General features: G+C 61.8%; 58 protein-coding genes (2 of these 58 running past the window's edge). 17 read left to right on the forward strand and 41 right to left on the reverse strand.

Annotation, left to right across the window (positions count from 1 at the left end):
• Positions 1–278: the final stretch of an MFS transporter gene (locus tag AC0L26_RS08135; protein ID WP_473632075.1), read on the forward strand. It extends 889 nt beyond the left edge of the window; only the last 278 of its 1167 coding nucleotides appear in the window; its start codon lies off the left edge, out of view; it ends in the stop codon at positions 276–278.
• A gap of 88 nt (positions 279–366) precedes the next feature.
• Complete coding sequence (locus tag AC0L26_RS08140) at positions 367–924, forward strand: cysteine hydrolase family protein (protein WP_473632076.1); 558 nt, start codon at positions 367–369, stop codon at positions 922–924.
• A gap of 122 nt (positions 925–1046) precedes the next feature.
• Here AC0L26_RS08140 and AC0L26_RS08145 read toward each other — a convergent pair whose 3' ends face one another.
• The 4 genes from AC0L26_RS08145 to AC0L26_RS08160 all read right to left on the reverse strand — a co-directional run bounded on the left by AC0L26_RS08145 (position 1047) and on the right by AC0L26_RS08160 (position 3747).
• A complete protein-coding gene (locus tag AC0L26_RS08145) occupies positions 1047–1586 on the reverse strand; it encodes a DUF2076 domain-containing protein (protein ID WP_473632077.1) in 540 nt (179 codons plus the stop codon).
• A gap of 122 nt (positions 1587–1708) precedes the next feature.
• Entirely contained in the window at positions 1709–2425 is a 717-nt protein-coding gene (locus AC0L26_RS08150) for a Bax inhibitor-1/YccA family protein (protein WP_473632078.1), read from the reverse strand.
• A gap of 21 nt (positions 2426–2446) precedes the next feature.
• The gene (locus AC0L26_RS08155; RefSeq protein WP_473632155.1) at positions 2447–3220 is read right to left on the reverse strand and encodes an anti-sigma factor family protein; all 774 of its coding nucleotides are present in this window, start codon (positions 3218–3220) and stop codon (positions 2447–2449) included.
• Between the two features lie 8 nt (positions 3221–3228).
• Positions 3229–3747: a sigma-70 family RNA polymerase sigma factor gene (locus AC0L26_RS08160; RefSeq protein WP_354492348.1), complete on the reverse strand. Its 519-nt coding sequence runs from the start codon at positions 3745–3747 to the stop codon at positions 3229–3231.
• Positions 3748–4071: 324 nt separating this feature from the next.
• Between AC0L26_RS08160 and AC0L26_RS08165 the strand changes: the two genes are divergently transcribed.
• The 3 genes from AC0L26_RS08165 (at position 4072) to mazG (ending at position 7480) form a co-directional block, all read left to right on the forward strand.
• Positions 4072–5256: an OpgC family protein gene (locus tag AC0L26_RS08165; RefSeq protein WP_473632079.1), complete on the forward strand. Its 1185-nt coding sequence runs from the start codon at positions 4072–4074 to the stop codon at positions 5254–5256.
• Between the two features lie 130 nt (positions 5257–5386).
• Positions 5387–6571: an amino acid aminotransferase gene (locus tag AC0L26_RS08170; protein WP_473632080.1), complete on the forward strand. Its 1185-nt coding sequence runs from the start codon at positions 5387–5389 to the stop codon at positions 6569–6571.
• Between the two features lie 84 nt (positions 6572–6655).
• Positions 6656–7480, forward strand: coding sequence for a nucleoside triphosphate pyrophosphohydrolase (gene mazG / locus AC0L26_RS08175; RefSeq protein ID WP_473632081.1), 825 nt, complete (start codon positions 6656–6658; stop codon positions 7478–7480).
• 6 nt (positions 7481–7486) lie between these two features.
• Here the strand turns inward: mazG and hflX are convergent, their stop codons facing one another.
• The 8 genes from hflX to dusB all read right to left on the reverse strand — a co-directional run bounded on the left by hflX (position 7487) and on the right by dusB (position 17814).
• Complete coding sequence (gene hflX, locus AC0L26_RS08180) at positions 7487–8878, reverse strand: GTPase HflX (protein WP_473632082.1); 1392 nt, start codon at positions 8876–8878, stop codon at positions 7487–7489.
• A complete protein-coding gene (hfq, locus tag AC0L26_RS08185) occupies positions 8879–9124 on the reverse strand; it encodes an RNA chaperone Hfq (protein WP_006202172.1) in 246 nt (81 codons plus the stop codon).
• A gap of 145 nt (positions 9125–9269) precedes the next feature.
• Complete coding sequence (locus AC0L26_RS08190; protein ID WP_473632083.1) at positions 9270–10133, reverse strand: D-amino-acid transaminase; 864 nt, start codon at positions 10131–10133, stop codon at positions 9270–9272.
• 189 nt (positions 10134–10322) lie between these two features.
• A complete protein-coding gene (ntrX, locus tag AC0L26_RS08195; RefSeq protein ID WP_352930307.1) occupies positions 10323–11684 on the reverse strand; it encodes a nitrogen assimilation response regulator NtrX in 1362 nt (453 codons plus the stop codon).
• Positions 11674–14007: a sensor histidine kinase NtrY-like gene (locus tag AC0L26_RS08200; protein WP_473632084.1), complete on the reverse strand. Its 2334-nt coding sequence runs from the start codon at positions 14005–14007 to the stop codon at positions 11674–11676. Before AC0L26_RS08200 ends, ntrX begins: the two co-directional genes overlap by 11 nt.
• A 170-nt stretch (positions 14008–14177) precedes the next feature.
• On the reverse strand, positions 14178–15638 hold the full coding sequence (ntrC, locus tag AC0L26_RS08205; protein WP_473632085.1) for a nitrogen regulation protein NR(I): 1461 nt from the start codon (positions 15636–15638) through the stop codon (positions 14178–14180).
• Positions 15635–16777 carry a two-component system sensor histidine kinase NtrB gene (locus tag AC0L26_RS08210; RefSeq protein ID WP_473632086.1) on the reverse strand — a complete coding sequence of 381 codons (1143 nt, stop codon included), beginning with the start codon at positions 16775–16777 and terminating at the stop codon, positions 15635–15637. Before AC0L26_RS08210 ends, ntrC begins: the two co-directional genes overlap by 4 nt.
• Positions 16774–17814, reverse strand: a complete 1041-nt coding sequence (gene dusB / locus AC0L26_RS08215; RefSeq protein ID WP_473632087.1) for a tRNA dihydrouridine synthase DusB — start codon at positions 17812–17814, stop codon at positions 16774–16776. The genes AC0L26_RS08210 and dusB overlap by 4 nt, the downstream gene beginning before the upstream one ends.
• A 139-nt stretch (positions 17815–17953) precedes the next feature.
• Between dusB and AC0L26_RS08220 the strand changes: the two genes are divergently transcribed.
• Positions 17954–19183 carry a bifunctional 2-C-methyl-D-erythritol 4-phosphate cytidylyltransferase/2-C-methyl-D-erythritol 2,4-cyclodiphosphate synthase gene (locus AC0L26_RS08220; RefSeq protein ID WP_473632088.1) on the forward strand — a complete coding sequence of 410 codons (1230 nt, stop codon included), beginning with the start codon at positions 17954–17956 and terminating at the stop codon, positions 19181–19183.
• Positions 19180–19689 carry a CinA family protein gene (locus AC0L26_RS08225; protein WP_473632089.1) on the forward strand — a complete coding sequence of 170 codons (510 nt, stop codon included), beginning with the start codon at positions 19180–19182 and terminating at the stop codon, positions 19687–19689. The genes AC0L26_RS08220 and AC0L26_RS08225 overlap by 4 nt, the downstream gene beginning before the upstream one ends.
• Here the strand turns inward: AC0L26_RS08225 and AC0L26_RS08230 are convergent.
• The 14 genes from AC0L26_RS08230 to AC0L26_RS08295 all read right to left on the reverse strand — a co-directional run bounded on the left by AC0L26_RS08230 (position 19665) and on the right by AC0L26_RS08295 (position 32583).
• Positions 19665–20123, reverse strand: a complete 459-nt coding sequence (locus AC0L26_RS08230) for a type II toxin-antitoxin system RatA family toxin (RefSeq protein WP_473632090.1) — start codon at positions 20121–20123, stop codon at positions 19665–19667. The genes AC0L26_RS08225 and AC0L26_RS08230 overlap by 25 nt on opposite strands.
• Positions 20124–20135: 12 nt before the next feature.
• Positions 20136–21101 carry a lipoyl synthase gene (gene lipA, locus AC0L26_RS08235; protein ID WP_473632091.1) on the reverse strand — a complete coding sequence of 322 codons (966 nt, stop codon included), beginning with the start codon at positions 21099–21101 and terminating at the stop codon, positions 20136–20138.
• Positions 21102–21236: 135 nt separating this feature from the next.
• Positions 21237–21494 carry a GlsB/YeaQ/YmgE family stress response membrane protein gene (locus AC0L26_RS08240; protein WP_095488615.1) on the reverse strand — a complete coding sequence of 86 codons (258 nt, stop codon included), beginning with the start codon at positions 21492–21494 and terminating at the stop codon, positions 21237–21239.
• Between the two features lie 96 nt (positions 21495–21590).
• The gene (gene lpdA / locus AC0L26_RS08245; protein WP_473632092.1) at positions 21591–23036 is read right to left on the reverse strand and encodes a dihydrolipoyl dehydrogenase; all 1446 of its coding nucleotides are present in this window, start codon (positions 23034–23036) and stop codon (positions 21591–21593) included.
• A gap of 222 nt (positions 23037–23258) precedes the next feature.
• Positions 23259–23897, reverse strand: a complete 639-nt coding sequence (locus AC0L26_RS08250) for an SGNH/GDSL hydrolase family protein (protein ID WP_473632093.1) — start codon at positions 23895–23897, stop codon at positions 23259–23261.
• Complete coding sequence (locus AC0L26_RS08255; protein ID WP_473632094.1) at positions 23894–24028, reverse strand: hypothetical protein; 135 nt, start codon at positions 24026–24028, stop codon at positions 23894–23896. The genes AC0L26_RS08250 and AC0L26_RS08255 overlap by 4 nt, the downstream gene beginning before the upstream one ends.
• Before the next feature lie 14 nt (positions 24029–24042).
• Positions 24043–25416, reverse strand: coding sequence for a pyruvate dehydrogenase complex dihydrolipoamide acetyltransferase (locus AC0L26_RS08260; RefSeq protein ID WP_473632095.1), 1374 nt, complete (start codon positions 25414–25416; stop codon positions 24043–24045).
• A gap of 18 nt (positions 25417–25434) precedes the next feature.
• On the reverse strand, positions 25435–26853 hold the full coding sequence (locus tag AC0L26_RS08265; RefSeq protein WP_473632096.1) for a pyruvate dehydrogenase complex E1 component subunit beta: 1419 nt from the start codon (positions 26851–26853) through the stop codon (positions 25435–25437).
• Positions 26854–26868: 15 nt separating this feature from the next.
• A complete protein-coding gene (pdhA, locus tag AC0L26_RS08270; RefSeq protein ID WP_473632097.1) occupies positions 26869–27915 on the reverse strand; it encodes a pyruvate dehydrogenase (acetyl-transferring) E1 component subunit alpha in 1047 nt (348 codons plus the stop codon).
• Between the two features lie 171 nt (positions 27916–28086).
• Complete coding sequence (locus AC0L26_RS08275) at positions 28087–28410, reverse strand: FtsB family cell division protein (protein ID WP_473632098.1); 324 nt, start codon at positions 28408–28410, stop codon at positions 28087–28089.
• A gap of 186 nt (positions 28411–28596) precedes the next feature.
• On the reverse strand, positions 28597–29871 hold the full coding sequence (eno, locus tag AC0L26_RS08280) for a phosphopyruvate hydratase (protein ID WP_095488607.1): 1275 nt from the start codon (positions 29869–29871) through the stop codon (positions 28597–28599).
• Positions 29872–30268: 397 nt separating this feature from the next.
• Positions 30269–30634, reverse strand: coding sequence for a PRC-barrel domain-containing protein (locus AC0L26_RS08285; RefSeq protein ID WP_352930342.1), 366 nt, complete (start codon positions 30632–30634; stop codon positions 30269–30271).
• 213 nt (positions 30635–30847) lie between these two features.
• Entirely contained in the window at positions 30848–31678 is an 831-nt protein-coding gene (gene kdsA, locus AC0L26_RS08290) for a 3-deoxy-8-phosphooctulonate synthase (protein ID WP_473632099.1), read from the reverse strand.
• On the reverse strand, positions 31675–32583 hold the full coding sequence (locus AC0L26_RS08295) for a VOC family protein (RefSeq protein WP_473632100.1): 909 nt from the start codon (positions 32581–32583) through the stop codon (positions 31675–31677). Before AC0L26_RS08295 ends, kdsA begins: the two co-directional genes overlap by 4 nt.
• Positions 32584–32736: 153 nt before the next feature.
• Here AC0L26_RS08295 and AC0L26_RS08300 point away from each other — a divergent pair, with 153 nt between their 5' ends.
• Positions 32737–32862, forward strand: a complete 126-nt coding sequence (locus AC0L26_RS08300) for a hypothetical protein (protein WP_473632101.1) — start codon at positions 32737–32739, stop codon at positions 32860–32862.
• A 27-nt stretch (positions 32863–32889) separates the two neighbouring features.
• On the opposite strand, the gene AC0L26_RS08305 is transcribed toward AC0L26_RS08300, so the two are convergent.
• Positions 32890–33180, reverse strand: coding sequence for a Dabb family protein (locus tag AC0L26_RS08305; RefSeq protein ID WP_352930349.1), 291 nt, complete (start codon positions 33178–33180; stop codon positions 32890–32892).
• Positions 33181–33284: 104 nt separating this feature from the next.
• Positions 33285–33419, reverse strand: a complete 135-nt coding sequence (locus AC0L26_RS08310) for a hypothetical protein (RefSeq protein ID WP_352930351.1) — start codon at positions 33417–33419, stop codon at positions 33285–33287.
• 308 nt (positions 33420–33727) lie between these two features.
• Here AC0L26_RS08310 and AC0L26_RS08315 point away from each other — a divergent pair, with 308 nt between their 5' ends.
• Together AC0L26_RS08315 and AC0L26_RS08320 are read left to right on the forward strand one after the other, a co-directional pair.
• Complete coding sequence (locus AC0L26_RS08315; protein ID WP_473632102.1) at positions 33728–34984, forward strand: class I SAM-dependent methyltransferase; 1257 nt, start codon at positions 33728–33730, stop codon at positions 34982–34984.
• Between the two features lie 108 nt (positions 34985–35092).
• Positions 35093–36082, forward strand: a complete 990-nt coding sequence (locus AC0L26_RS08320; protein WP_473632103.1) for a glycerophosphodiester phosphodiesterase family protein — start codon at positions 35093–35095, stop codon at positions 36080–36082.
• Positions 36083–36234: 152 nt separating this feature from the next.
• Here the strand turns inward: AC0L26_RS08320 and AC0L26_RS08325 are convergent, their stop codons facing one another.
• On the reverse strand, positions 36235–37500 hold the full coding sequence (locus AC0L26_RS08325; protein WP_473632104.1) for an NAD(P)/FAD-dependent oxidoreductase: 1266 nt from the start codon (positions 37498–37500) through the stop codon (positions 36235–36237).
• Between the two features lie 254 nt (positions 37501–37754).
• Between AC0L26_RS08325 and AC0L26_RS08330 the strand changes: the two genes are divergently transcribed.
• Positions 37755–38357: a 5-formyltetrahydrofolate cyclo-ligase gene (locus AC0L26_RS08330; RefSeq protein ID WP_473632156.1), complete on the forward strand. Its 603-nt coding sequence runs from the start codon at positions 37755–37757 to the stop codon at positions 38355–38357.
• Here AC0L26_RS08330 and AC0L26_RS08335 read toward each other — a convergent pair.
• Positions 38354–38827, reverse strand: coding sequence for an Lrp/AsnC family transcriptional regulator (locus tag AC0L26_RS08335; protein WP_352930359.1), 474 nt, complete (start codon positions 38825–38827; stop codon positions 38354–38356). The genes AC0L26_RS08330 and AC0L26_RS08335 overlap by 4 nt on opposite strands.
• Positions 38828–38984: 157 nt before the next feature.
• On the opposite strand from AC0L26_RS08335, the gene ald reads away from it, so the two are divergent.
• Both ald and AC0L26_RS08345 read left to right on the forward strand, forming a co-directional pair.
• The gene (gene ald / locus AC0L26_RS08340) at positions 38985–40100 is read left to right on the forward strand and encodes an alanine dehydrogenase (RefSeq protein WP_473632105.1); all 1116 of its coding nucleotides are present in this window, start codon (positions 38985–38987) and stop codon (positions 40098–40100) included.
• A 201-nt stretch (positions 40101–40301) separates the two neighbouring features.
• Entirely contained in the window at positions 40302–41600 is a 1299-nt protein-coding gene (locus AC0L26_RS08345; protein WP_473632106.1) for an outer membrane protein, read from the forward strand.
• A gap of 210 nt (positions 41601–41810) precedes the next feature.
• On the opposite strand, the gene AC0L26_RS08350 is transcribed toward AC0L26_RS08345, so the two are convergent.
• The 6 genes from AC0L26_RS08350 to AC0L26_RS08375 form a co-directional block, all read right to left on the reverse strand.
• Entirely contained in the window at positions 41811–42278 is a 468-nt protein-coding gene (locus AC0L26_RS08350; RefSeq protein ID WP_473632107.1) for a DUF1203 domain-containing protein, read from the reverse strand.
• A 193-nt stretch (positions 42279–42471) separates the two neighbouring features.
• Positions 42472–43029 (reverse strand): OmpA family protein, encoded by a 558-nt coding sequence (locus AC0L26_RS08355; RefSeq protein ID WP_473632108.1) that lies wholly within the window; start codon positions 43027–43029, stop codon positions 42472–42474.
• Between the two features lie 98 nt (positions 43030–43127).
• On the reverse strand, positions 43128–43691 hold the full coding sequence (locus tag AC0L26_RS08360; protein ID WP_473632109.1) for a GNAT family N-acetyltransferase: 564 nt from the start codon (positions 43689–43691) through the stop codon (positions 43128–43130).
• A 5-nt stretch (positions 43692–43696) separates the two neighbouring features.
• A complete protein-coding gene (gene sseA / locus AC0L26_RS08365; RefSeq protein ID WP_473632110.1) occupies positions 43697–44548 on the reverse strand; it encodes a 3-mercaptopyruvate sulfurtransferase in 852 nt (283 codons plus the stop codon).
• 36 nt (positions 44549–44584) lie between these two features.
• Positions 44585–45328: an alanyl-tRNA editing protein gene (locus tag AC0L26_RS08370; RefSeq protein WP_473632111.1), complete on the reverse strand. Its 744-nt coding sequence runs from the start codon at positions 45326–45328 to the stop codon at positions 44585–44587.
• Positions 45328–46362: a cysteine synthase A gene (locus tag AC0L26_RS08375; protein ID WP_473632112.1), complete on the reverse strand. Its 1035-nt coding sequence runs from the start codon at positions 46360–46362 to the stop codon at positions 45328–45330. The genes AC0L26_RS08370 and AC0L26_RS08375 overlap by 1 nt, the downstream gene beginning before the upstream one ends.
• A gap of 215 nt (positions 46363–46577) precedes the next feature.
• Between AC0L26_RS08375 and AC0L26_RS08380 the strand changes: the two genes are divergently transcribed.
• The 3 genes from AC0L26_RS08380 (at position 46578) to AC0L26_RS08390 (ending at position 49085) form a co-directional block, all read left to right on the forward strand.
• Entirely contained in the window at positions 46578–47399 is an 822-nt protein-coding gene (locus AC0L26_RS08380) for an SDR family oxidoreductase (RefSeq protein ID WP_473632113.1), read from the forward strand.
• Positions 47400–47496: 97 nt separating this feature from the next.
• On the forward strand, positions 47497–48471 hold the full coding sequence (locus AC0L26_RS08385) for an alpha/beta hydrolase (protein ID WP_473632114.1): 975 nt from the start codon (positions 47497–47499) through the stop codon (positions 48469–48471).
• Positions 48472–48611: 140 nt separating this feature from the next.
• Positions 48612–49085 carry a nucleoside deaminase gene (locus AC0L26_RS08390; RefSeq protein ID WP_473632115.1) on the forward strand — a complete coding sequence of 158 codons (474 nt, stop codon included), beginning with the start codon at positions 48612–48614 and terminating at the stop codon, positions 49083–49085.
• Between the two features lie 95 nt (positions 49086–49180).
• On the opposite strand, the gene AC0L26_RS08395 is transcribed toward AC0L26_RS08390, so the two are convergent.
• The 3 genes from AC0L26_RS08395 to AC0L26_RS08405 form a co-directional block, all read right to left on the reverse strand.
• Positions 49181–50608 carry a DEAD/DEAH box helicase gene (locus AC0L26_RS08395; protein ID WP_473632116.1) on the reverse strand — a complete coding sequence of 476 codons (1428 nt, stop codon included), beginning with the start codon at positions 50606–50608 and terminating at the stop codon, positions 49181–49183.
• A 341-nt stretch (positions 50609–50949) separates the two neighbouring features.
• Positions 50950–51237 carry a type II toxin-antitoxin system RelE/ParE family toxin gene (locus AC0L26_RS08400; protein ID WP_473632117.1) on the reverse strand — a complete coding sequence of 96 codons (288 nt, stop codon included), beginning with the start codon at positions 51235–51237 and terminating at the stop codon, positions 50950–50952.
• A 6-nt stretch (positions 51238–51243) separates the two neighbouring features.
• The gene (locus AC0L26_RS08405; RefSeq protein WP_473632157.1) at positions 51244–51480 is read right to left on the reverse strand and encodes a transcriptional regulator; all 237 of its coding nucleotides are present in this window, start codon (positions 51478–51480) and stop codon (positions 51244–51246) included.
• 201 nt (positions 51481–51681) lie between these two features.
• On the opposite strand from AC0L26_RS08405, the gene AC0L26_RS08410 reads away from it, so the two are divergent.
• Positions 51682–53214: an acyl-CoA carboxylase subunit beta gene (locus AC0L26_RS08410; protein WP_473632118.1), complete on the forward strand. Its 1533-nt coding sequence runs from the start codon at positions 51682–51684 to the stop codon at positions 53212–53214.
• A gap of 36 nt (positions 53215–53250) precedes the next feature.
• Here AC0L26_RS08410 and AC0L26_RS08415 read toward each other — a convergent pair whose 3' ends face one another.
• A complete protein-coding gene (locus tag AC0L26_RS08415; RefSeq protein WP_473632119.1) occupies positions 53251–55254 on the reverse strand; it encodes a hypothetical protein in 2004 nt (667 codons plus the stop codon).
• Positions 55251–55594, reverse strand: the 3' end of a protein-coding gene (locus tag AC0L26_RS08420) for an NAD(P)H-hydrate dehydratase (protein ID WP_473632120.1). The gene runs 1186 nt beyond the window's last position; 344 of the gene's 1530 nt are visible here — the last part of the coding sequence; its start codon lies off the right edge, out of view; it ends in the stop codon at positions 55251–55253. Before AC0L26_RS08420 ends, AC0L26_RS08415 begins: the two co-directional genes overlap by 4 nt.

The raw sequence follows: 55594 nt of genomic DNA on the forward strand, positions 1-55594 counted from the left end.
ATTCGTGGCTCATCTGGCCGCTCGTTTTCGTCTGGGGCGGGGTCTCGTTCGGGATCTACACCATGTCGCTGATCCAACTCGGCGAGCGTTTCACCGGTCAAGCCTTGATCGCCGGCAACGCGGCCTTCGCGTTCGTATGGGGCATCGGCGGCATTGTGGGCTCGCCCGCGACAGGACTGGCGATGCAACTGATCGGACATCAGGGGCTGCCCTTGTCCCTTGGCCTGTTGTGCTGTCTACTGGCGGTGTTTCTGATGGCGGAGAGACGGCGGGGCTGACCGAGTACTTGCGTCTTTAGCTTTGACAACCTGCTGGCAGATATGACCTCGTCACAAATCTGCATTCAGCGCTTCATATAGCTCGACGATGACCAAACGCTGCCTCATTATCATCGACCTGCTGAATGAGTATCTCGACCTGTGGGAAGCAGATAAGGCCGATCGACTGGTTCAGAATACCAACCGGCTGGTGAGCGCTTTCAGAAGTTTACAGCTCCCGGTGATCTGGGTGCGGCAGGAGTTCCGTTCGGATCTCAGCGACGCATTTCTTGAGATGCGCGATAAACGCATAGCCGTCACAATTCAGGGCACGAGAGGTGCCCTACTTCACCCTGGGCTCGATTGGCAGCCAAGCGATGCGACGATAGTCAAGAAGCGCTACAGCGCGTTCTTCAAGACGGGACTTGACGAACTACTGGCTGAATTTGGTGTCGGTGAACTGGTTCTATGCGGCGTCAATACACACGCCTGCATCCGTGTGGCTGCGGTGGACGCCTATCAACGAGATTTCCGAGTGGTCTTGGCCGAGGAATGCATCGGCTCCTACGACGCAGAGCACGCGCGCGTCTCCCTGGATTATATGAACGGCAAAATCGCCAAAATAGCGACTGTTTCAGTGATCGTTGAAGCTCTCAGTGCGACCTAGTGAACGTCTGAAAGGCGCCGCACCACCCTACCCTTCGCTACGGTCGATGTCGGGCTCTCAGAACCAAATGCTCGCGAAGGCCGATTTTCTGGCCAGACCGCGCTCCGCGCTTTCCATTCGTGTCAAAATTCAACGTCGCCGAAATCACCGGCGTCGTCGGAACCGGCATCGTCTGCTTGTGGCGCCGGTGGTTCGGCCGCCTGCGCTTCACCGCTTTCGCCAAACATGCCTGCGATCGCGTTGCCGAGAAGCACGCCGCCCGCCACGCCCATCGCAGTCTGCGCGGCTCCGGCGAGGAAACCGCCCCCTGCCCGCTGCCGATCATTGCCGGAAAACGGCGGCGGCGCAGCAGCAGTGCGCCCGACCCGCGGCACCGAACCCGAGCGCCTGGCGCCGCTGCCGCCAAAAAGGCCGCCAAGCAATCCGCCGCCGGCAGACTGCTGCGCCTGTTGTTCCAGTTCCTCGATGCGGGATTGTGCCGCGTTCAGGGCCTGCTCTTGCACGACGATTGTCTGCGCCATGTAGTATGGCGCTCCGGGCTGCCGGGCAATCTGATCGTTGATGAAGCGTTCCGCTTCGGCATCGCGCGGCGGCGTCTGTCGCTCGACATTCGCAAGTTTCTCGAAAAGATTGCCGATCGCCTGCTGGTCGTTCCTGTCCATGGGAGCAACTCCGGTCATTTGGGCGCGCCGCGTCCAGGAGATTTTCGCGACGCGCCTAAGTCTCTGGTCAATGCATGTCGCTGCTCGAAACCGCTGCCGCGACATGCATTGATTCAACGCGGCTATTCGCGCTCGCCGGTGAAGTTCAGCAGCAGCTGGAAGATGTTGATGAAGTTCAGATAGAGCGAGAATGCACCGAAGACGGCGAGCTTCTGTTGCGATTCCGCACCGAAGTTTTCGGCAAACTGCTCCTTGATCGTCTGCGTATCCCAAGCGGTGAGACCGATAAAGACGGCGATGCCGATCACCGAGATGGCGAACTGAAGTGCGGTCGAGCCGAGAAAGATGTTGACGATGCTGGCAATCACCACGCCGATCAGGCCCATGATCAGGAAGGACGAGAACTGGGTCAGGTCGCGTTTGGTCGTATAGCCGTAAAGGCTGGTCGCGCCAAACATGGTCGCGGCGATGAAGAAGGTGCGCGCAATACTGGTGCCGGTGAAGACAAGGAACACGGAGGCCAGCGACAGGCCCATCACCGCACAGAATGCCCAAAACATCGCCTGAGCGCCGGCCGCCGACATCGTCTGCATCTTGAACGAGAACAGCAGCACGAAGGCGAGCGGCGCCAGCATCACCACCCACTTCAGCGGGCTGGAAAAGATCGGCACGTAGAGGGCTGGCGTTGACGCCACCATGAAGGCGATCACGCCCGTAACGACGAGGCCGACACCCATATAGTTGTAGACGCGCAGCATATGCTTGCGCAGGCCTTCGTCGAAGACGGCCCCGGTTTGGGCTCCGACGCCCGTGCGGTATCCTAGATTGGGGGTGTTCATGCGAGTTCTCCTTGATGAGGGTCAGTAAAGCGTTTTGGCTAGCGTTTCAGCGGTGCGATCAAGATCGCGGATACCGCTTCGGGCGACGACCGCGTAGGCAACTTCGCCGATCTGGAAATAGGCCGAGGAAATTTCGCCCGAAGGGGCGGCGGTCGGCTTGACCACATCGAACGTTCCGGGCCTGATCGCGAACAGCGAGACCAGCCCGAGGTCATGTGTTTCGACAGCCATCTCGACGCTCGGGCCGAACCGCGACGGATAGATCTGCACGTCACGGACCTTCCAGTCCTTCGGCAGCGACGGCATGACGATCGCCGTGGCGGCGCGGATTTCGTCCGCATCGTAGTTCGGCGCCTCGGGCTGCGATGACATGGCCTCGCGCACGATCGTCGTCCTGTGTGCCCGGATCGCCTCCTCCAGATAGGCAGGCGGCTGGGTCGAGGCGACGACTTTCGTCACCGATATCGGCCCGACGATGCCGTTCGCCAACCAGCCCGCGGCGAGCAAGACCGCGACCGCCGCAGCCCGGCGCAACGTGCCTAAGACGCGACCCCGGGCCAACCCGCGCTCCAGCCGTCGCGCTGCATCGGCCGTTGCCGGCCGCGCCATGCCCTTGGATCCGGCAAGCGCCACCCGCAGTTCGTCGCGCGTCCTGAGGTCGGACATCACGCGAGCGGCCGCCTCCGGACGGGCCGAAAGAAAGGCCTCGACCTCAATGCGGCGGGCAACGTCCAACTGATCGTCGACATAGGCGTCGAGGTCGGCATCGGTCACCGGGTCGCGCAGTTCGTTCATCACGGACATTACGGGCCTCCCACGATCCTGAGGTGGCTGTTCGATCGCGCCGGCAATTTGTCCTCCATCTCGCGGAGCGCTGCACGCGCCCGGCCGATGCGCGACATCAGCGTTCCCAGCGGTACGCCGCTGGCTTCGGCTGCCTGGCTGTAGGTAAGGCCCTCGATGGCGACGAGATGCAGCGCCGAACGCTGCTCTTCCGGCAATTTGAAAAAAGCTTCGCGAACCTGTGCCAGGCGGACGGAATGTTCCTGGGGAGCCTGCATGCTGGCGTCGGCAAGATATCCGGCCTGCTCGACGCGCGCCGCTTCAGACTTGCGGGACCGCAAGCCGTCAACGAAAGCGTTGTGGACGATCGACAGCAGCCACGCGCGCAGGTTTCCGCCGGAGCGGAAAGTGCCGCGCCGCTCATAGGCACGCACCAGCGCGTCATGCACCAGATCCTCCGCTTCGGCGCTATCGCGCGTCAGCGAGCGCGCATAGCGTCTCAGGGAACCGAGCTGTCCTACGATATCGAAGCGTGGCATCGACCCTCTCATGTCCGGTTTACGGAGCATGGCAGGTTTTTAATCCCGCACCTTGAGTTTTTTTCTCGATCCGGAAGGTCTTACCCCCTCACCGTCGCCGGTTACGGCTTCCCGTCCGCGCCTCTCAGCGCCACAACGCGCCGCGCAGTTTAGCGCCAGTGGATTTCAATGTTTATACCTGAATTAATTTGTGACGCGGGAAATCGCGAAGGTGTCATCTTTTTCGGGGCACTAGCGAGTTATAGGCAGGAAAGATTCACCGCCGAATCTTCCCTCGCCGACGGTCCTCTGGGTCCGCTTTGTTCAACGAATTATCGACCCCACATGACAAGCCCAGACACGACAAGCCCCGACATGACAGGCAATGTGCCAACCCAGCGGGATACCCGCATCGATGTCTTCCGCGCGCTAGCGCTACTGACGATCTTCATCAACCATGTCCCGGGCACGATCTACGAGCATTTCACGCTTAAGAACTTCGGCTTTTCCGACTCGGCCGAAGCCTTCGTGCTGATTTCAGGGATTGCCGTTGGGCTCGCCTACGGATTGAAGTTCCAGCCGGGGAACCGGTTGCTCACGACCCTGAAAGCCTGGCGGCGTGCCGGTGTCCTCTATGTCACCCACATCATGACCACGGTGGCGACGCTGGCGATCTTCTCGGCGGCTGCATTGCATTTCTCGCGGCCCGATCTTTTGAAGCTGATTAATATCCAGATGATCATCGAGGACACGCCGGAAGCGCTGCTCGGCATCGCGGCGCTCGGGCATCAGATCGGCTACAACAACATTCTTTCCATGTATGCCGTCGTACTTCTGACGGTGCCGCTTTTCCTGTGGATCGGCACTTTCAGCCTGCGCCTGATGCTTGCTGCGTCCGCTGTCCTCTGGCTCATCGCTGGCATTTTCCAGATCGCGCCTTCGGATTATCCCGGCGATGGCTTCTGGTTCCTGAACCCGCTCTCCTGGCAGTTTCTGTTCGTCATCGGGATCGCCGGCATGCTGCATGTCAAGCGCGGCGGCGAAATCCGCTTCAATTGGATGATGGCGAGCGCAGCCATCGGGTATCTGGTCGGCGCGCTGATTTGGGTGCGGCTGCCGCTGTGGGGCGTCGAGACGGCCTCCGGCCTGCCTACCGTGCTGACCGGTTTCGACAAGACATTCCTGTCGCTGTCGCGGCTCATGCACATTCTGGCGATCGCCTATCTGATGGTCGCGATCCCGGCGCTTTCCAACCTGGCGAAGACAGGGCCAAGCCACCCGCTCGCGGTCCTCGGCAAGCATTCGCTGCCAGTCTTCATCGCCGGAACGATCCTCGCCATGATCGCGCAGGTCATGAAGGTCGTCAGCCCGGGCGGGCTCCTCTACGACACGATCCTGATCTCGACAGGCATCGCGCTGCAGTTCGGCTTCGCCTATTACCTCGAATGGCTGCCGCGGATCGGTTGGGGCGGCAAGAAGCAGCAATCCGTCGCCGCCTTGCCGTCTGCCGCTACCCTCAAGCCGGCGTAAAAGAATGGCATGACCGGCTGACGTGCGGGAAGCCGCGCGGTTTGGCGGTTTTCACCCTAGTGCAAATGAAAACCGCTGGCGCGGCACGGCCGATTTGCGTATCACACCGCGGCCAACGGAACCGCGCCAAATGTTCGAAGACCTCCAGCCTGCCCCAGCCGACAAGATCCTTGCCTTGATCGGCCTCTATCGCGCCGATCCCCGCCCCGACAAGGTCGACCTCGGCGTCGGCGTCTACAAGGATCGCGATGGCAAAACGCCGGTGATGCGCGCCGTGCGCGAAGCCGAAAAGCGATTGCTGCAGAGCCAGGACACCAAGACCTACCTCGGCCTTGCCGGCGATACCGGCTTCAACACGGCGATGGCAAGGCTTGTCTTTGGCCCTGCGGCCGAGTTGACGCGCATCCGTGCGGCGCAGGCGCCTGGCGGCTCAGGCGCTCTGCGGCTGGTGGCCGAGCTGCTCAAGAGAACGCGATCGGACGCGACGATCTGGCTGTCCGACCCGACATGGCCGAACCATGTGCCGGTGATGCGTGCCGCCGGCTTCCAGATACGCGAATATCCTTACTTCGACGCGGCCTCAGGTGCTGTTCGCTTCGCCGACATGATGAGCGCGCTGGCGACCGCCAGGAGCGGCGACGTGGTGCTGCTGCATGGTTGCTGTCACAATCCGACAGGCGCCAATCTGGACACGGCACAGTGGGCTGAAATAGCCGACCTTCTCGTCGAGCGGGGCCTGCTGCCTTTTGTCGACATTGCCTATCAGGGTTTTGGTGAAGGCCTTGACACAGACGCCGCCGGCTTGCGCCTCTTGGCTGAAAAAGTTCCGGAAATGGTTGTTGCTTCGAGCTGCTCGAAAAATTTTGCCGTGTATCGCGACCGCGTCGGCGCGGCGATGATCCTGGCAAAAGACGGCGCGCAGGCGGATGTCGCCATGAGCCAAATGCTGTCGGCGGCGCGCGCCATGTACTCGATGCCGCCGGACCATGGTGCGGCCGCCGTGCGCATTGTGCTTGAAGACGCCGCACTGCGCGCCGACTGGGAAGCGGAGCTCGAGGAGACGCGCCGGCGCATGCTTCGGCTTCGGGTGCAGTTCGCCGAAGCGCTGCGGCGGCAGTCCAATTCCGATCGCTTCGATTTCGTCGCCAGCCATCGCGGCATGTTTTCCCGCCTTGGCCTGTCGGAGGCACAGGTCGAGCGGCTGCGCGCCGAGCACGGCGTTTACATGGTCGGTGACAGCCGCATCAACGTCGCCGGCCTGCCGGAGGACGGCATGGACGCGCTCGCCAAGGCGATCGTCTCCGTGCTCGACTGAGGCGCTGAGCAACGCTGTGGACAATCGCCCCTCGCCGTCCGACGGCGTTGGCTACACGGTCGGACGCAGGCTAGCATCCGGCCGATGAAACCCTCGAAGGACATTTCCCGGCTGATCGAGATCATGGCGGCGCTGCGGGCGCCCGAAACCGGCTGCCCGTGGGACATCGAGCAGGACTTCTCGACCATCGCACCCTACACGATCGAGGAAGCCTACGAGGTGGCGGACGCCATCGCGCGCGGCGACCTGGACGATCTGCGCGACGAGCTCGGCGACCTTCTGCTGCAGGTCGTCTATCATGCGCAGATGGCCGAGGAGGCCGGTGAATTTGCCTTTGGCGACGTGGTTCAGGCCATCACCACAAAAATGATCCGCCGCCACCCGCATGTCTTCGGCGACGAGAAGGCGCGCAGCGCCGGCATGGCCAAGGGCATGTGGGAGAAGATCAAGGCCGAGGAAAAGGCGGAAAAGCGAAGCGCCCGCCTCGCCCGCGGGCACGATCCGGAGGATCATGGCAAGGGCTTTCTGGACAGCGTACCGGTCGCCCTGCCCGCTTTGACCCGGGCGCTCAAGCTGCAGGAAAAAGCTGCACGCGTCGGCTTCGACTGGAGCGAGGCCACGCCGATCCTCGACAAGATCGAAGAAGAGATCGGCGAGTTGCGCGAGGCTCTTGCCAAAGGCGATACGGCTTCGATCAAGGACGAGTTCGGCGACATGCTGTTTGCCGTCGTCAATCTCGGTCGTCATCTCAAGGTTGATTCCGAAGCGGCGCTCAGCGGCACTAACGAGAAATTCCGGTCGCGGTTCCACTATGTCGAGCTAGCGCTGGAAGCGTCTGGAAATACGCTGGAAAAGGCCACGCTCGACGAGATGGAGGCGCTTTGGCAGCAGGCAAAGAGCGTGAAGTAACAGAGATTACCCGTTGTTTTTGCGGTGCAATCGGCTTTCTATCTCTTCATGAGCGCTTTGCGTCGCCTTGAGCGCTACGGTCACGCCGCCATCCTCATTGTCGGTGCGCGAGACGACATCGCCATTGCGGTAGAGCCAGTCGACAAGCCCGAGCTGCTCAGGCTTGAGCGTGATAGTCAGCGTTTCCAGTTCGCCTGACACCCTTGTCTCGATGACCGCCTTCAGCACATCGATGCCCTCGCCGGTGGCGGCCGAGATCGCGATCGGCGGTGTCTTGGTACCATCGGCGCCATCGGCAAGAAGCCGAGCCCTGTTGCCTTCGTCGAGCAGGTCGATCTTGTTCCATACTTCGATGACGCGGCTGGTGTCGCCTGCATCGACGCCGAGATCGGCCAGGATGCGCTCGACATCTTCGGCCTGGGCGGCCGTGTCGGGATCCGAAATATCGCGCAGATGGATGACGAGATCGGCCTCGACCACCTCTTCCAGCGTGGCCCGGAAAGCCGCGATCAGATGTGTCGGCAGGTCCGAGATGAAACCGACCGTGTCCGAAAGGATGACTGGCGTGCCATGCGGCAGTCGCACCCGGCGCAGCGTCGGGTCGAGCGTGGCAAACAGCATGTCCTCGGCCAGCACCCCTGCTCCGGTCAGCCTGTTGAACAGCGTCGACTTGCCGGCGTTGGTATAGCCGACGATCGCCACCACCGGAAAGGGCACCTTCTTGCGCTTGGCGCGGTGCAGGTCGCGGGTGCGCCGCACTGTTTCCAGCTCGTGCTTCAGCTTCTTGATCTTATCCTGCAGGGCACGGCGGTCCGATTCTATCTGGGTTTCGCCAGGGCCGCCGAGAAAGCCGGCGCCGCCGCGCTGGCGCTCGAGGTGGGTCCAGCTTCGCACGAGCCGGCCCTTTTGATAGTTGAGGTGCGCAAGATCGACCTGAAGCGTGCCTTCTTTGGTCCGCGCCCGCTCGCCGAAAATCTCCAGGATCAGCCCGGTGCGATCCAGCACCTTTGCGTTCAATTCCTTTTCCAGGTTGCGCTGCTGCACTGGCGTCAGCGGATGGTCGACAATGACCAGTTTGGCGTGGCCCTCTTTGACGATCTCGGCGAACTCCGCGACCTTGCCGCTGCCGAGCAGGGTCGCAGGGCGCGGATCGTTGACGGTCACCACCGCAGTATGGATCGGGTCGAGGTCAATGGCTTGGGCAAGGCCAACCGCCTCGTCGTGGCGAGCTTCGGCGGACCGAGTCAGGCGCGGACGATTCGTGTCTTCGTCGCCGCGCGGCTGACGGGTAAGCACCGGAACGATAACCACGGCCCGGGTCCGGCCTTCGGCTTCCGTCCCTGGCTGATATGCTGGTTTTTCGCGAACGCTGCGGTCCGCGTCTTTTTTACGTGCCAATCAGGCGCCCTGGCTTTCCTCGCCATCGAACATCTGAACCGGCTGGCTCGGCATGATCGTGGAAATGGCGTGCTTGTAGACGAGCTGGGAATGGCCGTCCCGACGCAGCAGAACACAGAAATTGTCGAACGAAGTGACCACACCGGTCAGCTTCACGCCGTTGATGAGAAAGATGGTGAGTGGATTTTTGCTTTTACGAACTGAATTCAGGAACAGGTCCTGAAGATTTTGCGATCGTTCCGCCATTGTTCTTGTCTTTCGCCGATCCCCTTCGGTTTGCACGTCAATGCGCCAAATTGTCAGGCACATGTCAAGCACGCAAACACCATCTTGCCGTCAATAACGACAAGCAGAACGAGATATATTGATGTTCATTCCACCTGTGCGGTTATCAGGCTGGACTTTTTTCCGCAACGTCAAAAAAGGCTTGCCGCAAGGAAAGTGTTATTGAGCCCGGATGACCGTTGGCGACGGGAGCGCCGTCGATCGCCACGATCGGCATGGCAATCGTGGTCGCGGAGCTGATGAAAGCCTCGCGCGCTGCCTTGGCCTCGGCGACCGAAAAGCCGCGCTCCTCGATCTTCAGGCCGAGCTTGGCAGCCACCTCGAACAGCGTGGTGCGGGTGATGCCGCGCAGGATGCCGTGCTCGGCCGGACGCGTCACCAGCACACCATCCCTGGTGACGATCCAGGCGTTCGACGATCCACCTTCCTTGACGGTGCCATCGGCATCGACGAACCAGGCTTCCTGGGCGCCGGCTTCCTTGGCCTTCTGCTTGGCGAGCACATTTGGCAGCAGCCCGACGGACTTGATATCGACGCGGTCCCAGCGATTCTCCGGCACGGTGATGACCTTGATCCCGCTTTCGGCTCGTTTCGCGGCAGCAGCCGGGTCGGCTTTCCTGGCGGTCACCACCAGCGACGGCTTCGTGCCCGCCGCCGGGAAAACAAAGTCTCGGCTGGCGACGCCACGCGTCACCTGAAGATAGACCAAGCCGTCGCTGACATGGTTGCGGCGGACCACCTCGCGCAAAATAATCGGCAACACGCCCCGCGTGACCGGCCAGACGATCGACAATTCGGTCAGCGAGCGGTTCAGCCGTCCGAGATGGCGAGGCATGTCGACGATGAAGCCGCGTGCTACCTCGCAGACCTCGTAGACGCCGTCGGCAAACTGATAGCCGCGGTCTTCGATATGCACGGAAGCGTCGGCGTGGGCGACATAGCGCCCGTTCACATAGGCAATGCGCGGCATGGGTCACCCCTGGAAAAGTCGGCGCATGACCCCGAAAATCGAAATGGTTTTCGGAAAGGGATCGTGCGCCAAATCAAACTGCTACAGCGTCCTTTGCGCGTCCCAAAAGACGGGCGCTGCAGCGCTTTCTTATGCGATTCCGCCGCGGCCGTAACCGATAATTGCGTAGGCCACTATTGGATTTGGCTGTCAGACGCCCAGCGATTTCAGCTTGCGATGAAGCGCCGAGCGCTCCATGCCGATGAACTCGGCCGTTTTCGAGATGTTGCCGCCAAAACGGTTGATCTGGGCGATCAGATAGTCCTTCTCGAACTGTTCGCGCGCCTCGCGCAACGGCAGCGCCATGATGTGCTGATCGGACTGATTTGGCGTGCGCGGCATCACGTCGCCGATCTCAGCGGGCAAGAGGTCGGCGGTGATCGGCGCATCGGCATCGTCGCCGCGCGCCAGGATCATCAGCCGCTCGACATTGTTGCGCAGCTGACGGACATTGCCTGGCCAGTTATGGGCCTGCAGCACCGCCAGCGCGTCATCGCCGATGCGCCGCGGCCGGATGCCGGCCTGACGGGCGATCTGCTTCATGAAGTTGTCGACAAGGTAGGGAATGTCCTCCCGCCGCTCGGCCAATCCCGGCACCATGACCGGAACCACTGCCAGGCGGTGATAGAGATCCTCCCGGAAACGACCGTCGGCGATCATGGCCTCGAGGTTCTGCGATGTCGACGAAATGATCCGGACATCGACCTTGACCCGCTTGGTGCCCCCTACCCGCTCAAACTGCTGTTCGACCAGCACGCGCAGGATCTTGTTTTGCGTTTCGCGCGGCATGTCGGCCACTTCGTCGATATAGAGAATGCCGCGGTGGGCTTCCTCAAGGGCGCCGACCTTGCGTTCGACACCGTTTGATTCGGTACCGAATAGCTCGACCTCCATGCGTTCGGGCGTGATGTTGGCAGCGGTCAACGCCACGAACGGCGCGCTCTTGCGCGCTGACAGCGCGTGGATGGCGCGTGCTGCGAGTTCCTTGCCCGATCCGGACGGGCCGATGATCATGACACGGCTGTTGGTCGGCGCGACCCGCTCGATTGTCTGGCGCAATTGGCTCATCGCCGAGGACATGCCGATCAGGTCGAAGGTTTCGCCGCTGCGCAGCTTGAGATCGGAAACCTCGCGTTTCAGCTTCGAGGTTTCAATCGCACGCTCGGCGATGAGGATCAGCCTGTCGGCCTTGAACGGCTTCTCGATGAAGTCATAGGCACCGCGCCGGATCGCCGAGACCGCTGTTTCGATGTTGCCGTGGCCCGAGATCATCACGACCGGCAGGTTCGGGTGCATCGTCTTGATCTCGTCCAGCAGCGCCAGTCCATCCAGACGTGAGCCTTGCAGCCAGATGTCGAGGAAAATCAGCCTCGGCGCCCGGTCGGCGATCGCCGCCAGGGCGCTGTCGGCATCGAATGCCGTGCGGGTTTCGTGACCTTCGTCGCTCAGAATACCGGCGACGAGTTCGCGGATGTCTTCCTCGTCATCGACGATGAGAATGTCAGACGCCATTACCGACCTTTTCAGTTTCTCTTTCGTGTTCCGTCCTGCCTTCGCCGCGCGACGGCACGGTGGCGGCGGCAAGCGGCAGGATGATGCTGATCATCGCGCCACGCCCGCCGTGGAAATCCGCCGGCGCGTCATGCAGCTCGAGCTGACCACCATGGTCCTCCACTATCTTCTTGACGATAGCGAGGCCAAGTCCCGTGCCCTTCTCGCGCGTCGTCATGTAAGGCTCGAGCAATCGCTGACGGTTCTCGCGCGGCAGGCCCTTGCCATTGTCGATGACGTCGATGCGAATCGCGTGATTCTGGCGCCCGGCTTGAATCCGGATTATGCCGTGCGAGCGGTCCTTTTGATCAAGTCCGTCAATCGCCTCGGCAGCGTTCTTGATAATATTGCCGAAAGCCTGCGCCATCAGGCGGCTGTCGAAAGTGCCTTTGAGCGGTTCGTTGCCGAACACGCGCTCGAAAGTGATGTCGGCGCGGCTCACTTCGACGAGGAATGAGGCTTCGCGCAGCGACTCGCGCAAATCGAGGGCCTTCATTTCAGGCTTCGGCATGCGTGCGAAAGCGGAGAACTCGTCGACCATACGGCCGATGTCCTCAACCTGCCTGATAATCGTATCGGTGCACTGATCGAAAACCTCGCGGTCTTCGGTGATGACCTTGCCGTAGCGGCGCTTGATGCGCTCGGCGGAAAGCTGGATCGGCGTCAGCGGGTTCTTGATCTCGTGAGCGATGCGCCGCGCCACATCCGCCCAGGCCGAGGAACGCTGCGCCTGGACCAGATCGGTGATGTCGTCGACAGTCACGACATAGGACTTCTCCTCCGAACCGTCGTCGCCGGCCTCGACCGTGATCTGCACGTTGAAGGTCCGCTCTGCGCCGGCGCGATAGAAGGTCACCTGCTCGCGGTGGACAGGCTTGCCCGATTTGCGGCCGATCTCGAAGACGCGGCCGACATGCGGCAGCACGGCGGAAAGATTCTGCCCGAGTGCGGCGGTGGCGGATATGGCCAGCATCGTCTCGGCCGACCGGTTGACGATGGTGACGATGCCGTACGGATCGACGCCGATGACGCCGGCGGTGACGCCGGCAAGCACGGCTTCCGAAAAACGTCGCCGCTCGTCGATCAAATCCTTGGCGGACAGAATCTCGTTACGCTGCGATTTCAGTTCCAGCAGCATCTTGTTGAAGGTGTCGCCGAGCGAGGCGACGTCGCCGTCGGAGGGCCGAACGGGCACCGCAACGTCGAGATTGCCGGTCGCGACCTCGTCAGCCGCGCCGATGAGCTGGCGAATGGGCCGCACGAGGCGGTCGGCGACCGCAATGCCGGTCCAGATGGCGGACAGGATGATGATCAGCGTCAGCGACAAATAGGGAAGCGCGAAGGCCACCTGCGAGGTTCGGCGATTGGCTTCCAGACCGCGGTATTCGTCGGTGTTGGACCTGACGATCTGCCGCGCCTTGATCACCTCGGGGTCGACGAGGCGAATGGTGTAGAGATAGAGCCCCTCGATCTCGCGCAGCTTGACGATGGCGCCCATGATGTTGCGCGTCTTCGGCTCGATCAGCACCGGCCTGCCGTCGGCGGCACTGCTCATCGCGCCTTCCGGCGGCTCCGGCATGGCAAAGTCCGCATCGGTCTTGGCGCTCATGACGAACGAACCGTCAGGCTTGACCAGTGCGGCATGGGCCAGCGAGCGCCCGACGGCTTCTTTGTTCATGAGATCGAGGAAGCCGGTTCGATCGAGGCCGTAGAGCGTGCGGGAGGCATCGAGATCGTAGGCCATCGACAGCGTCGTTCCCTGGAGATTGCGCGCGTTCTCCTGCACATAGGCGTCCGCAATCGACAGCGATGAATTGACGATCGTCTTGGTGCGGATCTCGAACCAGCGATCAAGGCCGATGTCGAGCGTGATCGAGGCGATGATTGCCACCATGATGGCGGGAATCGCAGCGACCAGCGCGAACATCGCGACGATCCGTACATGCAGCCGCGACGCCGCCTTGCCGCGCCGACGCGCCATCAGGATACGATGCACTTCGCGGCCGACCATCGCGATCAGGAACAGGATGAACGCCGCATTGAGGGCGATAAGCGCCAGCGTCGTCCTCTCGTCCGGCGTGATCGGCGTGGCACCAACGAGAATGGCGAAAGAGATCGCTGCCGTAACCAGCGCACCGACAACGGCCACCACGCCTGGCAGCGCAAGCAGCCGGCGTCCGTCCCTTGTTCCGGGTTCGCTGAAAAGCGGTTCGCTCAGTGTCGGTGCGTGTGAAGCCATGTCGCCGTCTAGAGCCAGTGATTGCGTCGGATCTATGCAACGCATTGTGGCGATTATGCAACAAGTGTGGCCTGGACGGAAATCTTTCGGCGATCGATCCCCTGGAAAGGCGCCGCTCTACCGGATCGGGCCGAAAAAATCGGGATCGACGGAGAGCATGATGCGAACTCAAAGCGTTAGAGCGAGCTTTGTACGTCAAACCGACGTAGGTCGCTCTATGCCTGCCTCGTCGATTTGTAGACGTTGACACCGAGTTCGCGGATTTTCTTGCGCAGCGTGTTGCGATTGAGGCCCAGGAGTTCCGCAGCCTTGATCTGGTTGCCCCGCGTTGCCGTCATCGAGGCGAGGACCAACGGGTATTCGACCTCGGAAAGAATGCGCTGATAGAGGCCGGCGGGGGGCAATTCGCCGGCGAACGAAGCAAAGTAGCGCTGCAGGAAATGTTCCACCGCCTGGCCGATCGACAGATCGTCGGGAATGAGGTTGCCGCCACCGGGAACGACCGGCCTTTCGCCGGTCTTCAGCTCCGCCTCGATAATCTCGGCGGAAATCTCATCCTGAGAATACAGCGCGGCCAGCCTGCGGACAAGATTTTCGAGCTCGCGCACGTTGCCGGGCCACGGATAACGCTTCATCAGCTCGATGCCGCCGGTGGAAATACGCTTGGTCTGCAGACCTTCGCTTGCACCGATCTTGAAGAAGTGGCGGACAAGATCAGGAACGTCCTCGGACCGCTCGCGTAGCGCCGGCAGCCTCAGCGGCACGACGTTCAGGCGATAGAAGAGATCCTCACGGAACAAACCCTGATTGATCAGCGTGCGCAGATCCTTGTTGGTGGCGGCGACGATGCGCACGTCGGTCTTGATCGGCGTGCGGCCGCCGACGGTGGTGTATTCGCCCTGCTGCAGGACGCGCAGCAGACGCGTCTGCGCTTCCATCGGCATGTCGCCGATCTCGTCGAGGAAGAGCGTGCCGCCTTCGGCCTGCTCAAAACGGCCGGTGGAGCGGTTCTGCGCGCCGGTGAAGGCGCCCTTTTCGTGACCGAACAGTTCCGATTCGATCAGGTCTCGCGGGATCGCCGCCATGTTGATCGCGACGAAAGGGCCGCCGCGGCGGCGGCCGTATTCGTGCAGCGCGCGCGCCACCAGTTCCTTGCCGGTGCCCGATTCGCCTGAAATCATCACCGTCAGGTCGGTCTGCATCATCCGCGCCAGCATGCGGTAGATGTCCTGCATGGCGGCCGAGCGACCGACCAGCGGCATCGTTTCCGGCGGCTCGTCCGCCCTCGCATCGATCTTCGGCCGCCGGGGCTCGGAAAGCGCCCGGTTGACGATGTTGAGAAGCTCGGTCAGATCGAACGGTTTCGGCAGATATTCGTAGGCGCCGGTTTCGGAGGCGCGAATCGCGGTCATGAACGTGTTCTGGGCGCTCATGACGATGACCGGCAGTTCCGGTCGCGCCTTTTTGATGCGCGGCAGCATGTCGAAGGCGTTCTCGTCCGGCATGACCACGTCGGTGATGACGAGATCGCCCTCGCCCGCCGCCACCCAGCGCCACAGTGTCGAGGCGTTGGACGTCACGCGCACCTCATGGCCGACGCGCGAAAGCGCCTGGTTGAGGACGGTGCGGATGGCCGCGTCGTCGTCGGCGACGAGAATATTGCCGCGAACCGTCATTTGCGGTCTCCTTCGCCATCGTCGTCCGTTCCGAACGGCGTTTCTTTCCAGGCTGGCATCAGAATGCGGAAGGTGGTTCCGCGCGGCGTCGAATCGCATTCGATGATGCCGCCATGCTCGCCGACAATTTTCGCGACCAGCGCCAGGCCAAGCCCCGACCCGTTCGGCTTGGTGGTGATAAAGGGATCGAACAGGATCGGCAGGATGTCTTCGGAGACACCGGAGCCGTTGTCGCGCACGCAGAATTCCAGCGGCAGCGACACGCGGCCCTGTGATCCCGGAACGGAGACACGGATGCCCGGCCGGAACGCGGTCGACAGGGTGATCTCGCCTTGCGGGTCGCCGCCAATCGCCTCGGCAGCATTTTTGACCAGGTTGAGGAACACCTGGATGAGCTGGTCACGGTTGGCGAAAACCGGAGGCAATGATGGATCATAATCCTCCAATATCTTAATTCGCTTGGCAAAACCGTTCTTGGCAATAGCCTTCACGTGGTCGAGCACGACATGGATATTAACCGGATAGCGATCGATCGGCCGCTCGTCGGAAAACACCTCCATGCGATCGACCAGCGAGACGATGCGGTCGGTCTCATCGGTGATCAGCCGGGTCAGCGCGCGATCTTCATCGGAAGCAGACAGTTCGAGCAGCTGGGCAGCACCCCGTATGCCGGATAGCGGGTTCTTGATCTCGTGGGCGAGCATCGCGGCCAAGCCGGTCACCGAGCGTGCCGCACCGCGATGCGTCATCTGCCGATCGATCTTGTCGGCCATCGATCTTTCCTGGAACATCACCACGACGGAACCCGGAAATTCCGACACCGGCGCGACATAGAGATCGACGACTTTCTCGATGCCAAGGCGCGGCGACGACACATCGACCCGATATTCGTTGACGGGTGCCAGGCGCTCGCGCACCTGGTCGACAAGCGTCAGCAACGGGCTGCCAAAGGGAATGAGCTTGGGTAGCGTGTTGCGGGCGAGCATGGTCGCGCTCGAGCGGAAGAAATCCTCGGCGTCGGCATTGGCAAAAGTGATGAACCCTTCCGCATCGACCATGATCACCGGGCGGCGGATGGTGTTGAGTACGATGTGGGCGGCGTCCGCCATATCGGTGCTCTGTGCAACAGTGGCATTCATGCCGCGCTCCGCAGGTTCATCGCCTCGGGAGCGCGTAAAAACACCTCACGCAACGCGGCAATGACGCGGACGGGCTCGAAGGAGGTGAGGATGGCCTTTCGCTGCTCATCAATGACGCTGGCCTGGCGATCGAGATACCAACTAAGATGTTTGCGCGCCTGGCGTACGCCGCTTTCGGTGCCGTAGAGCGTCAGCATGTCCTCGTAATGGGCAACGACGTAGTCGGCCAACGCCTCAGGGCCTTCGGGCACGCCAGGCGTCGCCTCTTTTGCTGCGGCTGCCGCGATGCTGCCTGCTGTCCAGGGCGCGCCATAATGCGCGCGTCCGATCATCACCGCGTCGGCGCCCGACTGGTCGAGGATCATTGCTGCCTCCGCCGGCGAGCCGACATCGCCATTGGCAACGACTGGGATCGACACAGCCTGCTTTATGCGCGCGATGGCGCGCCAGTCGGCCTTGCCCTGGTAGAACTGGCAGCGCGTGCGGCCATGCACCGTCACCATCTTGACGCCCGCCTGCTCGGCGCGGCGCGCCAGCATCGGCGCGTTGAGCGCGGTTTCGTCCCAGCCGAGCCGCATCTTGACCGTGACCGGCACTTCGACGGCGCCGACCACCGCGTCGATCAGCGACAATGCGTGATCGAGATTGCGCATCAGCGCCGAGCCGGCATAGCCGCCCGTCACCTTCTTGGCCGGGCAGCCCATGTTGATGTCGATGATGTCGGCGCCCTCGCCCGCGGCTATGCGGGCGCCCTCTGCCATATGCGGCGCCTCACGGCCGGCAAGCTGGACCATATGAACCGGCAGCCCGGAATGACGGATGCGCAGGCCGCAACCGGCCCTGCCCTTGGCAAGCTCGCCGCTCGCCACCATCTCCGACACGACCAGCCCGGCGCCATGCGCGTGCGCGCGTTGCCGGAATGGCTCGTCCGTTATGCCAGACATGGGTGCGAGAAACACGCGGTTACGGATATTCACGCCTCCCACATCGAGCGGCGAAGCCAATTGGGTCGAATCAAGTTTGGTCAAATCAGGCATGCACAAAAACCAAGCATCTTTGATTGCTGCACATTCTGTAACCAGAATGGTGACGATGTGCAACGCGCAATGACGTCACATTGAGGCGTATTTGGGAAAATGCTGGCCTTCGGCCTTGGCCGCGACTAAGCGTCTCGGCATGACAGATGCAAGCGAAAAGCAAGCTTCGGCTGCGGACGACAGAGTCGCCGTGGTTATCGTCGCGGCCGGGCGCGGCGCGCGCGCCGGTCAGGCCGACGGGCCGAAGCAATACCAAAGGATTGGCGGCCGTGCCGTCATCGCGCGCACATTGGACATGTTTTTGGCGCATCCGAGGATCGGCCCCGTCGTCGTTGCCATCCATGCCGACGACAGCGCGCTTTTTCGCAGCGCCGCCGGAGCCAGCGCCGATCGGGTCGTCACGGTCACCGGCGGCGCGTCCAGGCAGGACTCCGTTCGGCTCGGGCTGCTTGCGCTGAGGGGCCATGCGCCGGGCCAGGTTCTGGTCCATGATGCCGTTCGCCCGTTCGTCGACGCGGAATTGATAGATCGTACGATCGCCGCCATCGGCGAGCGCCAGGGAGCGCTGCCTGCCCTGCCGGTAGCCGACACGTTGAAACGTGAGTCGGGCGACGGCATGATCGGCGAGACGGTTTCCAGGAACGGTCTTCATGCCGCCCAGACGCCGCAAGGCTTTCCGTTCTGGCCGATCCTGGCGGCCCATGAAAAGGCCCATCATCTGGGCAAGGCGGATTTCACCGACGACGCCGCGATTGCCGAATGGGCGCATATTCCAGTGAAAATCGTTCCGGGCTCGCCGGACAACGTCAAACTCACCTGGGCAAGGGATATTTCGATGGCGGATCAGCGGCTTTCCGGCGAACGGCCGCGTTTTCCCGATATCCGCACCGGCAATGGCTACGACGTCCATGCCTTCGAGCCCGGTGACCACGTCATCCTGTGCGGCGTCTCCATCCCGCACGGCAAGAAACTGTCCGGTCATTCGGACGCCGATGTCGGCCTGCACGCCTTGACCGACGCGCTGCTCGCCACCTGCGGCGCCGGCGACATCGGCACACATTTCCCGCCATCGGATCCACGGTGGAAAGGCGCGGCCTCGCGGATATTCGTCGAACATGCGGCAAAGCTGGTGCGCGCGCGCGGCGGGCGCGTCGCCAATGCCGACATCACGTTGATCTGCGAGGCGCCACGGGTCGGCCCACATCGCGAAGCGATGACCGAAACCCTTTCGGTGATCCTGGGAATTTCCCGGGACCGCATCTCGATCAAGGCGACAACCAACGAAAAGCTCGGCTTTGTCGGCCGCGAGGAAGGCATAGCCGCCATCGCGACCGCCAGTGTCGTGTTTCCAGGGGAGGTCCCAGAATGAGCGACAGCGGCCTCGCAGATGCCCTGCTTCAGGCCTGCCAGCAGCGCGGCATCATGCTGGCGACGGCCGAGAGCTGCACCGGCGGCATGATTATCGCCGCCCTGACCGACATCGCCGGCTCTTCCACGGTGGTCGACCGCGGTTTCATCACCTATTCCAACGAGGCCAAGACGGAAATGCTCGGCGTTTCCGCCGCCGCGCTTGAAGTGCACGGCGCGGTCTCGCGGGAAACGGCAGTCGAGATGGCGCAAGGCGCCCTCACCCGTTCGCGCGCCGGATTGAGCCTTGCCGTTACCGGCATCGCCGGCCCAGGCGGCGGCTCGACGGAAAAGCCCGTCGGCCTGGTCTGGTTCGGTGTCGCCTTGACGGGCCGGCCGGTCGTCAGCGAATGCCAGTTGTTCGCCGATAAGGGCCGCAATTTCATCCGCCGGGAGACGGTCAAGCATGCGCTTGAACTGGGCTTGCGCGCACTCGCTGCGGATCAGGCCGCCGGCGCTGCCCCATAGATGACGTCGGCGCGCTTTTCGAACGCCTCGGAGAACATACGGAAGGCGCGATCGAACATCGCCCCCATCACCGCTCCCAGAATACGGCTCTTGAATTCGTAGTCGATGAAGAAGCAGACGTTGCAGCCGCCGTCGGCCGGCTCGAAGCGCCATACATTGCTCAGATATTTGAACGGACCATCGATGTATTTGACGTCGATAGCGTTCTCGTCAGGCTTCAAAAGCACCTGTGTGGTGAAAGTCTCGCGGATCGCCTTGTAGCCGATGCTCATGTCGGCGATGAGCAAGGAGCGCCCGTCGCGTTCCTTGCGCAAGCGAACCGTCAGCGCCTCGCAAAGCGGCACGAATTGCGGATAGGATTCGACATCGGCGACCAGAGCGAACATTTGTTCCGGCGTATGCGCAACGCGGCGATGGGCTTCGAATTGTGGCATGAAACCAGTGTGTTAGGCGGACTTCTTGAGAAATGCTTCCCGCGCCGCGCGCAATCTGGCGAAATCGTCGCCGGCATGGTGCGACGAGCGCGTCAGCGGACTTGACGCCACCAGCAGGAAACCCTTGGTCTTGCCGATCGTCTCGAAGGATTTGAATTCCTCCGGCGTGACGAAGCGGATCACAGGATGGTGCTTCTTCGACGGTTGCAAATACTGGCCGATGGTCATGAAGTCGACATTGGCCGAACGCAGATCGTCCATCAGCTGCAGGATTTCGTTCCGCTCCTCGCCGAGGCCAACCATGATGCCGGATTTGGTGAAGATCGACGGATCGAGTTCCTTGACCCGCTGCAGCAGCCTGATCGAATGGAAATAGCGGGCGCCCGGGCGGACCGTCAGATAGTTCGACGGCACGGTTTCGAGATTGTGGTTGAACACATCAGGCTTTGCCGCCACTACGATCTCCAGCGCGCCTTCCTTGCGCAGGAAGTCGGGCGTCAGGATTTCGATCGTCGTCAACGGCGTTGCCACCCTGATGGCGCGGATGACGTCGGCGAAATGTTGCGCGCCACCATCGGCAAGATCGTCGCGGTCGACGGAGGTGATGACGACATGGCTTAGGCCCATTTGCTTGACAGCGTGTGCGACGCGGGCGGGCTCGTCGGGATCGAGCGCGGTCGGTATACCGGTAGCCACGTTGCAGAAGGCGCAGGCGCGCGTGCAGATCTCGCCCATGATCATGAAGGTGGCGTGCTTCTTTTCCCAGCACTCGCCGATATTGGGGCAGCCGGCCTCTTCGCACACCGTCACCAGCTTGTGCGACTTCACGATCTCGCGCGTCTCGGCATAGCCTTTCGACATCGGCGCCTTGACGCGGATCCAGTCGGGCTTGCGCAGCACGTCCTGGTCGGGCTTGTGTGCCTTTTCAGGATGTCGCAGACGCGGCGCATTGGCGATCGTGTCGAGGACGGTGACCATCTGAAATCCGGTTTGTTGGCGATCGCCTGTCCGACGTTCGCTTTTCACAAGTCATCTAAGACTTTTCGCAGCAAAGAAAAAGGCCGCGGCGACGCATGCCGCCACAGCCGTTTTCGCATGGCAAGAGTTCAGCAACTAACGGCGCACCATGCGTCCTACCCAGATCAGCAGGCACGCACCAATGAAACCGGTGATCAGATAAGCGATCCAGCCGGCGCCGAAGGCGCCGATGTTGAGCGCCTGCAGGATGGCGTTCAGCACGATCGCGCCGACGATGCCAAGAATGATGTTCATCAGGATGCCGGTGTTGCTCTTCATGAACATCTCGGCAAGCCATCCTGCCAAACCGCCGATGATGATGGCTGCTACCCAGCCCACGCCGTTCACGTCCATATGCCCTATCCTTGTGTGATGAATGCATCCGGAAACGAATTACCTTGCCGTCGAGTTCCTTGGCTCTCGCGTGTTGAGTCTGAGGCAGCCGATTTATCATGCGTTCAGCGCGCGGCCATAGGCGTCTAGGACGCTTTCCTTCATCATCTCTGACAGCGTTGGGTGCGGGAAAATCGTGTGCATCAGTTCTTCCTCGGTGGTCTCCAGATTCATCGCCACGACAAAACCCTGGATCAGCTCGGTCACTTCGGCGCCAACCATATGCGCCCCAAGCAACTGCCCGGTTTTCTTGTCGAAAATGGTCTTGACGAAGCCCTGGTCCTCACCAAGCGCAATGGCCTTGCCGTTGGCGGCGAACTGGAAGCGGCCGACGCGGATGTCCTTGCCCTCGGCTTTCGCTTTCGCTTCGGTCAGCCCGACGGAAGCTACCTGCGGATTGCAATAGGTGCAGCCCGGAATCTTCAGCTTGTCAGTGGCGTGCACGCCGGGGAAATTGGCGATCTTTTCCACGCAGACCACGCCCTCATGCTCGGCCTTGTGGGCCAGCATGGGCGGGCCGGCGACATCGCCGATCGCATAGATGCCGGGCACATTGGTCTTGCCGTAGCCGTCGACGACGACGCAGCCGCGTTCGGTCTTCACACCAAGCGCTTCGAGGCCTAGATTCTCGATGTTGCCCTGCACGCCGACGGCCGAGATCATCCGCTCGGCGGTGATCTTCTCGACCTTGCCGTCCTTCATCTCGACATGCGCGGTGACCGAGTTCGCTGATTTCTCGACCTTGGTCACCTTGGCTTCGAGAATGATCTTCATGCCTTGCTTCTCGAACTGCTTCTGCGCGAACTTCGAGACCTCGGCGTCCTCGACCGGCATTACCGCCGGCAGCAGCTCGACCACCGTCACCTCGGCGCCCATGGTGCGGTAGAACGAGGCGAACTCGATGCCGATGGCGCCCGAACCCATCACCAGCAGCGATTTCGGCATTTCCTTCGGCACCATTGCCTCGAAATAGGTCCAGATCAGTTTGCCGTCGGGCTCGATGCCGGGCAGCGCACGCGGCCTGGCGCCGGTGGCCAGTATGATGTGCTTGGCGGTGTAGGTGCCCTCGCCCTTGACGCCCTTGGGCGCCGGCGGCTGCGGCTCCATCGGCTTCTTCGACGATTTCGACACGACGATCTCACCGGGTTTGGTCAGCTTGGCTTCGCCCCAGATCACATCGACCTTGTTCTTTTTCATCAGGAAGGCAACGCCGCCGTTGAGCCTGAGCGAGACTTTTCGCGAGCGGTCGACGACGGCAGCGGTGTCGACGCTGACCTTGCCGTCGAGCTTCAAGCCGTAGTCCTTCAGATGGTCCGAATAGTGCATTATCTCGGCCGAACGCAGCAGCGCCTTGGTCGGGATGCAGCCCCAGTTGAGGCAGATGCCGCCGAGATGCTCGCGCTCGACGATTGCCGTCTTGAAGCCGAGCTGGGCCGAACGCACCGCCGTGACGTAACCGCCGGGGCCGGAGCCGATGATGATGACGTCATAGGATTCAGCCATTTTACGGTCCTTGTTGAAGCGTGGCTTTACCGAAAGAAGGATTCGGTATCGAATACGGCTCGTACCTCAGTGTTGGAGGCGCGAAAGCTGGCTCGTGCATCAATATCGAAAAGGCGTCGGAAACCCAGAGCCCCAGGCATGCATAACCTGCAAGAAGCCGACTTCGACGACCTTGCCAATGCACAGCCAACCAAAAGCCAATGATCAGACTTGCATCGACTATCATGTCGCTAACATCACGCGCACGAGCGGCGCCAGCGCCTCGCCAATGTTGCGTGTGTTTTCCGCATCAAGATGAACGCCGTCGAGCGGGGTGGTCTCAGCCACCGTGCCGGCATCGAAGAAGCCGCAGCCGGCCTCGTCGGCAAGGGCGGAATATTGCGCCGCCAGGCGCTTCGACGCCTCGTCGCCGCCGGCGAACATTTCCTTGAACTCGGCATTCTCGGTGCGGCTGACAGCGGGCGGCGAAACGATGAGGATCTGCGGCGCCGGCCAATCGAACGGGTAGTCGTGGCCACGCACGATATCGATCAGGCGCTGGATGCCTTGCTTGGCTGCGACCGGATTGCCGTGGATCCACGGCTTCATGTCGTTGGCGCCGAGCATGATGATGATCAGGTCGATCGGCGCGTGCGTCATCAGGATGGTCGGCAGCACTCTTGCGCCGTTTCGGTCGGCGCCGGCCAGATGATCGTCGAAAGCCGTTGTGCGGCCGTTCAAGCCTTCGGCAATAATCTCGACACCGCCTCCCAGCGCTGCCTGCAGCACGCTCGGCCAGCGGTCCTCGAGCGGGTGGCGATCCAAGCTTGCCGCATCATAGCCCCAGGTCAGCGAATCGCCGTAGCAAAGAATTGTTTTCATGCGTTCGCCCCGCTTCCGCCAAAGCCTGTTTGGGCGCGCTCTATCAGCCGGCCCACGAACAGCCCCTGCACAATGATCGGTGCGACGCCGGGGCCAATGAAGGCAAAAAGGCTGGTGAAGAATTTCCGCACCGCCTTCTTCCTTTCTAGACCAGCATGCCCATCGGATTTTCGATCATGCGCTTGAAGGCGACGAGCAGTTCGGCGCCGAGCGCACCGTCGACGGCGCGATGATCGGTCGATAGCGTCACCGACATGATGGTGGCGATCTTGATCTCACCGTTCTTGACCACCGCGCGCTGCTCACCGGCGCCAACGGCTAGGATCGTCGCATGCGGCGGGTTGATGACGGCGGCAAAGTCCTTGATGCCGAACATACCGAGATTGGACACCGCGGTGGTGCCGCCCTGATATTCTTCCGGCTTCAGTTTGCGGCTGCGGGCACGGCTGGCAAGATCCTTCATCTCGTTCGAGATGACGGACAGCGTCTTTTCGTCGGCACGGCGGATGATCGGCGTGATCAGGCCGCCGGGGATCGACACGGCGACACCGACGTCGGCATGCTTGTGCTTGACCATGGCGCTTTCGGTCCATGAGGCATTGGCGTCCGGCACCGCCATCAGCGCCATTGCCATTGCCTTGATCACCATGTCGTTGACCGACAGCTTGTAGGCCGGCGCTTCGCCCTTGTCGGTCTTCTTCACCGGGGCGGCCGAGTTGATCTGCGTGCGCAGCGCCAGAAGCGCGTCAAGCTCGCAGTCGAGCGTCAGGTAGAAATGCGGGATGGTGGTCGTGGCCTCGACCAGCCGGCGCGCGATGGTCTTGCGCATGTTATCGTGCGGAACAAGCTCATAGGAGCCTTCTGCAAACAGCTTCAGCACCTGCTCGTCCGCCATTGGCTTGGCTGCGACAGCCGGAGCCGAAGCGCCGGCGGGCGCCACTTTTGTAGCGGGCGCCTTGGCGCCACCACCGGAAATCGCTGCATCCACATCGGCCTTGACGACGCGGCCATGCGGGCCGGAGCCGGTCACCGCGGAGACATCGACGCCGGCTTCCCGGGCGATGCGACGGGCCAGCGGCGAGGCGAAGGTGCGCTCACCGCTTGCATGGCCGTTGGCGACCGGAGCCGCTTCCGCTTTGGGCGCAGGTGCGGCGGCAGGTTCCGACTTCGGCGCTTCGGGCTTTGGCGTTTCGGCTTTGGGGGCATCCGCTTTCGGAGCCTCGGCCTTTGCCGGCGCAGCGCCGTCACCGCCCTTCGCGGCAGCCGCTGCATCCTCGCCCTCAGCCGCGAGCACGGCGATCAACGCGTTGACCTTGACGCCTTCTGTGCCGGCCGGAACGACCAGCTTGGCGACCGTGCCCTCATCGACGGCTTCGACTTCCATCGTCGCCTTGTCGGTCTCGATCTCGGCGATCACGTCGCCCGGCGAAACCTTGTCGCCCTCCTTGACGAGCCATTTGGACAGATTGCCCTCTTCCATCGTAGGCGAGAGGGCCGGCATGGTAATGTTGATCGGCATTTTGTCCTCCCGCCCTGCTCAGCGATATGTGACGGCTTTGACCGCCTCGACGACCTCGCCGACATTGGGCAGCGCCAGCTTTTCGAGGTTTGCCGCGTAGGGCATCGGCACGTCCTTGCCGGCAATGGTAATGACAGGCGCGTCCAGGAAATCGAAGGCGCGCTGCGACACTTGGTTGGCGATGTGGTCGCCGACCGAGTTCTGCGGAAAGCCTTCCTCGACCACGACCAGCCGGTTGGTCTTCTTGACCGAGGCGATGATGGTGTCGAAATCGAGCGGACGGATGGTCCTGAGGTCGATGATCTCGGCATCGATGCCCATCCCGCGCAACTCGGCCTCGGCCTTAATCGCATAGGTCATGCCGATGCCGAAGGAGACGATCGTGACATCCTTGCCTGATTTATGGATGCGCGCCTTGCCGATCGGCAGCACGAAATCATCCATCTTCGGCACGTCGAAGGAGTGGCCATAGAGGATTTCATTTTCGAGGAAGATAATCGGGTTCGGGTCGCGGATCGCGGCCTTCAGCAATCCCTTGGCGTCGGCGGCGGTGTAGGGCATCACCACTTTCAGACCGGGAATGTGGCTGTACCAGGCGGCATAGCACTGCGAATGCTGGGCGGCGACGCGGGCAGCCGCGCCGTTCGGCCCACGAAAGACGATCGGTGCGCCCATCTGGCCACCGGACATGTACAGCGTCTTGGCGGCGGAGTTGATGATCTGGTCAATCGCCTGCATGGCGAAGTTGAAGGTCATGAACTCCACGATCGGTTTCAGGCCGGCCATCGCCGCGCCGACGCCTACGCCGGCAAAACCGTGCTCGGTGATCGGCGTGTCGACGACGCGTCGCGCCCCGAATTCCTGCAGCAGCCCTTGCGTGATCTTGTAGGCGCCCTGGTACTCGGCGACCTCCTCGCCCATGACGAAGACGTCGCCGTCACGGCGCATTTCCTCGGCCATCGCGTCGCGCAACGCCTCGCGCACGGTGGTCGAGACCATTTCGGTGCCAGCCGGGATGTCCGGATCGGCGGCAATTTCGGTTCTCGGCGCGGCGGCGACAGGTGCTGCTGCCTCGCTCTTGGCCGGCGCAGCCGCGGGCGCTGCCGTTTCAGCCTTGGCGGGCTCCGTGGTTGCGGTTTCAGCCTTAGCGGGTTCTTCTTCGCCGACGCCTTCGCCTGCCTTGTCGATGTCCTCGCCATCAACGGCGAGCACGGCGATCACTGCATTGACCTTGACGCCTTCGGTGCCGGCAGGAACCACGATCTTGGCCAGCGTGCCTTCGTCGACGGCCTCGACTTCCATCGTTGCCTTGTCGGTCTCGATCTCGGCGAGAACGTCACCGGCGGCGACCTTGTCACCCTCTTTCTTCAACCACTTGGAAACATTGCCCTCTTCCATCGTCGGCGAGAGAGCGGGCATGAGAATTTCGATCGGCATGTCCTTGCCCTCTCGTTACAGTACGATGTCGGTCCAGAGATCGGACGGATCCGGCTCTGCGTCGTTCTGGGCAAATTCGGCGGCGTCGGCGACAATGTCGCGAACCTCCTTGTCGACGGCCTTGAGCTCGTCCTCATCGGCCCACTTCTTCTCGATCAGGCGTGCCTTGACCTGCTCGATCGGGTCACGCTCAGAGCGCATCTTCTGCACTTCTTCCTTGGAGCGGTACTTTGCCGGATCGGACATCGAGTGGCCGCGGTAGCGGTAGGTCTGCATTTCGAGGATCAGCGGCCCCTTGCCGGCGCGGCACCATTCGGTGGCGAGATCGCCGGCTGCCTTGACCGCGCGAACATCCATGCCATCGACCTGGATGCCGGGGATCTTGAAGGAGGCGCCGCGGTGCGAAAAATCGGTCTCGGCCGACGAACGCGACACCGAGGTGCCCATGGCATAGCGATTGTTCTCGATGATGTAGATCACCGGCAGCTTCCATAGCGAGGCCATGTTGAAGCTTTCATAGACCTGGCCCTGATTGGCGGCGCCGTCGCCGAAATAGGTCAGCGTCACATTGTTGTTGCCGCGATAGCGGTTGGCGAAAGCGAGGCCGGTACCGAGCGAAACCTGCGCGCCGACAATGCCGTGGCCGCCGTAAAAATGCTTCTCTTTGGAGAACATGTGCATGGAGCCGCCCTTGCCCCTGGACAAGCCGCCGCGGCGGCCCGTCAATTCGGCCATGACGCCGCGCGGCGACAGTTCCATCGCCAGCATATGACCGTGGTCGCGGTAGGCGGTGATCATCTGGTCGCCATCGACCAGCGCCATCTTCATGCCGGTGACGACTGCTTCCTGGCCTATATAGAGATGGCAGAAGCCGCCGATGAAGCCCATACCGTAGAGCTGGCCGGCCTTTTCCTCGAAGCGGCGGATGAGCAGCATCCGCCGGTAGGCGTCAAGCTCCTCTTGCTTGGTGAAATCGACAGGCTTGGGGGCTGAAAGCCCCGCCGATTTGCCGTCGGATCTGGATTTGGATTTGGCAGGCGCTTTTCTGGCGGCGGTGGCCATGCATCACTCCCTGTTGGCGTCTCTTGCGGACACTGAGGGAGATCAGTTCTCCCCACCGATTTTGGGGAGGCTAACACGCGAGAAGGCGTTTCGCCATGCTGAAAATGCATGGCTGACATGCGTCTAAGCGATTAAAATCATTGAAAATATTTGCGATTAACTGAAATATGGTTATCTCGCCACAGCCGGTAACATGATGGTGATTTCGTCAGCATGGGACATATTGAGCGCCTTGCGCGCCTGCTCGTCGAGCATGTCCTTCTCCAGCGTGCCCTGATGCAGGAGCTGAACGCGCCGCTGCAGGTCGAGCCGGCGCGCCTTGACGACATCGAGCTTACCTTGCAGGTCGACGGTTTCGGCTTCCAACCGGTATTTGGAATAGATGCCGAATTCGCCGTGATAGGCGTGGAAGCCGAAATAGGCCAGGAACGCCACGCAGAGCGAAGGAATGATCAGCCGCCCGGTATTTCTCTGCTTGTGCTGACGTGTCCACATGATCCAAATCCCTTGGAGTGCCGTGCATCCTCTTGGACGCGCAAAGGACGCTCTAACACTCTGTGACCTAGCCTCTTTCTCGCCCGATTGTGCTTAATGGACGGTTACGGGCAGCCGGATTTGGCGATGTTGAAAGCAAAAAGGCGGGGAATACCCCGCCTTCTCATTCCAGATATTTCTGTAGGCTCAGCCTTTGACGATCGACTTGCCGGCGTAGAGCGCCTGCTTGCCGAGCTCTTCCTCAATGCGGATGAGCTGGTTGTACTTGGCCATGCGATCGGAGCGCGACAGCGAACCTGTCTTGATCTGCCCGCAATTGGTGGCAACGGCGAGATCTGCGATGGTCGAATCCTCGGTTTCGCCCGAGCGATGCGACATGACAGCGGTATAGCCGGCCTTGTGCGCGGTCTCGACGGCGTCGAGCGTTTCGGTCAGTGAGCCGATCTGATTGACCTTGACCAGGATCGAATTGGCGACGCCCATGCGGATGCCGTCGCGCAGCCGCGCCGTGTTGGTGACGAACAGATCGTCGCCGACCAGCTGGGTCTTCTTGCCGATGAGATCGGTCAGCGTTTTCCAGCCGTCCCAGTCGTCTTCGGCCAGCCCGTCCTCGATCGTGATGATCGGATAGTCGGCGGCGAGCTTGGCCAGATATTTGGCCTGGGTCTTGGGATCGCGGGTCTTCTTCTCGCCTTCATAGACGTAATTGCCGTCCTTGAAGAATTCGGTCGCGGCGCAGTCGAGGCCGAGCGCAACCTCTTCGCCCGGCTTGAAGCCAGCCTGCTCGATCGATTCCATGATGAAATCGAGCGCAGCGGGCGCGCTTTTCAGGTTGGGAGCGAAGCCGCCCTCGTCACCGACATTGGTGTTATGGCCGGCGTCCTTCAGCCGCTTCCTCAACGTATGGAAGATTTCCGAGCCCCAGCGCACGCCATCACGCAGTGTCGGCGCACCGATCGGCAGGATCATGAATTCCTGGAAGTCGATCGGGTTGTCGGCGTGCGCCCCACCGTTGATGATGTTCATCATCGGCACCGGAAGCACATGCGCCTTGGTGCCGCCGACATAGCGGTAGAGCGGCAGGCCAGCCGCTTCCGCCGCAGCCTTTGCCACCGCCAGCGACACGCCGAGGATGGCGTTGGCGCCGAGCCGGCTCTTGTTGGGCGTGCCGTCGAGCTCGATCATGGTCTGGTCGATGTGGATCTGGTTCTCGGCTTCCATGCCGCCAATCGCCTCGAACAGCTCGCCATTGACGGCCTCTACCGCCCGCAGGACGCCCTTGCCGAGATAGCGGGCGCCGCCGTCGCGCAGCTCGACCGCCTCATGTGCGCCGGTCGAAGCGCCTGAGGGGACCGCTGCGCGGCCCATCGAGCCGTCTTCGAGCACGACGTCGACCTCGACGGTCGGGTTTCCGCGGCTGTCCAGGATTTCACGCCCGACAATGTCGATGATGGCGGTCATAGCGATGTCCCCGATTTGATCTGACGAAGCGTCGCGCACGTCTTAGCCAAAGTGCCGCAAAACGCAATCGGGGCGTCCCCAAATATTGCCGCCACCTCCGCCATGCCGGTTCACAAAGCAAAAATTGCTGTCATCATAAGTCTTGGCGGCACGCGGCTTTCTGGTTTATGCTCGCAGCCGCGCGGGGCGAAACTGGAGGAGTTTCGCCATGTCTCAGTTGAGCGGTATCGTGAGTTTGTTCCTGATCGCGGCGGCGTTTCTTACGTCGTGTGACACTCAGCAGCCTCAACAAGGCGCGGTAGAGTTGTCGACCCTTCAAGCGACGGAGTAGATATCCTGCAGAAAAGGCCCTCGGTTCAATGAAACCGAGGGCCTTTTTGATTCCGGCAGATCAAGGTCAATGCCAATAAGGCTCGACCCTATAGTAGCTATATGAAGCATCCCGCGCGGCCTCGCCGTCGGCGCCCGTCAGTTCGTTGATAGAATAGGCGGGAGCAGCCTTCAGTTGCTCCTTGGTGAACGGCACGACGTAGCCGCCCTTGTCCTCGTCATAGTCGAGGGTCGCCCACGGAATGGCGTGATACTTCTCGCCGATGCCGAGAAATCCGCCAAAGCCGATCACGGCAAACATGATGCCGTTCGACAATTTGTCGAGCATCACGTCTTCGATGTCGCCGATATGCGTGCCTTCGGTGTTGTAGACGGATGTGCCGATGACCCGCGAGGCAGCGATGGCTTCAGTGTGTCCGGTCTGGGTTGTCATTTATGTACTCCTCGTTGTCGTTAACGCTATGCTTGACAATGAGGGGCGCGGATGAAGGTTCCAGACTTTTCGACGCTAGAGCGCGATGTGTTCAAATTGAGCTGGGCATCCCGCTCTATCTATTTGTTTTAGCCGCATTTCCTACGATGCCAAGTGATTCCACCCGCTGGTCACAAGTTTAGAGGGAGACGAGACTTAAGATCCTGGGCATGCTCAGCTCTTGGCAACGCGGTCAAATGCCATCAGCCTTTCAAGCAGGGCGGGAAGATCCTTCAGCGGCACCATATTGGGCCCATCGGAAGGTGCGTTGTCGGGATCCTGGTGCGTCTCGATGAAGACACCGGCGACACCGACCGCAACCGCGGCGCGTGCCAGCGTCTCGACAAAGCGCCGATCGCCACCCGTAGAGCCGCCCTGCCCGCCCGGCTGCTGCACGGAATGCGTGGCGTCGAAAATAACCGGTGCGCCGATCTCGGCCATAATCGGCAGGGCGCGCATATCGGACACCAGCGTGTTGTAGCCGAAGGACGCACCGCGCTCGGTGACCAGCACGTTGGCATTGCCGGAACCGGTGATCTTGGCGACGACGTTCTTCATGTCCCACGGCGCGAGGAACTGGCCCTTCTTCACATTGACGACCTTGCCAGTTCTTGCCGCCGCGATCAGCAGATCGGTCTGGCGGCTGAGGAAAGCCGGAATCTGCAGGATATCGACATGCGGCGCCACGACCGCGCACTGTTCCTCGGTGTGGATATCGGTGAGGATCGGCAGCGAAAACGCCTTGCGCAGATCGTCGAAGACCGGCAGCGCCGCATCGAGCCCGGCGCCGCGCGTGCCGCCGAGCGAGGTGCGGTTGGCCTTGTCGTAGCTGGTCTTGTAGACGAGACCCAGCCCCAGCTTGTCAGTCAGTTCCTTCAGCGCGCCCGCCATGTCGAAGGCGTGCTGGCGTGATTCAAGCTGGCACGGGCCGGCAATCAGCGACAGCGGCGCGGTGTTGCCGAAGACGACATTGCCGACGGCTACGGACGAATTGGGCTTGCTCATGCGATCTCCCGGAAAATGAAGGCCGCACCCTGTCCGGGTGCCGGCTGCACGACAATATCATTGCCGCGTATATCGTGTTCGACGGAACAGGCTGCAAGCAGCCTTGCGACAGTGTCTGCGCGGCAAACTGAAAAGACCACCGCCGCGAAGCGGAGTTCCGATGGCGCGCCGGCAGGTATGCCGAAGCGCGCTTCGAAAGCGGCGGGGTCAACCAGGGTCAAGGTCGCGTTCGGCAGGCCAATCGCGGTGCTCCCCTGTCTGGACGCGGAACTGCGCGCCGCGATCGAGATCAATCGATGCTGTTCGGATGGCTGGTCGCTGACCGCCACGACTTCGATGATGCCGACTGCGCCATTGGCATGGGCCTGCAATGCGGTGCGGTCCACTTTCGGCGCATTGATCCGCTCGCAGGCGAACAGGAATGCGTCCTTCGCCCCGGCACCGGAGGCGAAGGCCAGTTTGAACGATGCTGTGTCGCTCTTTCCAGCTGTGTCAGCGAAGGCGCGCGAAAAGCTCAGCATGTCTCCGGCCGACAGGCCGGCTTCGACATAGCGCATATGATCGGCATCCGCATTTCCGGTGCCCAGGACAAGCGCGGAAAATCCCTCGTCGCCGCGCTTGTCGCGATAGGCGCGATCGCGCGTGACGAAGACGTTGCCGTCCGCAATCGCTTTCGCCGCCGCTTGCGCGTTGCCCACCGCCAGCGGCTCGAGATAGGTGCCGTCTTCAAGGAAGACGCAGCAGTTTTCCGTCCCGAAAGGATGGATGCCGGTCGGCGCCACGACAAAACCAAGCGAATTGAGCCGCGCCCGTGCCCCATCGAGGCTCGCGGTAGGCAGCACAAGATGGTCAAGAGGATAGGAGCCTAACGGATAAGCGCTCGGCGAATGAGTGCCTGCTGGCATTGTCTCGGTCATGCCGGCGCGGTGTGCATCATTCTGGAGGTTGGTTCAAGAGCTTCGCCTGACACCGCCAGGATCCAGATTGCCGATTGTGCGGCATCGGTACGCAAGCCCCTGAATACTTGCCGCCGCTGGAAATCAACCTACGTGATCCAAATGAGAAAGACATTGTTCGTAGCGGCAGCGGTCGTCGCAATGGCTGTTCTTGCCATGCTGGTCTGGAACGCGCCGAAGCGGCCTAGCGCCGATCTGACCGAACCCACCGCCGCTCAGACAGAGTAAGCGACGCGCGTTCGGTCGCTTCTCCCTTCAGGGCGCCGCCACGACATCCGCCGAATATCGCAATTCGCGCAACGGTTTGACCTGGCTGGTCGTCTCGGCATAGAGCGGATGTGCCTTGTAGGCGGCCAAAGCGGCATCATCCTCGAACTCGGCATAGACGACCACGTCGATCTCGTCCGAAAGCGGATCGACCTTGGTGTTGAGCGTCACCTCGAAAAGACGGGAATGCGGGATGTTGCCCAGCGCCAGCAAACCCGTGCGTACGGCCTCGACATCCTCTTTGTGCCGCGCGCTGAAGAAAACGATATGCCGGATCAACCCAGCCTCCTCGATCGATGTGCAAGCGTGTTCTGTGTGGGCAAAGCGGTCGCGTCAACCGGCAACGATGTCGCGGCGGCAACGCGTCGAGCGGGAAAGGAAACCTACACCAGGCTGGTGATGTGGCGCACGGTACGCGTTATCTCCCTGACCGTGGTGTCGAGATAGCGGCCCTGATTGTAGAGCCCGTCCCAGATCAGGAAGAACGTGATGGCGCAAATGACGATAACATAACGCATGGCGAAAACTATCGCATGGCAATGGCTACAGCCATAGTGATTTCGGCGCTGGTCGGCGCTCTCTCCGAACCTCGCCGATCTTTCTCGCTTGCCGTGGTGAAATGTCCGCGTCGGACACACCCGAAATCCCGGAACGCCGCCGCTTGGCACAGTCAGTTCCTCGCCTGCCCCTTGAAGTTCGTGTCGAGGACGTGAAAGACTATGATGGGGATTCATCGGGAGCGGCCTTCGCGCTCCGGCGAATGAACTGCGTCAGAGTGTGGAACTGGCCATTTTAAGCCGGCTCCGCAGAAGTCCGGGGGCGTGACATGGCTCATAAGGAAGGCACCAGCGTTGCGTCGGGCGACGCTGTCAGGCTGGACGAATTCAATTTCGCCGAAACGGTAAAAGGCCTGCCGGCCAAGGCGCGCATGGTGTTGTCGGCGGCGATGAACCTGCCGCGCGGCTCGCTCAAGGTGAGGATGCCGGACGGCCGCGCCGTGCTCGTCGGCGGCAAGGCGCCGGGTCCGGACGCCGAACTGGTGCTTAAGAACTGGCGCTTACCTGGCCGCGCCTTCACCGGCGGCACTATCGGCATCGCCGAGTCCTACATGGACGGCGATTGGGACAGTCCCGACGTGACTAGTTTTCTAGAACTGTTCGTGGTCAATTCGGAAATCGGAGAGCGCATCGCCGGCGGCGCCAGCTGGCTCATCAACGCCGCCCAGCGTGCCCGCCACTGGTTCAACCAAAACACCCGCACCGGCTCGAAGCGCAACATTTCGGCGCATTACGATCTCGGCAACGCCTTTTACAAGGAATGGCTGGATCCGAGCATGACCTATTCGTCGGCGCTCTATGCGGCTGGCGCCAACGATCTGGAAAGCGCGCAAGCCGCCAAGTATCGCGCTCTGGCCAAGGACACGGGCATCGGCGCGAAAGATCACGTGCTGGAAATCGGTTGCGGCTGGGGCGGCTTTGCCGAATTCGCCGCGCGCGAGATCGGCTGCCGCGTCACCGGGTTGACCATCAGCCGCGAGCAGCATGATTTCGCCAAAGCGCGCGTCCAGAAGGCTGGACTTGCCGACAAGGTCGACATCAAGCTGCAGGACTATCGCGACGAGACCGGCACTTACGACCGCATAGCCTCGATCGAGATGTTCGAGGCGGTCGGCGAAAAATACTGGCCGGTGTTTTTCGGCAAGATGAAGGATTGCCTGCGGCCTGGCGGCACCGCCGGCTTGCAGATCATCACCATCAATGAGAAGGCTTACGACACCTATCGTGCGCGGCCGGATTTCATCCAGCGTTACGTCTTCCCGGGCGGCATGCTGCCGACGCCGTCGATCCTGAAAACGCTCGGTAAAGACCATGGCCTCGCTCATCTGCGCGAGCGCATTTTCCCGGACGACTACGCCCGCACACTCGCCGAATGGCGCCACCGCTTCTGGGCGTCATGGGAAAAGATCGTGCCGCTCGGTTTCGACGACCGCTTCAAGAAGCTCTGGGAGTTTTACCTGCACTATTGCGAAGCCGGCTTCCGCGCCAGCTATATCGATGTCCGCCAGGTGGTCTACAAGGCTTAGCGCAGTTCGGCGACATCACCGCTTGATTTGCGGCCACGCAATCATCTGGCTGCCGTGAAAAAGTCCGATCCCGACGCAAGATGCGGCGCCAAGAATTGGAATCACATCATGCGCAAACGGACGATCTTCCTCGTTGCCATTCTTGTCGCTGCGAGCGGCATCTGGCTTAACAACAGCTCGCTGCTGTCGAGCCGTCCGGCCGACACGCCGGCGGTGCTTGCCCATCGCGGCATGGCCCAGGATTTCGACCGCAAGGATCTTGGCCCCGACACTTGCACGGCCGAACGCATGCTGCCGCCACGCCATTCTTTCCTTGAAAACACGATCCCCTCGATGGAAGCCGCCTTCGCGCTTGGCGCGGACGCGCTCGAACTCGACGTCCACCCGACTACGGACGGCAAATTCGCCGTCTTCCACGACTGGACGCTGGATTGCCGCACTGAAGGCAAGGGAGAAACGCGCGCCCATGCCATGTCCGAGTTGAAGATGCTCGATGTGGGCTATGGTTACACGGCGGATGGCGGCAAGACCTTTCCGTTTCGCGGCAAAGGCATCGGCATGATGCCGTCGCTGGACGAGGTCCTGCAGCACTTCCCGGACCGTCGCTTCAACATCAATATCAAGAGCAACGACCCCAAAGAGGGCGAGACGTTGGCCACCTGGCTCGCCACGCTGACGCCAGCCGAGCGCGCCGGCTTGACAGTGTATGGCGGCGACAGGCCGATCGCGGCCGTCAAGGCGGCGCTGCCGGACATGCATACGCTGAGCCGCGCGTCGCTGACCCAATGTATCCTGCGTTACGCAGCGCTCGGCTGGAGCGACTACGTTCCGGAAGCGTGTCGGCAGGGCACACTGCTTATCCCGATCAACGTCGCCCAATGGCTGTGGGGCTGGCCCGACCGTTTTCTCGATCGCATGGATGGCGTCGACACCCGCATCTATTTGCTCGGCCCCTATGCCGGCGGCGGCTTTTCGCAAGGGCTCGACGATCCCGAACTGATCGACCAGTTGCCGGACGGCTATTCCGGCGGCATTTCCACGGATGCGCTGGATCTGGTCATGCCCGTGATCAAGCAGCGTTTCGCACCGCCGACGTGAAAGGACAAACCCACACCACCTGGCGGTGACATTGGGTTTGAGCGAATGCGCAAAGCTTCGTCTTCAAAGAGGTCAACCGACCGGTTGATCGCGTTTTGGCTGCCGAGATAGCGAACAGATGACGTGCGAATGAATATCCGCGGGCGGAGACGTCAGCTCCTGTCGTCGTCACCTTGGGTGATCAGTCGCGCGCTGCGCTGACCTGTCACGTAGATCCAAAGCCAGCTCAGCGAAACCGCAAGCCGGTTACGGAAGCCGATCAGGAAGTAGATATGCGCCAGGCCCCACAGCCACCAGGCAAGCCGGCCGGTAAGCTTGATCCAGCCGAAATCGATCGCGGCGGCGCGCTTGCCGATCGTCGCCAGATCGCCGTCATGCTTGTAACGGAAAGGCCGCGGGGTCGCGTCGCCGGCAAGCCGGGCCTTGATCGTGGCGGCGACATGCCGGCCCTGCTGCTTGGCGGCGGGTGCCACGCCGGGTACCATGCGGCCATCCGGTCGCAAGACATGTGCAGCGTCACCGACGACGAAAATCTCCGGGCTGCCCGGCACGGTCAGGTCGGGTTCGATCAGCACCCTGCCCGCGCGGTCCGCCGCCGCCCCCAGCCACTCGGCGGCCGGCGAAGCGGCAACGCCTGCTGCCCACAGAATTGTCCTGGCCGGCAGGTGCGTATCGCCGAAGACCACGCCCTCGGCATCGCAGCGCGTGACGGGCCGGCCGAGTTCGACCGTCACGCCGAGCCGCTCGAGCGCCTTGCTGGCGTAATCGGACAGTTCCGGGGCGAAATTGGGAAGGACGCGGTCGCCGGCCTCGATCAGCACCACGCGCGTTTGCCGCGTGTCGATGTTGCGGAACTCGCCGCGCAGCGTGTCGTGCGCCAGTTCGACAATAGTGCCGGCCAGTTCCACGCCGGTCGGCCCGCCACCGACGATCGCCAGCGTAAGCAGCGCCTGGCGCTTGGCGGGGTCGGCTTCCCGCTCAGCCTGCTCGAAAGCGAGCAGAATGCGCCGTCGAATAGTGGTGGCGTCCTCCAGCGTCTTCAGCCCCGGTGCGAAAGGCTCCCATCCGTCATGGCCGAAATAGGCGTGGCGGGCGCCGGTAGCCAGCAGCAGCGTGTCGTAGGTAACCGCATTGCCATCATCGAGCAGTACGCGTTTGCCGGCACGATCAACACCTCTGACCGTTGCGAGCAGCGTCGTCACGTCCTTGCGCTTGCGCAGAAGATGGCGGATCGGCCAGGCCACTTCCGAGGTCGCCAGCGCCGTGGTCGCCACCTGGTAGAGCAGCGGCTGGAAGAGATGGTGGTTGCGCTTGTCGATCATGGTGATGCGCACCGGCGCATCGTCAAGCGCGCGGGTGAATTCGAGCCCTCCAAAACCCGCCCCGACGACCACGACATGATGGCTGGATTGGTTCATCTCATTCACTCCGGGAGATCAGGTTGGCCGGGAGAGCAGGTTGGCCGGGAGAACAGTTTCGCCAAGACTTATGTAGATACTTTTGTGCACCGCAACAACGCCCGGCTTTGCCGACTGTCCGCCCTGGGATGTCGCGAATGTACATGCCCTGTCCTGCCACGGGGTATAATTTCAACGAAACAGACGACAGGAGTTGGAACGTGGACAGCGATCATGACGACAGTCCGGCGCAATACGCCTCGCCGCCTTGCTTCATGCATGAGCTAGACCCGGAATTCCACGCGCCACTATCCGACTGGACTGACGTAAGACGTTGGCGCAAGGCCGAACGCGAACGGCTGATTGCGGCCCGCCTTGCCGTCCCCGCTGACGTACGAACGGCAATGTCACAGCGCATCGCCGAAGGGCTTGATGCCGTGATCGGCGACATTGCCGGGCGCATGGTCAGCCTCTACTGGCCGTTCCGCGGCGAGCCGGATCTGCGGGCCTGGATGACTTCCGTCAATGAGCGCGGCGGCCGTACCGCACTGCCTGTTGTCATTGAGAAAGCCCGCCCGCTTATCTTTCGTGCCTACGTTCCGGGCGATCGGCTGGAAAAAGGTGTCTGGAATATCCCGATCCCGGCTGAAGGCGATCCGGTGCTGCCCGACATCGTCATTTCGCCGATCGTCGGCATCGATCCGGCCTACTATCGCCTGGGCTATGGCGGCGGCTTCTTCGACCGCACCTTGGCGGCGATGCCATTCAAGCCGCTGGTCATCGGTGTCGGCTACGAGCTGCAGCGCATTCCCACCATCTACCCGCAGCCGCACGACATTCCGATGGGCCGGGTGGTGACGGAGGTCTTCGAGGCTTAGGCAAGTTCCGGCTTCATCCCCACAGCCGTCCGGTCGACGATCTCTCGCAAGGCGAAGGACGAATTGATTTTTGTCACATGCGGCATCGCCGACAGCCACTCCTTGTGGATGCGCTCATAGTCGACCAGATCCTTCGCAGCGATGCGCAGGATGTAGTCGTATTCGCCCGACATCAGGTGGCAGGACAGGACATTCGGGCAACGTTTGATCGCCGCCTCGAAATCCGACAGCGTCTTTTCGAACTGTCCCGACAGCGATATATGTACGATCGCCGTCATCTGGTGGCCAAGCGCGGCATTGGAAAGCCTGGCGTGGTAGCCGCGGATGGTTCCGGATTTCTCCAGATTGTCCAGCCGCCGCGAGCAGGCCGACTGCGACAGGCCGACCTTCTCGGCGAGCGCCGCATTGGGTATGCGTCCATCTTTCTGCAGCGCTTCGAGAATGGCGATATCGATCCTGTCGAGCGGCATTTTTCGTGATTCCTGCGACAATCCAGCTATTTTGCGCAACGATTATCGAGCCGCGCCTTTCTGCGCAAGCGCATTCGCAAACACTTACGGGACGATTCGTGGTTCACTATCTCTAAACAGGGAACACGCCCCAACAGGGCTGGATCAGGAGAAAAACATGCGCGTCGGCTGCCCCCGGGAAATCAAGAACCACGAATACCGCGTTGGTCTGACGCCAGGTTCGGTCCGTGAATATGTCGCGCATGGCCATGAGGTGCTGGTCGAGACCGGTGCCGGCGCCGGCATCGGCGCCGACGACAACGCTTATCGCGCCGCTGGCGCCACCATCGCCAAGACAGCCGCCGACGTGTTTGCCAAGTCCGACATGATCGTCAAGGTCAAGGAGCCGCAGCCCAACGAATGGGTTCAGCTTCGCGACGGCCAGATCCTCTACACCTATCTCCATCTCGCGCCGGACCCGGAGCAGACCGAGGGCCTGCTGGCCTCGGGCGTGACGGCCATCGCCTACGAGACCGTCACTGACGACCGCGGCGGCCTGCCGCTGCTGGCGCCGATGTCGGAAGTCGCCGGTCGGCTCTCGATCCAGGCTGGCGCTACCGCCCTGCAGAAGACCAATGGCGGCCGCGGCGTGCTGCTCGGCGGTGTACCCGGCGTATTGCCCGGCAAGGTCACTGTGCTCGGCGGCGGCGTCGTCGGCCTGCATGCCGCCCGGATGGCGGCCGGCCTTGGCGCCGACGTTACCATCATCGACCGCTCGATCCCGCGCCTGCGCCAGCTGGACGATATCTTCGGCGGCCGCGTCCACACCCGCTACTCGACCGTCGAGGCGCTGGAAGAGGAGTGTTTTTCGGCCGACATCGTGGTCGGCGCCGTGCTGATCCCAGGTGCCGCCGCGCCAAAACTCGTCTCGCGCGAGATGCTGTCGGGCATGAAGAAAGGTTCCGTGCTGGTCGACGTCGCCATTGACCAGGGCGGCTGCTTCGAGACCTCGCACGCCACCACCCACGCCGAGCCGACCTATGAGGTCGACGGCGTCATCCATTATTGCGTCGCCAACATGCCTGGCGCGGTGCCGGTCACCTCGGCCCATGCGCTCAACAACGCGACGCTGCATTACGGCCTGCAGCTCGCCGACAAGGGCCTGAAGGCGCTAGTCGACGATCATCATCTGCGCAATGGGCTGAATGTCCACAAGGGCAAGATCACCAACCGGGCGGTGGCCGAAGCACTCGGCTACGAGCTGGTCGAGCCGAAGGCCGTTCTCGCCGCCTGAACCCGCCGCTGATCCCTCTCCCGACAGAGCCGCCGACGCCCTCGGCGGCTCTGTTTTTCCCCAAGCAGAATTTCATGATTTGCGGTTAGCTGACCGGTTTGCTCGCCTTGCTTGCAATCCGCTGCTCCCGTGACTTTTTTGTTACAGCGGCCAGCATGAGCTGCTGCTAGAGACGTGCTGGGTTTAAAAGGGGTAGGGGCAATGATCCACAAAAGATTCGCGAAATCTGTTCTTCTTGGCGCGGTTTCCGTTCTGGTGCTCGGATCGGTTTCTCATGCCGCCGACGCAGTTGTGCCGGTCGTCGAGACATCGGGCTTCAACTGGAGTGGCATCTATGTCGGCTTTGGCGTTGGCGCCGGCGCCAATGTCCACGAGCTCAGCAGCGATTTCCTTCCTGGCTTCTCGCTGAACGGCATTGGCGGTGAAGGCGTGTATGGTGAATTGACCGTCGGCTACGACTACATGGTGTCGCCGCGCTTCCTGATCGGCGGACTTTTGGACGCCCATATCGGCAACATTGAAACCACGCTCGATGTTGCTGGATTGGATGCTTCGATCCGCGAGACCTATGGTTTCGACGCTGGTTTGCGGGTTGGCTATCTCTTCACCCCAAACACTTTGGGCTATGTGCTCGGCGGCTATTCCTGGCAGAAGTACAAGCTCGACACGAACGCAGGCTTCGACTTCGATTGGGACCAGAGCGGCTACTTCGTCGGAGCTGGCGTTGAGACGGCCATCAACAGCAACTGGACCATCAAGTCAGAATATCGCTATACCCGCTTCGGTACTCAGAACATTCTTTCCGAGTTCGATATACCGGACGGCGTTCTCGACACGGACACCTCGCGGCATACGTTCCAGGTTGCGGCCAACTATCGCTTTGGCGCCCAGAATGGCGGCGTCGCCTCTTTTGAGGCCCCTACTTACAACTGGACGGGCTTCTACGTCGGCGGCGCCGCCGGTGCGGGTGCGTCGGTGCACCAGATCGAAGTTCCGCCGCTTGGCGGTCTAGAGTTCAACGGGCTCGGCGGCGAAGGCGTGTTCGGCGAATTGAATGTCGGCTACGACCATGATTTCGGCAGCTGGGTGGCAGGTGTCATGGTTGACGCCCGCTACTCCGGCATGACGACGGAATTGGATCTCGGAGGCGGATCCGTCAATCTGGATACTGATTACGGTTTCGATGTGCTTGCTCGTGTCGGTATGAAAGTCAACGAATCAACCCTCGCCTATGTTCTCGGCGGCTACAGCTGGCAGCACTTCGATCTGAATGCGTCCTCACCCATCGGCGATATCCTCGATTGGGACTCCAGCGGCTTCTCAGTTGGTGCCGGTCTGGAAACGGCTATGTCCAGCAATGTGACCGTCGGCCTCGAATACCGCTATTCGCAGTTCTCCGAGAAGGATTTTTCGTCGGATATCGGGTTGGCGGATGACACTCTCACCTCCACGCCTTCGTTCCACACCGTTCGCATCGGTGCGAAGTACAAGTTCAACTAAACCGGTCCAGACAACAGTCAAAGCCCGTCGGTCATTGCGGCGGGCTTTTCTTTGGGCGGAGGTGTGGGCAACAAAAAAGCGGAGCCAAAGCCCCGCTTCCTCGGATGTCGAGACTTCCCGCCGGTTCATCCGCGGTCGGCAAATCGATCGACGACGCTTTTCTAACGCGACATTGCGACAGGCGTACGACAGCTGAATACCGCCGGATCGTCACGCGCGCTCGACGCGGCACTGATAGCAATTGTTGCGCGCCGAGCGGACATGCACATAGGCGATGTCATCGCGCTCGAACAAAGCCTCTGCCCGCGCAACGATAGCGCCCGTTGGGATGACGCCGCCGCTGCCATAGACGATGCGGTCGTCCTTGCCGTAGCCACGCACGATGTAGTCGGTGCTTTCGAGCATTTCGGGAAGCGCCTCGACCTCGGCAGCGCGCTCGCATTCCTCGGCGTGCAGGAAGATCGGCCCGGTTTCGGCATAAGGCTGCAATTCCGGGAATGGCCGGTAGGCCAGGATAAGATAGACATCGCCGGCGGCCACGTTGTTCAGGCAGTGGCGGCAAGGCACGCCGTCACCATCGGATACTTTCCGCTCCGGTGTCAGGCCGTAGGCGTCCGGCCCGCCGCGCTGCAAGGCTCTGACATCTTCAGTGGGCAAGGCTTTGAACTGGATGGCCATGGCGAAATCTCCGGTGTCGTCGATCGGAAATTACGCCGCTGCGCCAGCGCTTCCACCCGATTCCTGCCAATCTGGATCGGTCTATCAGGGCGTCGAGACCCCGCACCAGCCCTGTGATCCCGGCCAGCACCATGGGCATTGGAGACGCAGACGACACCTTCAGACGGCCGCCAATGCGATTCTTCGGACAGGCTCAGCGGATGAAGTCGTCGAAACGGCGGAGCGTCACCCGGCGATTGCGCCAATTCTCGTTCTGCGTTTGCACCAGCAGAAACTCCTCGCCGTAGCCGACGGTTTCAAGTGCATAGCCCGGCACGCCGAATTCGCGCACCAGGGTGCGCTTCAGCGAGGCGGCGCGCCGCTCGGACAGGATCTGGTTCGACTGGAAGGAGCCAACCGCGTCGGTATGGCCTTCGATCAGCACGCGGGCACCGGGATCGCGTCGCAGGATGCGCTGAAGCGCATCGGCGATGTTTTCGATCTTGCCGTATTGCGAGCTGGAAATGGCTGCCGAGCCAAACGCGAAATTGATCGACTGGATATCGATCGAACGGGCCATGCGCCGCAGGTCCGGCCGTCTCTTGAATTCGCGGATGGTGACACGCTGGTTCGGGCGCAGCTTAACTCGGGGCGCTGCCTCGAGCTGACGCTCGATCGTCGCTGCCGAAGGCGTGGTCGCCTGGGCGGCGGCAACGGTCGGCGCGGCAAGTGCCGCAATCAGCGCGGCGGCAAATGTGCGTCGGGTCAGCATGTCTTTCTCCTTCGGCCTCGGCCGCATTGATCATTCCGGCAAGATGGCAAAGACAAGCTGAAGCATTGATGAACAACAAGTTCAGTTTTGGGGAGAAATCACGGTCGCATGACGCTGGCCGCCCGCTCGGCGAAGGCCATTGGATGAACGATCTCCTTCTTTTGCGCTACCGGCGCAAAGCCGAGTTTCTGGTAGAGCGGCAATGCCGCCGGATGATCGAGCGTGCAGGTCTGCACCGTCACCCGCCTTGGGCCGTGCGACCAGGCGGCGGCGATCGCCGCACCGAGGAACCAGCGGCCGATGCCTTGCCCGGTCGCGTGCTCCATCATACCGAAATAGGCGAGTTCCACCTCCTCCGGCAGATGCGGCTTGAGGTCGAAGAAGCCGGCCGGTGCGCCATCGAGATACAGCACCCTTATGTCGCGGTCCTCGCGGTGGATGCCTGCGGACAACTCCTCGTCGCTCAGCCGCAGCACGTTGACCCAGTGCCATTTGCGACCCACCCGATCCATCAAATAGCGGTAGAAATGCAGCGGAATGTCCTTGGTCTTCAGCAACGCGATCTGGCGGTTGTACGGCAGCGGCGGCGAACAGGCCGGCGGCACATGCATTTCGAGAAACGTCACCGTGACCTCGATGTCCTCAACCGCTCCGTTTTCCATCACCGTCAGTCCTTGCCCGTCACCACGGGCGTATCGCCAAGCCCGCCCCATTCGGTCCATGAGCCGTCGTAGAGCCTATTGTCGGTATGGCCGAGCGACTCGAGCGCCAGCGTGATCGCTGCCGCGGTGATGCCTGAGCCGCAAGAGGTGATAACCGGCTTCGACAGGTCGATGCCGGCGTTCTCGATCACCTTGCGCAAACGGTCTTTCGACAGCAGTTCGCCGTTCTCGGCAAGTGCCGCAACCGGCACATTGTGCGCGCCGGGCATGTGGCCTGAACGGATGCCGGCGCGAGGTTCAGGCTCGGTACCGGCAAACCGGCCAGGCGAACGTGCATCGGCGATCTGGCTTTCCCCGGTCTCGACGATCCGGCGCATGTCGGCAAGGCTGGCGACGCGAGCGGCATCAAAGTCGGCATGGAACACCCCAGGCGCGATCTTTGTCGGCTCCGACGTCACCGGCCGTCCGTCTGCCTTCCAGCGGTCGAAGCCGCCGTCCAATATGTAGACCTGGAACACGCCCATGACGCGGAACATCCACCAGGCGCGCGGCGCCGAGAAAAAACCCGGACCGTCATAGACGACGATCGTGTCATCGGCCGAAACACCCATGGCGCCGACATATTGGGCGAAATGCTGCGGCGACGGCAATGTGTGCGGCAGCGGGGAATCGGGATCCGAGATCGCATCCTGGTCCAGGAAACGGGCGTTTGGGATGTGCGCTGCATCGTATTCGGCGCGCGCGTCGCGCTTCTGTGCCGGCAGATACCACGAGGCATCGACGATGGTCAGGCCAGGCTCGCCGAGGCGCTTCTGCAACCAGTCCGCATCGATGGTGAAAGGACTGTCTTCGGCCATTTTTCTTCTCCTGCCCCGCCTTTGGCAATCTATATATCAAGCCGTGGGCATCGGACCAAAGCGTATTCGGAAGCGCCGGTTTTCGCGACCCTTCTTCTCGATTTTGCCAATATGGATCTCGCCGACTTCTCCAGTGCTCTTCACATGGGTGCCGCCGCAAGGCTGGCTGTCGATAGAGGCGTTCTCGCCAATGCAGACCAGGCGGATCTTGCCCGTGCCGACGGGTGGCCGAACATTCTTGGATTTCACCAGTCCCGGATTGGCCGCCAGTTCCTCGTCGGTGATCAGCCTGATAAAGACCGGGTGGTCGGCCCGCACCAGCTCCATCAGCCTGGCCGTCACGTCTTCCTTAGTGAAGCCGGCATCCGGAATATCGAAATCGACGCGGCTGTCGTCCTCGGAAACCGAGGCGCCGGTGATCGGGAATGGGCAGGCGACGGTGAGCAAATGGCAGGCTGTGTGCATGCGCATCAGCAGATGCCGCCTCTCCCAATCGACAGCGAGCTTTACCGGCTCGCCGACCTCAAGCACCGCCTGCTCAGGCGGCGGCACATGAATGATCTCGTCCTTGGTCTCGCCGGTAATGGCGGCTGCAACAGCGATCAGGCTGCCGTCGGCGCGTTCGAGAGTGCCAGTATCGCCCGGTTGCCCGCCCGACGTGGCATAGAAGATCGTCCGGTCCAAAATGATGCCGCCACGGTCGTTGACGGCGACAACGACGGCATCAGCCGCCCTGAGATAAGCGTCGTCGCGAAACAGGGCATCCGTCCTGTAAGCCATCACGCAACCTTTTCGAACGGCACCGAAATTGTGCTTCGTTGTTCCATCCAACCCGGCACCGGCAGTTTCTTTTGGCGCAGGAATTCCGGGTTGAACAATTTCGACTGATAGCGCGTGCCGTAGTCGCAAAGCACGGTCACGATGGTGTGGCCGGGGCCTATTTCACGCGCCAACCGGATCGCGCCGGCAATGTTGATGCCGGTCGAGCCGCCGACGCACAGGCCCTCCTCCTGGATCAGGCCGAAGACGATCGGCAGCGCATCCTCGTCCGGAATCTGGAACGAGAAATCCGGCGTGAACCCTTCCAGATTGGCGGTGATCCGCCCCTGCCCGATGCCTTCGGTGATCGAGCTGCCTTCCGATTTCAGCTCACCACTGGTGTAAAAACTATAAAGTGCGGCACCCAGCGGATCGGCGAGCGCGACCTTCACGTCCTTGTTTTTGGCCTTCAGCCCGAGCGCAACGCCGGCCAGCGTTCCGCCAGACCCGACGGCGGAAACGAAGCCATCGACCTTGCCGCCGGTCTGGGTCCAGATTTCTTCCGCCGTAGTGCGGATGTGGCCGTCACGATTGGCGACGTTATCGAACTGATTGGCCCAGATCGCGCCGTTCGGCTCGGACCTGGCCATCTGCTCGGCCAGACGACCCGACAGTTTCACATAATTGTTAGGGTTCTTGTAGGGAACGGCAGGCACTTCGATCAGCTCGGCGCCGAGCAATTTGATCGTGTCCTTCTTCTCCTGGCTCTGCGTCTCGGGAATGACGATCACGGTGCGATAACCAAGTGCCTTGGCGACCAGCGTCAGTCCGATACCGGTGTTGCCGGCCGTTCCCTCGACGATGACCCCGCCCGGCCTCAAGAGTCCGCGCTGTTCGGCGTCGCGGATGATGAACAGCCCGGCGCGGTCCTTGACCGACTGGCCCGGATTCATGAATTCGGCCTTGCCCAGGATCTCGCAGCCGGTTTCTTCCGAGGCTTTGTTGAGGCGAATCAGAGGTGTGTTGCCGATCGCTTCGATCACAGAACGGGGCATGGAGATTCCTTTATGCTTGCGGCGGAACCCTAGAAACCCGAAGCTTCGGTTTCAAGGCAAGAATTTGTCTGGTCCAGCGGCATTTCTGGGCTGCAATTTCCTGAAAACAGATGTCGCGTTCCGGTATTCATTTGAAGCTCGCGCTGAAAAGCGCTCTTTTCATTCGATTTCTTCACCGCTAGAGCACAGGCTAAGACAATGTCGCAGGGCATAGCATGACACTCTATCGGGCTAACCCGAAGCACGGCGTCGCCTGGATCACGGGTGGCAGCAGCGGCATCGGCCGTTCACTGGCCAAGGACCTGGCGGCTCAAGGCTATACCGTCGCGGTGACGGCGCTCGACGGCGATCCGATCGACTCGCTGGTTGTCGAGACGGCCCAGATGCCGGGCCATGTCACGGCCTATCCCTGCGACGTCACCGACGAGACGCGCATGGCAAAGACGGTCGCGGCGATCGAGAGGGATCTCGGCCCCATCGTCTTGGCCGTCTTCAACGCCGGGAACTATATTGCGACCCCCGGCGAAGACCTCACCGTCCGAGGGTTTCGCCAGTCCTTCGAGGTCAATTACTTCGGCATCATCAATGGTCTGGTACCCGTCATCGAACGCATGCGCGTCCGCGCGCGCGGCCATGTCGTGCTGGTCGGTTCGGTCACCGCCTATTTCGGCTGGCCGACTACGGCCGCCTATGGCGGCACCAAAGCAGCGATCAACATATTGGCGGAGTCGCTGAAATACGACTTTGATAAGATGAACGTGCGCATTCAGGTGATGAATCCGGGCTTCGTCGACACGCCGCTGACCGAGAAGAATTTGCTGCCGATGCCCGCGCTGATGCCCGTCAATCGAGCCTCGCGCCGCATCGCGCGCGGCATCAAATCCGGCGGCTTCGAAGTCACCTTCCCGCGCCGCCTAAGCTGGGGCCTGAAGCTGCTCAGCATCCTGCCGCGACCATTCTGCCGATGGTTCATCAGCACCGCGACCCGCTGGAAGTCACGTCCGCTGAATTTCGACCGCAAGCCTCCGAGCGAATAGGCCCGCCATAAAGTTGGCGATCCCGCCCCGGGGCGGGATCCCGTTGCCTGTTTGCATTTTGCGGCCATAGATTGAGAATTGATGCGTGGAGTCTGCGATGGGGCGACGGATCGTGCTTGCGATATTGGGTCTCGCCCTCGTCCTCGTCCTCGCTTTCTCGCTTGGCCCGCGTGTACCGGTCGACACCACGATACGCTTCGATGCCTCCGCAATCGGCGACGATCCACAGGCCTATCTGGCACGCAAGGAGGCTGCCATACCGGACATTTACGATGGGCTGGAGAAGGAAATCATCTGGGCCAACCCGATGGTCCGTGCCAGGACGCCGCTCGCGATCGTCTATATCCACGGCTTTTCGGCGTCGAAGGGCGAGGTTCGTCCGCTGCCCGACGAGGTGGCCGATCAGCTGGATGCCAATCTTTACTACACCCGCCTCACCGGCCACGGACAGGGCGGTCCCGCAATGGCCGAAGGCAGCGTCAACGCGTGGATCAACGATTATGAGGAAGCGCTCGCCATCGGCCGGGCGATCGGCGACAAGGTGATCGTCATCGCTACCTCGACCGGCGGCTCGCTTGCGGCCTGGGCCGCGACGCAGCCGGGCGCTTCGGACGGGGTTGCGGCAATCGCGTTCATCTCGCCGAATTTCGGCGTCAAGGCTTCCGGCGCCGAACTTCTGACCATGCCGTGGGGCCGAGCAATCGCCGAGCTGGTCGCCGGCAAGGAGCGCAGCTTCGTGCCACGCAACGCGCTGCACGAGAAATTCTGGACCTACCGCTATCCGATCGCGGCTGCGTTGCCGATGGTGGCGCTGACCGAGCTTGCCTATGGCGCGCCGGTGGAGAAGGCAACGATCCCTGCCCTGTTCATCTTTTCGGATTCGGACAAGATTGTGCGGCCCGACCGCACCCGTGAAATTGCCGGGCGCTGGGGCGCCGCGCACGAGCTGGTGCCGGTCGACGATACCGGCGATCGGGATAACCACGTCATTGCCGGTGACGCGCTGTCGCCAGCAACGACAGCTTTCCTCACGCAGCGCATTGTGGTGTGGGTGGAGGCGGTGGTGAATTAGCCTCAGGACGCATTGCTTATTGAACCAGAAGATGACGGTTGCAGCGATGCAGATCACCGATCTTGAATCGGATTTGCAGCCCCTTGGAAATGCCTCCGATCCGAGGGAAGATCATCCCGCTCTAACTCTTGGGGGTTCTCATGGAAAATCACGAGCCGTTTCTGCGCGAGGCGATTGCGCTCTCGAAATCCGCGATGGCAAACGGCGACGAACCGTTTGGCTCGCTATTGGTAAAAGACGGCGAAGTCATCCTTCGCGCCGAAAACAGCGTCTTCACCGGCCACGATATGACAAAACACGCCGAGATGAACTTGGTTAAACTGGCGGCGCAGCACTACGATCCTGCTTTTCTCGCTGACTGCACGCTCTACACCAGCACTGAGCCGTGCGCGATGTGCTCCGGGGCGATCTACTGGTCGGGTATCGGGCGTATGGTGTTTGCGTGCTCCGAAACGCGGCTCGGCGAGATTGCTGGGATCGGGTTAAATGTGCCTAGCCGGGCAGTGTTGCAGACCGGCGCGCGGGCCGTCACTGTGGTTGGCCCGACGAACCTCGAAGACGAAGCCGCCGAAGTCCACCAGGAATTCTGGCCAAAGCATTTGGGCAAGGTTTAGGTCTCAGGCGAAAAAGGCGACCGAAGCATCGCTCCGATCGCCTTTTTCATTGCGAGCAGCCGAGCCGTACGGCTCGGCCGGATGCACCTATGTGATTACGCAGCCCGCGCCGCCGGCCGCTTGCCACCGAAACGACGCTTGTTGTTGCCCTTGAAGGGCTTGGCGCCTTCCGGCTTGCGCTCGCCGGCAAAGGCTGGCTTGTCGCCGAAGCGCTTCTTGCCGAAGCCGTTGTTCTGGCCTCCGGGCCGCCGGCCGTCGCGACGGCCATTGTGGTCGTTGCGGTCATTGGCCGGCTCGAAGCGCTCGTTCTTTTCAGCCGGATTGCGCACTGGATCGGGACTGCCGAGATGGTCGGCAACAACAGGCAGCTTGGTGCGGATGATGCGCTCGACCTGGCGCAGCTTGCTGTTCTCGGACGGATCGCAAAGCGTGATGGCGATTCCGTCCATGCCGTTGCGGCCGGTGCGGCCGATGCGGTGAACATAGCTCTCCGCCTCGTCCGGCAGGTCGAAATTGACCACGTGGCTGATGCCGGGCACGTCGATGCCGCGCGCCGCGATGTCGGTCGCCACAAGAATGCGCACCGAACCCTCGCGGAAATCGTTCAGCGCCTTCTGGCGAGCGTTCTGCGACTTGTTGCCGTGGATGACGGCGGCCTTAAAGCCGTCGCGCTCGAGGTCCTTGGTCACCCTGTCGGCGCCATGCTTGGTGCGCGAAAAGATGATGACGGACTTCATCGCCTCGTCGGCGAGCATCTTGGACAGCACCTGGCGCTTCTGCTTGGTGCGGGCAAAAACGACGCCCTGCACGATCTCGGCCGCCGCGGTGCTTTGCGGTGCCACTTCGACGCGGATCGGATTCTTCAGCAGGCCTTTCGCCAGCTCGGCGATTTCATTCGGCATGGTCGCAGAGAACAGCACCGTCTGACGGTCGGGTGCGGTCGCCTTGGCGATGCGCTTGACGTCGTTGATGAAGCCCATGTCGAGCATGCGGTCACCCTCGTCCAGCACCAGCCATTTGGTGTCGGAGAGAATAAGGTCACCCTCGCGCACCAGATCGGTCAAGCGGCCCGGCGTGGCGATCAGGATGTCGACACCGGGTGCAACTTTCTTGACCTGGCTGAAGCGAGAGACGCCGCCAAGCACAAGCGCGGTCGAGACATGCGCCCCCTTGGCGAGAATCTTGATGGTGTCTTCGATCTGTACGGCGAGCTCGCGCGTCGGCGCCAGGATCAGGGCACGTGTGGTCTTTGCACGGCGCTTGGTGCCGAGCGCGATGATTTTCGACAGGATCGGCAGCGCAAAGGCCGCCGTCTTGCCGGAGCCGGTCTGGGCGATGCCGAAGATGTCACGGCCTTCCATCTGGGGCGGGATCGCCTGAGTCTGGATCGGCTTCGGCTCGGTAAAGCCGGCGCCATGGGTCGCCTTGAGCAGCGCGCCCGAAATTCCAAGCGCTGCGAAACCGGTGAGTTCCGCAGTGTTACCGGTCGAAGTGGTACCGGCAAAAGTGTTTTCGTTGGTCAAAATAGTCTTCTTTCACGCGGCTCCTGGCCGCAACATCGATGGCGGCAGGGCGCAACCTGCCGTCGAAAAAATTGATATGGAACGACAAGGCGGGCGGACGGATCGTCCACTCGGCTGCGCTGTCGTGCCCGCAGGCATCATGCCGCGGGGCTTTTTCGCCGCCTCGCCGATGTGCCGGAAAGTGGGAAAACAGACGCAACCAGTCTCATTCGTCGAGAAGGCCGGAGACTCCCGGCCCAAGCGCCTATGTGGCTGCATATGGCTGAGTTCGCCGCGGAATGCAAGGGGCGCCATGTTGCAGTGCGGCAAAAACAGACAGGATGAGCAACCGTGGACGTCTGCTAAAACTTCATCCGGCCACTCCCTTGCCCCGTGCTGGACGATAGAACTTCTATTTGAGTGTCGTTCACCCGATACGCGACGATGTAGGGTGTGCCGGAAATCACCAGTTCACGAGTGCCTTTGATCTCGCCGATGCGTCCGATGAATGGATTGGCGGATAACAGCCGAGCAGTCTTTGAATGAATGTCATTGACGACTCGGGCGGCGGCCCGCGGGCTACGCTGGGCGATATAGTCGCCGATTGATGCAAGCTCGATCAGATAGTGGCGGGTCCAGACAATTCGCACAGACCTTTATGCCTGACCAAATTTGTTGAGAACCGCCGCAATCTCTTCCTCGCTTGCGAAGTCCCCATGATTAGCGGCCTCGATTCCCGCCTGCACACCTGCGACACACTTTTCCTGCCACGCCAGGGAACGGCCGTGCGACAGCGCATCCTCAATGATCTGATCGCGAGTCAAGGTTGAGCGCGAGGCCAAGATGTCGATCCGGCGGCTCAAATCCTCTGATATTTCAATGTTGTTCTTCATAAGTTCAGTCTGCCACATCAGGCGAATGCCTGCCAAGAAGTTTCGCCGCGGGAGAAACGGCTACGGGACACCCATCGGCGTATCGAGACCAAAGGCAAAAGCGCGGCCGATAGTACGCAGCAAGCCGTGACGAAAGCGGCGCTTGCGCTCCTTTGCCGGCATGATTACCACAAATCAGCTTTCCGTTTTGAGGATCGACCGATGAAGGACGTGCTGAAGGAACTCGAGCGCCGCCGCGACATGGCGCGCATGGGCGGCGGCCAGGCCCGTATCGACGCTCAGCACAAGAAGGGCAAGCTCACCGCGCGCGAACGCATCGACGTCTTTCTCGACGAGGGCTCGTTCGAGGAGTTCGACATGTATGTCGAGCATCGCTCGACCGATTTCGGCATGGAGAAGACCAAGGTCGCTGGCGACGGTGTCGTCACCGGCTGGGGTACCGTCAACGGCCGCCCGGTCTATGTCTTCGCCAAGGACTTTACCGTGTTCGGCGGCTCGCTCTCCGAGGCCCATGCCGAAAAGGTGGTCAAGGTGCAGGAGATGGCGCTGCGCAACCGCGCGCCGATCATCGGCCTCTACGACGCCGGCGGCGCCCGCATCCAGGAAGGCGTGGCGGCACTCGGCGGCTATGCCGAGATTTTTCAACGCAATGTGCTGGCCTCTGGTGTCATCCCGCAGATTTCACTGATCATGGGCCCTTGCGCCGGCGGCGACGTCTATTCGCCTGCCATGACCGACTTCATCTTCATGGTGCGCGACACCTCCTACATGTTCGTCACCGGGCCAGACGTGGTGAAGACGGTCACCAACGAAACGGTGACCGCCGAGAGCCTTGGTGGCGCCTCAGTCCACACGACGAAGTCCTCGATCGCCGACGGCGCTTACGACAATGACGTCGAGGCGTTGCTGCAGATGCGCCGACTGGTCGATCTGCTGCCGGCCTCCAACACGGCTGATATCCCCGAGATCGAATGCTACCAGTCGGTCACCGATCACGATCTGTCGCTCGACCGGCTGATCCCCGATAATGCCAACAAACCCTATGACATCAAGGAGTTGATCCTTAAAGTTGCCGACGAGGGTGACTTCTTCGAGATCCAGCAGAATTTTGCGAAAAACATCGTCACCGGTTTCGGGCGCGTCGAAGGCCGCACGATCGGCTTCGTCGCCAACCAGCCGATGGTGCTGGCCGGCGTGCTCGATTCGGACGCCAGCCGCAAGGCGGCGCGGTTCGTGCGCTTCTGCGACTGCTTCTCGATTCCGATCGTCACCTTCGTCGACGTTCCAGGCTTCCTGCCCGGCACCGCGCAGGAATATGGCGGGCTGATCAAGCATGGCGCCAAGCTTTTGTTCGCCTATGCCGAGGCGACCGTTCCGAAGATCACCGTCATCACCCGAAAAGCCTATGGCGGCGCCTATGACGTCATGGCATCAAAGCATCTGCGCGGCGACATGAACTATGCCTGGCCGACGGCGCAGATCGCGGTGATGGGCGCCAGGGGCGCGGTCGAGATCATCTATCGCAAGGACATCGGCGATGCGGAGAAGATCGCAGCGCATACAAAGGCTTACGAGGATCGCTTCCTGTCACCCTTCGTCGCCGCCGAGCGCGGCTATGTCGACGAGGTGATCATGCCCCATTCGACCCGTCGGCGCATTGCGCGCGCGCTCCGCATGCTGCGCAACAAGGATATGCAGAACCCCTGGAAGAAGCACGACAACATTCCACTGTGACATCGCTGGCAGCGCGAAGGCGGCTACAGCAAAAGCTCACTCTGCTGCCGCCGCTCCGAACCCAGCTCCCATCGTCGCGCGGACGGCGCCCGCCCAAGGCGTCGCGTGGTTGTCGATGCGCATCTGGAAAATGAAATAGGTCGGCGAGCAGAAGCCAATACCCTTCACCTTGGCTACACCCGGCGTGTCTGATGGCAGCGACTGGCACATATAATCCTCGCGGCAGAAATGATCGGCCGAGCAGGCCGGCCGGTTGCCGCGATTGACCGCGCCGCCGAGGCACTGGTCGAAATTGTTGGTCGCCACGCAAATGTCGAATTTCTTGCCGCCGACCAGCCCACAGATCTCGTTCGGCATCGGCTTGCCCGGCTTGAAGCCGGCGAAGCTGCGGTCCTTCTCGTCGCAGCCGCGATAGGCGATGCCTGCCGGCACGCCGATCTTCGGAGGGCGGCAGGTATAGGCGGTGCGCGAAATGTCGGTCGCGAAGGCGGCGAACTGGCCCGATATGCTGTAGCGGTCATTGAACGGCTGCGCCGGATTGCTGGTGATCGAGCCGGTCAGGCATGGATGGCCGGAAAACATCTTTTTATTGTCTTTGGGCAGCAGGCATTGCGCCAGTTTGGTCCGCACGGCCGAAGCAGTCGCCAGCGGCGTGCAGACGGTGCCGCCGCCGCATTGCCAAGTCGTGCCGAAACGGGCCGCATCCTCCGGCATCAGACATGGCATCGCCATCTCGGCCGGTGCGTAAGCGACCTCGCCGGCGTCCTTCCATGCGGCCGGCGGCGCGAAGGACAGCGGGCGGAAGCGGTTCGGCTCCTTGCCCTCGGCGGTCGCGCGCAGCCAAGCCTCGCGCCGCGGCATCTCGGCATGAAGATGCGGCGAGATGCCGACCTCGATGCGGTTCAGCGGCGAGGTCGTCTTGTCGTCGAGACCGATGAAATGGAAACCGGCGGTCGAGCCCGCCTGATGGCAACCTTGGCAGGCGCCATTGTCCAGCCGCTCGACCAGCGCTTCCGGCGTGCGCACCAGTCTCAGCGCGGAATAGTCTAGCCCAGAAAAATCCGCGGGCTGGAAAAGCGGCGTGAATGGGTGGTTGGCCTGCCTTGCGCTACCGAAGGTCGACCAAGAGATGATTTTCTTCGCCAGGAATTCATCCGGGATTTCGTAGACGCCGAGATCGACTGCCGTGAGATTGGCGTCGATGTAGTCGGCGAGTCTTTGCTTCAGCGCGGCGTCTTCCGACAGCAGCGCCACGTCAGGCGTGTTTTCCAGCGGCCTCTCGATGACTTCAGCGCCGTCGATGCCGAAAATCCGCATGAGATAGGCGGCCTGCCCGCCGAATTCGGTCTCCTGGCCGGAGGGAAAGCGCACCACCTGGGCGTTGAGCTCGAGCTGCTTGAAGCTCAGCCCGGCCTTTTCAACCGGCCCGCCGATGAGCCAGCCGATGTCGACGGTTTCATCGAGCTGCGGCGTCCATCGCCCGGCAACGCCGACGCAGCCGCCATCGGCGTCCGGCGCGACGCTGTAGATGGCATTGAAGTTGAACGGCAGGCGCGAGGCCAGAACCTTGCCGTTTTTCTTGAAGCTGTAGGCAAGGCGATAGATGAAACGCACCTCGCCGCAGCTTCCGTCACCCCGCATCTCGGCGAAATCGCGCCGATCGAGCCGGTTGACGACACCGACCAGCCGGAAGCGCGCGGCGTCGGTCTTCAGCCAGCGCATGTCCATGATGCGGCCGACATTGCCGTCGGTGACTTCGTAGAGCGGCCGCCCGCCAGCCTTCATCTCGGCTCGCAGCGCAGCGACATCGCCGGCAACCGTTTCGACGATCTGGTGATAGGCCGGTGCCTTGTCATAGAGCGTCTTCAGGTCGCCCTTGCCATCGACGCCGAAAATGCCGGCGAAACCAAAGCCTCTACTGTCGAGGGCGGCAAGCACGGCCGGATCGTCTACGATGATCACCGGACCTTCGGCACGCGCGAGATTGGCTGTGAAGAGGACGACGAAAATTACGGCGACCAAGGCGAGCCAGCGGTTCATCCAGCGATCATCCCATTGCGATTTTCTGCAAGCTCGCGCAGCACCGGTAGCAGCGCCAGCGGCAAGTCTTCGGCGATCAGCCCAGGTCCGAAACGGCTGCCGGCCTCGGCATGGATCCAGACCGCCGCGCAGGCGGCTTCGAAAGCCGGCATAGTTTGCGCCAGGAGGCCGGCAATGATGCCCGACAGCACGTCGCCCGACCCGGCAGTGGCCAGCCATGGCGCACCATTGCCGTTGATCGCCGCTCTGCCATCGGGCGCCGCGATTACGGTGTCCGCGCCCTTGTAGACGACGATGGCGCCAGCGCGCTCGGCGGCAGTGCGCGCCTTGGCCAGCTTGG

Source organism: Mesorhizobium sp. WSM4823 (assembly GCF_055811195.1).

Bases quoted from the DNA above. Each gene is read 5' to 3' on its own strand.
- sseA (WP_473632110.1), bottom strand. From the start codon at position 44,548: ATGGCCGAAGACAGTCCTTTCACCATCGATGCGGACTGGTTGCAGAAG.
- AC0L26_RS08250 (WP_473632093.1), bottom strand. From the start codon at position 23,897: ATGAAAACAATTCTTTGCTACGGCGATTCGCTGACCTGGGGCTATGAT.
- AC0L26_RS08405 (WP_473632157.1), bottom strand. From the start codon at position 51,480: ATGAAGAACAACATTGAAATATCAGAGGATTTGAGCCGCCGGATCGAC.
- AC0L26_RS08370 (WP_473632111.1), bottom strand. From the start codon at position 45,328: ATGGCTTACAGGACGGATGCCCTGTTTCGCGACGACGCTTATCTCAGG.
- dusB (WP_473632087.1), bottom strand. From the start codon at position 17,814: ATGCCTGATTTGACCAAACTTGATTCGACCCAATTGGCTTCGCCGCTC.
- AC0L26_RS08240 (WP_095488615.1), bottom strand. From the start codon at position 21,494: ATGGACGTGAACGGCGTGGGCTGGGTAGCAGCCATCATCATCGGCGGT.
- pdhA (WP_473632097.1), bottom strand. From the start codon at position 27,915: ATGGCCACCGCCGCCAGAAAAGCGCCTGCCAAATCCAAATCCAGATCC.
- AC0L26_RS08200 (WP_473632084.1), bottom strand. From the start codon at position 14,007: ATGCGTTGCATAGATCCGACGCAATCACTGGCTCTAGACGGCGACATG.
- AC0L26_RS08275 (WP_473632098.1), bottom strand. From the start codon at position 28,410: ATGTGGACACGTCAGCACAAGCAGAGAAATACCGGGCGGCTGATCATT.
- AC0L26_RS08325 (WP_473632104.1), bottom strand. From the start codon at position 37,500: ATGAACCAATCCAGCCATCATGTCGTGGTCGTCGGGGCGGGTTTTGGA.
- AC0L26_RS08345 (WP_473632106.1), top strand. From the start codon at position 40,302: ATGATCCACAAAAGATTCGCGAAATCTGTTCTTCTTGGCGCGGTTTCC.
- AC0L26_RS08260 (WP_473632095.1), bottom strand. From the start codon at position 25,416: ATGCCGATCAACATTACCATGCCGGCCCTCTCGCCTACGATGGAAGAG.
- ntrC (WP_473632085.1), bottom strand. From the start codon at position 15,638: ATGACGGTTCGCGGCAATATTCTCGTCGCCGACGACGACGCGGCCATC.
- ntrX (WP_352930307.1), bottom strand. From the start codon at position 11,684: ATGGCGTCTGACATTCTCATCGTCGATGACGAGGAAGACATCCGCGAA.
- AC0L26_RS08310 (WP_352930351.1), bottom strand. From the start codon at position 33,419: ATGCGTTATGTTATCGTCATTTGCGCCATCACGTTCTTCCTGATCTGG.
- AC0L26_RS08220 (WP_473632088.1), top strand. From the start codon at position 17,954: ATGACAGATGCAAGCGAAAAGCAAGCTTCGGCTGCGGACGACAGAGTC.
- AC0L26_RS08295 (WP_473632100.1), bottom strand. From the start codon at position 32,583: ATGCCAGCAGGCACTCATTCGCCGAGCGCTTATCCGTTAGGCTCCTAT.
- ald (WP_473632105.1), top strand. From the start codon at position 38,985: ATGCGCGTCGGCTGCCCCCGGGAAATCAAGAACCACGAATACCGCGTT.
- AC0L26_RS08140 (WP_473632076.1), top strand. From the start codon at position 367: ATGACCAAACGCTGCCTCATTATCATCGACCTGCTGAATGAGTATCTC.
- eno (WP_095488607.1), bottom strand. From the start codon at position 29,871: ATGACCGCCATCATCGACATTGTCGGGCGTGAAATCCTGGACAGCCGC.
- AC0L26_RS08160 (WP_354492348.1), bottom strand. From the start codon at position 3,747: ATGCCACGCTTCGATATCGTAGGACAGCTCGGTTCCCTGAGACGCTAT.
- AC0L26_RS08145 (WP_473632077.1), bottom strand. From the start codon at position 1,586: ATGGACAGGAACGACCAGCAGGCGATCGGCAATCTTTTCGAGAAACTT.
- AC0L26_RS08360 (WP_473632109.1), bottom strand. From the start codon at position 43,691: ATGGAAAACGGAGCGGTTGAGGACATCGAGGTCACGGTGACGTTTCTC.
- AC0L26_RS08165 (WP_473632079.1), top strand. From the start codon at position 4,072: ATGACAAGCCCAGACACGACAAGCCCCGACATGACAGGCAATGTGCCA.
- AC0L26_RS08410 (WP_473632118.1), top strand. From the start codon at position 51,682: ATGAAGGACGTGCTGAAGGAACTCGAGCGCCGCCGCGACATGGCGCGC.
- AC0L26_RS08300 (WP_473632101.1), top strand. From the start codon at position 32,737: ATGAGAAAGACATTGTTCGTAGCGGCAGCGGTCGTCGCAATGGCTGTT.
- AC0L26_RS08335 (WP_352930359.1), bottom strand. From the start codon at position 38,827: ATGCCGCTCGACAGGATCGATATCGCCATTCTCGAAGCGCTGCAGAAA.
- AC0L26_RS08390 (WP_473632115.1), top strand. From the start codon at position 48,612: ATGGAAAATCACGAGCCGTTTCTGCGCGAGGCGATTGCGCTCTCGAAA.
- AC0L26_RS08150 (WP_473632078.1), bottom strand. From the start codon at position 2,425: ATGAACACCCCCAATCTAGGATACCGCACGGGCGTCGGAGCCCAAACC.
- AC0L26_RS08285 (WP_352930342.1), bottom strand. From the start codon at position 30,634: ATGACAACCCAGACCGGACACACTGAAGCCATCGCTGCCTCGCGGGTC.
- AC0L26_RS08330 (WP_473632156.1), top strand. From the start codon at position 37,755: ATGCATGAGCTAGACCCGGAATTCCACGCGCCACTATCCGACTGGACT.
- AC0L26_RS08265 (WP_473632096.1), bottom strand. From the start codon at position 26,853: ATGCCGATCGAAATTCTCATGCCCGCTCTCTCGCCGACGATGGAAGAG.
- AC0L26_RS08230 (WP_473632090.1), bottom strand. From the start codon at position 20,123: ATGCCACAATTCGAAGCCCATCGCCGCGTTGCGCATACGCCGGAACAA.
- AC0L26_RS08210 (WP_473632086.1), bottom strand. From the start codon at position 16,777: ATGAATGCCACTGTTGCACAGAGCACCGATATGGCGGACGCCGCCCAC.
- AC0L26_RS08350 (WP_473632107.1), bottom strand. From the start codon at position 42,278: ATGGCCATCCAGTTCAAAGCCTTGCCCACTGAAGATGTCAGAGCCTTG.
- AC0L26_RS08415 (WP_473632119.1), bottom strand. From the start codon at position 55,254: ATGAACCGCTGGCTCGCCTTGGTCGCCGTAATTTTCGTCGTCCTCTTC.
- kdsA (WP_473632099.1), bottom strand. From the start codon at position 31,678: ATGAGCAAGCCCAATTCGTCCGTAGCCGTCGGCAATGTCGTCTTCGGC.
- hfq (WP_006202172.1), bottom strand. From the start codon at position 9,124: ATGGCGGAACGATCGCAAAATCTTCAGGACCTGTTCCTGAATTCAGTT.
- lpdA (WP_473632092.1), bottom strand. From the start codon at position 23,036: ATGGCTGAATCCTATGACGTCATCATCATCGGCTCCGGCCCCGGCGGT.
- AC0L26_RS08155 (WP_473632155.1), bottom strand. From the start codon at position 3,220: ATGAACGAACTGCGCGACCCGGTGACCGATGCCGACCTCGACGCCTAT.
- AC0L26_RS08190 (WP_473632083.1), bottom strand. From the start codon at position 10,133: ATGCCGCGCATTGCCTATGTGAACGGGCGCTATGTCGCCCACGCCGAC.
- AC0L26_RS08170 (WP_473632080.1), top strand. From the start codon at position 5,387: ATGTTCGAAGACCTCCAGCCTGCCCCAGCCGACAAGATCCTTGCCTTG.
- AC0L26_RS08225 (WP_473632089.1), top strand. From the start codon at position 19,180: ATGAGCGACAGCGGCCTCGCAGATGCCCTGCTTCAGGCCTGCCAGCAG.
- AC0L26_RS08355 (WP_473632108.1), bottom strand. From the start codon at position 43,029: ATGCTGACCCGACGCACATTTGCCGCCGCGCTGATTGCGGCACTTGCC.
- AC0L26_RS08320 (WP_473632103.1), top strand. From the start codon at position 35,093: ATGCGCAAACGGACGATCTTCCTCGTTGCCATTCTTGTCGCTGCGAGC.
- AC0L26_RS08375 (WP_473632112.1), bottom strand. From the start codon at position 46,362: ATGCCCCGTTCTGTGATCGAAGCGATCGGCAACACACCTCTGATTCGC.
- mazG (WP_473632081.1), top strand. From the start codon at position 6,656: ATGAAACCCTCGAAGGACATTTCCCGGCTGATCGAGATCATGGCGGCG.
- AC0L26_RS08315 (WP_473632102.1), top strand. From the start codon at position 33,728: ATGGCTCATAAGGAAGGCACCAGCGTTGCGTCGGGCGACGCTGTCAGG.
- lipA (WP_473632091.1), bottom strand. From the start codon at position 21,101: ATGGTCACCGTCCTCGACACGATCGCCAATGCGCCGCGTCTGCGACAT.
- AC0L26_RS08380 (WP_473632113.1), top strand. From the start codon at position 46,578: ATGACACTCTATCGGGCTAACCCGAAGCACGGCGTCGCCTGGATCACG.
- AC0L26_RS08385 (WP_473632114.1), top strand. From the start codon at position 47,497: ATGGGGCGACGGATCGTGCTTGCGATATTGGGTCTCGCCCTCGTCCTC.